The sequence below is a fragment of the Rouxiella silvae genome, from assembly GCF_002093625.1.
Classification (GTDB): domain Bacteria; phylum Pseudomonadota; class Gammaproteobacteria; order Enterobacterales; family Enterobacteriaceae; genus Rouxiella; species Rouxiella silvae.
In genome coordinates, this window is the sequence record NZ_MRWD01000001.1 from 115,344 (window position 1) to 173,014 (window position 57,671).

Genomic DNA, 57,671 nt, shown 5'->3' on the forward strand with positions numbered 1-57,671 from the left:
GTGATTACCGGCCCAGGCAACTTATCGACAACCTCGGCCTTGATGCGATAATCATTCAGTCGCGCTTCGATTAACTGCGCAGTTTGCTCAAGAGCGAACATATCGACAGGTTCTTCCGTAGCCGGAGCCGACGTCAGCAAGTCAAGGCTTGGCAACGGCGTGGTTGGCCTACTGACAGGCTGCTCATTACGCATCAATGCCGGATGGATAAGACTGTCCATCACTGGTTTTACGGGTTCTACAGGCCGCGGTTGCTCTGCGGGTGTTGAAGCCGCGTTTTGACGGTAAGAATCAGGTTGCACTGACTCTTCTGCATGCGGTGGAAGTGTAAACAGCGGTTCCACCGGCGTATCGTCAATCAAGTCTGCCATCGGCGAGAAGTTAAATGCGTCGTGCGTACTGATATTTTGGCTTGAAACAGGACTCACACGAGGCGTTTCCTGATACTGAGGCGTTTGCTGACGTGTTTGCGTCTCCTGATAAGGCTGCGACTCCACCTGCTCGGGTTCAGACTGATAACGCGACTGTTCGCGAGCTGCAAACTGCTGACGCAGTTGAGCCTGTAGCAGTGCATCTTCGTCTTCTTCGCTCGGTTCAGCTTCTTGCCCATAGCGCTGATTCTGCTGATCGACCCACGCCTGCCTCAGCGCCGCTTCCTGCATGGCCTCTTCATCTTCAACAGAAGAAGTCTGCGGCTGCGGAATTTGCGTGGCCTGTGCCTGTTGGCGTGCGGCTTCTTGCTCCTGCTGTTCAGCGATGCGCTGCGACGGCAGTTTAATCCCGTACGAAGCCAGCTCACGGCGAGTCGGCAGTTTTACAGGATTTGGACGCGGTAATTCTGGGCCAAAGCCTTTCTTGATTTGCGGATTATCGTCACTCACTGCGCTAAACGCCGGCATAAACATGTTGCCCGCTTCCGATGCTGCCGATTTTCCTGCCTGTGCTAAGCCGGTCGCCAATGCAGCCGTTGCCGCAATGCTACCTACTTCAGGCGTCGAGCTGAAATCAAACGGTGAACGCTCATTCTGCGGCTCGGAAACCTGATTCCAGTTGCCAAGTTGAGGCTCATCGTATCGGCGAGACTGAGGTGAAGCACTTGGTTGAACGGTTCTTGGCACCGGTGTTTCTTCAGGAATTTCAAAACTGTACAACGGCGGCGTTTCTGGCTGTTGAGCCGATACCGCAGGCTGAACCCGTGGCGCGGACTGCGGCTGAGCAGGCGTTTGCACTGCGGCATTAACCACAGAAGCAGGGCTGGCAGGCGCTGGAGTCTCGCTCACAACGGCCGGAGCAGGACTTAGCGCGGCAGCAGCCTGAGGCAGTGGTGTTGCAGTTTCATTAACAGACGGTGCCGAGAAAAGAACATCGTCGTCGGCCAGTGCCGCAGCAGAAACCGCCACCGTTGCCGCAGTAGCAACTTGCGCGGGAGAAGCCGGTGAGTGGGCTTCCTCTTCTTCGTCGTCGTGATGATTTTTGAGCAAGGTATCATCGTGCTCATCACGACTGTCATACTCATAGTTGTAATCATCGTCGCGACGCGAACGGTTAGTCATAAAGGTGGTAACACCGAGCACCGTGCCGCCTATTTTCTCGGCAATAGTCAGCCAAGACCAACCGGTAAACAGCGTAAGACCAGCGGCCCAAACGCACAGCAATACCAGCGTGGCGCCCACGTTATTAAACCACGGCGTCATAGCCGTACTCAGTAAACTGCCGATCACGCCACCTGAGGCAAAGTAGTAGAGATCGTCAATATTGAGCGCAGCCAGACCACATGAGGTCAGAACCAGTGCAAGGGTGCCTATCAGACGCAGAGAGAGCGTAAAATAGTCTATATAGTCATGATTATCCCGCTGGCGGAAAGAGGCCCAGCACAGGCAAAGCATGATAGGTGGAATGGCATACGCCAACACGCCAAAAATGAAGAATAGCGTGTCGGCCATCCAGGCTCCGACACCGCCCCCCAAATTATGGATAGGACCGTGCCAAGAGGTTTGAGACCAGCTCGGATCGGACGGATTGAAACTTATTAACGCTGCCATGAGATAGATGGCAAACACCGCTACCACAACCAGCACAGCCTCCAGAATTCGGCGGCTACTGCTGAGTTTTTTCAAGGTAACGTCTTTATCTTCTGTATATTCCTGGCTCAAGAAAGGCTCTCCAGGTTCCTGTGAACTGAAATAGCGATAGCGCCGAGAGACCGCCTCGGCGCCAGAGCTGTATGGATACACAGGAGTGTAGCTAAATTAATTAGGTTTTGCACCTGTACCTTTTACTTACCGGGTTTTAATTACCAGGCGGTTAGTCTGTTTCACTTCTTCCATTACCACATAGGTACGGGTGTCGTTAACGCCTGGTAAACGAAGAAGCGTTTCGCCAAGCAGTTTACGGTAAGCAGACATATCCGGTACGCGGGTTTTCAACAAGTAGTCGAAGTCCCCAGAAACCAAGTGACACTCCTGAATATCTTCTAGTTTTTGTACTGCCGCATTGAATTGCTCAAACACATCCGGTGCACCACGGTTGAGGGTAATCTCAACGAAGACCAACAACGAAGCATCCAGATAGTGAGGATTAAGCAACGCAGTGTAGCCATGAATGAAATTCTGACGTTCTAAACGACGAACGCGTTCCAGACATGGCGTAGGTGACAAACCTACGCGTTTGGAAAGCTCGACGTTAGAGATCCGGCCATCCTTTTGCAGCTCATTAAGAATGTTACGGTCAATACGGTCGAGATCTTTTCCCGGACGTTTCTTGTTATCTACCATTATTATTATCTCTCTGATGTCCTTCCCTGCACTTGCCATACCCTAACCAACTTCAATGTTGAGGGTTTATCCTAAGCGAAGACCTGTTTTTATAGGTTATTGCGACTCACCTTAAGACGTCTTGCCCCTGTCAGAAGAAAACGAATTTTTTTCAGTGACGCCGAAAAAGGAATAACGCTAAATGACTCATCAGGATAAATAAATCCTGACTCATGCGCGCTGACTGCCTTAAAAACGAACAATGCAATACCCATTACGGGTGAAGTGGCACCACATTGCATAATTTTGAGACACCAGCTGGCGTTTAATTTCTTCTTCCCTAGATGTTTTCGCAAATGCACAGCGGATTGTCAAAGTAAAAGAAGCAAAATCAGAAGAACATGCCGGATTGAAATCCGTCAACGTCCTTTTTAGCTATCTTTTGCGATTGAACAATAACAAAAGTAAAAACTCAAAAATCATTTTTACCTACGATCGCGAGTAAAAACTATCAGACAAATCGTTAACAACATCTGAGTATGCTTTTTTTACGCCGCAGTTTTCCCTACAATCTCTCCCATCAAGTAGTTCGCCATCACGGAGATGAATTCCATATGGGTACGGTAAAACATAGTAAGTTATTGATTTTAGGCTCTGGCCCTGCGGGTTACACCGCGGCAGTCTATGCTGCACGCGCGAACCTGAATCCGGTTTTAATTACCGGAATCGAAAAAGGCGGTCAATTGACTACCACCACTGAAGTGGAAAACTGGCCGGGAGACCCTGAAGGCTTAACTGGACCGGGCCTGATGGACCGCATGCATGAACACGCGACCAAATTTAATACGGAAATCATTTTTGACCATATTAACCGCGTCGATCTGCAAACTCGCCCCTTCCGGCTGTTTGGTGACAGCGAAGAATATACCTGTGACGCGTTAATTATTGCCACCGGCGCCTCAGCACGCTACCTAGGTTTACCCTCGGAAGAAGCCTTTAAAGGCCGAGGCGTTTCTGCCTGTGCAACCTGCGACGGTTTCTTTTACCGCAACCAGAAAGTCGCGGTAGTTGGCGGTGGTAATACTGCCGTTGAAGAAGCGCTTTACCTGGCCAACATCGCGTCCGAGGTTCATTTGATTCACCGTCGCGAAAACTTCCGCGCCGAAAAAATCCTGATTGATCGTCTGAACGAGAAAGCCACTAACGGCAATATTGTGCTGCACACTAATCAGACGCTGGATGAAGTATTGGGCGACGAAATGGGCGTAACCGGTGCAAACCTGCGTGACGTTCACAACGACGAGCTGAAAAAGCTGGACGTTGCCGGTATGTTTATCGCTATCGGTCACAGTCCTAACACCGGAATTTTCGACGGACAGCTGGAACTCGAGAATGGCTACATCAAAGTTCAGTCAGGGATCCAAGGCAACGCGACGCAAACCAGTATTCCTGGCGTATTCGCAGCCGGCGACGTAATGGACCATATCTATCGTCAAGCCATCACTTCAGCGGGCACCGGCTGTATGGCCGCGCTGGACGCAGAACGTTATCTTGACGGTCTGGCGCAGGCTCATTTTGAATAACGCTGCAAGTTTGGCGTAAAAATGGGATGCGAATTCCCAAGGCGACCTCAGGGTCGCCTTTTTTGTTTGTAAAGCCGGTCGTTTTTTGTAAAAGTCGGGTGTGTTCAGCGCCAGCAAGACCCTATATAATGTGCGGGCTTTCCGGCTGACATGGAAAACAATGGACAATTGCGCCCCCAATGGTGCTTTTTTTGAATCATGCACGCACTGCATTTGGATTCCCCGGGATGAACAAAACACGGCAACAAGAATTACTCCGCTGGCTTAAACAACAAAGTGCCAGAGCCAAGCGGTGGACTCGTCTTTCCATGATTCTGGGCCTGCTATCGGGTCTTCTCATTCTTGCACAAGCCTGGCTGCTCGCCGGGCTGCTACACAGTCTTATCGTCGTTCACACCCCACGCGAGACCCTCTGGCAAAGCTTTCTGTTTTTGGCACTGACGTTTATCCTGCGTGCCGTGGTCACCTGGCTGCGTGAACAAGTAGGTTTTATCTGTGGCCGAATTATTCGCGAAGAAATTCGTCGGCTGGTGCTCGACAGGCTGCAAGTACTGGGGCCGGCGTGGATACAGGGCAAACCCGCGGGCAGTTGGGCGACGCTTATCCTCGAGCAAATTGAAGACATGCAGGATTATTATGCTCGTTATTTGCCACAGATTTCGCTGGCGGGCATTGTACCGCTGTTGATTTTGGTCAGTATTTTTCCCATCAACTGGGCAGCAGGGCTTATTCTGCTCGCCACTGCGCCACTGATCCCGATTTTCATGGCACTGGTTGGCATGGGCGCCGCCGACGCCAACCGTCGCAATTTTCAGGCCTTGGCTCGCCTCAGCGGACAATTCCTCGACAGCCTGCGCGGACTCGACACGCTGCGACTGTTTTGCCGTGCTGAAGCAGAGATAAATCAAATCAAAAGCTCTACAGAAAACTTCCGCGCACGCACCATGGAAGTTCTGCGCCTCGCCTTTCTCTCATCTGCGGTACTGGAGTTTTTTGCCTCTATTTCGATTGCAGTGGTGGCGGTTTACTTCGGTTTCTCCTATCTCGGTGAACTCAATTTCGGCCATTACGGTACGCCGGTGACGCTGTTTGCCGGCTTCCTGGTGCTTATCCTCGCGCCGGAATTTTTCCAGCCGCTGCGTGATTTAGGCGTTTTCTATCACGCCAAGGCGCAGGCTGTAGGCGCTGCTGAAAGCCTGCTGGAATTTCTGACTGCCGAGGCAGCCCCCCCAATGGCAGGAAACGCGCATTGGAACGCCACGGGGCCGGTTTCACTTACGGCAAAAGATGTGCATATTTTATCCCCTCAGGGCGCGCACCTCGCCGGTCCGTTGAATTTTACTGTTCCCGTAGGAGGCAGCGTGGCGATCGTTGGGCTAAGCGGCGCAGGGAAGAGTTCGCTGCTTAACGCGCTGCTCGGATTTATGCCCTATCAGGGCCAGTTAGCCGTTAGTGGTCAAGAACTGCGCGAAATAGTCCCCACTCAATGGCGTCAGCAAATTAGCTGGGTGGGCCAAAATCCGCATTTACCCGAACTCACGCTGCGACAAAATATTCTGCTGGGCCAGCCAGACGCCAACGCTCAATGTCTCAACGAGGTTATCGAGCAGGCCGACGTCAGTGAATTTTTACCCCTATTACCTGAAGGCGTTGATACGTTGATTGGCGAAGACGCCGCGCGACTTTCCGTTGGTCAGGCACAGCGAGTGGCCGTAGCCCGTGCCCTGCTCTCGTCCTGTTCGCTGATGTTGCTTGATGAACCCGTCGCCAGCCTTGACGCTGAAAGCGAGGCGAGTGTCATGCGCGCACTTAATCAGGCGGCAAAAAAACAAACGACCCTGCTGGTCACTCATCGGCTTGAGGACACGGCGCAGTTCGACGAAATCTGGGTGATGGACAAAGGATTGCTGGTTGAAAAAGGCACCTATCAACAGCTGAGCGAACAGGCTGGACACTTTGCCAGACTGCTTGCCCAGCGCACGCGGGAGCTGCCGCTATGAAAACTCTGCTGCCTTATCTGGCACTTTATCGTCGTCACTGGGTGCGCATGGGGCTGGGCATTTTGCTGGCGATTGTCACACTGTTGGCCAGCATTGGCTTGCTGACACTCTCTGGCTGGTTTCTGGCTGCCTCGTCGCTGGCAGGCCTTGCGGGTTTGTATACGTTTAACTACATGCTGCCCGCGGCGGGCGTGCGTGGAGCGGCTATTTTCCGCACCGCTGGCCGCTACGCCGAGCGGGTTGTCAGTCACGATGCCACCTTCAGAGTGCTGGCACACCTGCGCGTATTTACCTTCAGCAAGCTGCTACCGCTTTCTCCTGGCGGCCTTGCACGTTTCCAAAAAGTCGAATTACTCAACCGACTGGTTGCCGATGTTGATACCCTTGACCATCTTTATCTGCGCGTTATTTCTCCATTAATCGCCGCTCTGGCCGTGATAATGGGGGTCACTCTCGGGCTCAGCTTTCTGGACGTAGGGCTTGCCCTAATACTTGGCGGGATCATGTTGGCTTTGCTGCTGCTGCTGCCCGTTATTTTTTACCGCGCTGGGCAGCCGATTGGCCGTGAACTGACACAACTGCGGGGAGAATACCGCACACAGCTCGGGGGATGGTTGCAAGGGCAGTCCGAACTGGTCATTTTTGGGGCTGAACATCAGCGCCGTCAACGGCTTGATGATATCGAAAAACGCTGGCTTGGCCGTCAGCAACAACAGGCAAAGCTCTCAGGGCTTTCGCAGGCGCTGATGATTGCCGCCTCAGGTTTAACGCTCTGCCTGATGCTATGGCTTGCGTCGGGAGGTGTCGGCTCTCTTCCCGCACCGGGCGCACTGCTGGCGCTTTTTGTCTTTACTCCGCTGGCAGCGTTTGAAGCGCTGGGGCCGGTCGCAGGCGCATTTCAGCACTTTGGACAAGTCATGGCCTCTGCAAACCGCGTCACTCAAATTATCAGCCAACGGCCATCCGTCACCTTCCCGGCAAGCGGCGGCGTTAAGCATTCTCTCGCTAACGTTTCTATTCAGGCGATGAGTTTCACCTATCCACAGCAGCCAATTCCGGTGCTGAAAGCCGTCAATCTTGAGATAAACGCCGGTGAACACATTGCGCTATTGGGCAAAACTGGCTGCGGAAAATCGACACTGGCTCAGTTACTGACACGCGCCTGGGACCCTCAGCAGGGCTGTATCCTGCTTAATGGTGTTTCGTTAACAGAATATCAAGAATCAACCCTGCGCAGCATGGTGACCGTTATGAGCCAGCGCGTGCACGTATTCAACAGCACGTTGCGTGATAATCTGCTGCTCGCCGCCCCTGACAGCAGCGATGAGCAGCTTGCGGCAGCGCTGCGCCAGGTTGAGCTCGATAGCCTTCTGGAAAATCAGGGCCTTAATGCTTGGCTGGGGGAAGGTGGACGTCAGCTCTCCGGCGGGGAACAGCGCAGATTAGGCCTGGCGCGCGCCCTGCTCCACGATGCGCCCCTGTGGATCCTTGATGAACCTACGGAAGGCCTCGACGCCGAAACAGAACGCCATATCCTTGCGCTGCTCGATACGCACTGTAAAAATAAAACGCTGCTCATGATTACCCATCGCCTGACCGGTCTGGAAAAGATGGACCGCGTTTGCGTAATGGATGCGGGTCAGATAACGTCATCTACGGCTTTTGTGTAACGAGGATACTATGCGTCTGGTGCAGCTATCAGCTAACTCGGTGAACTTTCCCAGACCGGAAACGGCGTTACTTCAGCCTAACGGTCTGCTGGCGGTAGGGGGCGATTTAAGCCCTCCCCGCCTGCTCTCGGCCTACTTCAACGGTATTTTTCCTTGGTTTGATCCCGGTGAGGCCATCCTATGGTGGTCTCCTGACCCTCGCGCGGTGCTGGTTCCGGCCGAAAAACACCTTAGCCGCAGCCTGCGTCGCTTTATGCGTCAGTCAGACTATCGCTATACGCTCAATCGCGCCTTTGAGCAGGTTATCTCTGCCTGTGCCGACGCGCGCAGTGAAGGTACCTGGATAGGGCCGGAGGTAAAACAGGGATATTTGCAGCTGCATCAGCAGGGTCATGCGCACTCTATCGAAGTGTGGTCGGGTAACCAACTGGTTGGCGGCATGTACGGCGTAGCGGTCGGTGCCCTGTTTTGCGGGGAGTCAATGTTCAGCCGCCGTTTAAATGCTTCTAAATGCGCGATAATGACTTTTTGCCAATATTTTACCGCTAATGGGGGAGAACTGATTGACTGTCAGGTCCTCAACCCTCACACTGCGTCGCTGGGTGCGAAAGAGATCCCCCGACGCCAATTTTTGCAGCAGTTATCCCGGCTTTCGCAACGCACGTTGCCGCCAGAATGCTGGTTGCCACAAGACTTACCCCCACATGACGTTGATTTACCATCCCTCCTGAAGGAATAGGGAATGGGTGCGGTATACGCCAACACTTCTTTACATAATGTGGGTTTTTCGGCATTATCTTGCCGGTTAAAAACTATGGTAGTAACACCTAGAGGACTCGATGGCCAAAGAAGACAACATTGAAATGCAGGGCACCGTATTGGATACGTTGCCAAACACTATGTTCCGCGTTGAATTAGAAAACGGACACGTGGTAACCGCACACATCTCCGGTAAAATGCGTAAGAACTACATCCGCATCCTGACGGGCGACAAAGTCACTGTAGAGCTGACCCCGTACGACCTGAGCAAAGGCCGCATTGTCTTCCGTAGCCGCTGATAGGCTCACTCATCGCTGATTTATCCCGCGATACCTGAGGTTACCCATTTCGCTCTTCCCGCATTTGGCAACAAATGCAGGCTAGGGCGTTTTGTGGTATCCGCCATCCAGTATCTGAACAGCAGGCGTTGTCGATTGTTCAGATAATGGCTGTGAAAAAGGCGATGTTTCCATGTGACTTAGTGCTAAGCGCTGCAAGCAGTGCACCAAAAAACAATAAGTTAGCATGGTTACATCGCTTTTACTGACGCTCAATAGCGCCAGTTCAAGGACACTACAAGGACCTGCCAGCAATCGGATTTAATGTAACTGCATCCTCTAATAAGTCATGAGCGAAGTGAGCATAAGTCATTGTTTGCTGAATATTTGCATGACCAGATATCCGTTGTAGCGTATCCCCCCACCGCCCTCCCGTTGCCAAACAGAGCAAGATTGCCTTGCGATTATCCCCTTTAAGCAAGCTCAAGCGTTTTTGAATTTCCTCTTCGTTAAGAAACCACAACTTAGAATCCGTATCGACCCACATCTCGGCACGCATGCCAAGTAATTAAGATAAGCGCAGCGCCATATCAGCAGTATTTAGGGGAAGTGAATTCAGGATTCGAGACCACTGAGTATGAATAATTTTAGGGCGATCGCTGCATCAATTACGCTAACATCTTGCAGGTAGTCTCGCAGAACCTCGCTTGGGGGTGGCAGATTGGACAAACGTATAAGAGACGTTTAATAAAAATAAACCATTGATTTATATAGCTAATATTTTCATTGGGCCGAGAAGGGTTTTACACTTCGCGCGGGTGCTCAGGATCTTTCTGTTCTGAGCATGCATTAAGATTTATACAAAATTAATGAAATAAATCATTTTATTTCATATTGATACGCAAATAAAAAGGCGATGTTTCCATCGCCTTTTTTATTTTATTTCAGAATGCAGATGCTTAGTGCACTGCGCCCTCTTCTTTCAGTTTCTGTGCACTCATAAAGTGGTAGGTCAGTTTGTCAGCGGCTTTATCAAGCGCGACAGAGACTGAGCCTCCATCAACCAATGAGCCAAACAACAGCTCGTTAGCCAACGGTTTCTTCAGATTTTCCTGAACGGTACGCGTCATTGGGCGAGCCCCCATTGCGCGGTCATAGCCTTTCACCGACAGCCAGTCGCGCGCTTCTTCACTCACTTCAAGCGAAACGCCTTTTGCATCCAGCTGTGCCTGCAGTTCGACGATAAACTTATCGACAACCTGCTGGATCACTTCACGCGACAGGTGATTAAACCAAATCACATTGTCGAGACGGTTACGGAACTCAGGCGTAAACACTTTCTTGATTTCTTCCATGGCGTCAGGGCTGTTGTCCTGATGGATGATACCAATCGATTTACGCTCAGTTTCCCGCACGCCGGCGTTGGTGGTCATCACCAGTATCACGTTACGGAAGTCGGCTTTACGGCCGTTATTATCAGTCAGCGTGCCGTTATCCATCACCTGCAGCAGCAGGTTGAAGACGTCCGGGTGCGCTTTCTCGATTTCATCGAGCAGCACCACGGAGTGAGGATGCTTGATAACGGCATCCGTCAGCAAACCACCCTGATCGAATCCAACATAGCCTGGAGGTGCACCGATCAGACGGCTTACGGTGTGACGCTCCATGTATTCCGACATATCGAAACGCAGCAGTTCGATATCCAGCGCTTTAGCCAACTGAACCGTAACCTCGGTTTTACCCACGCCAGTTGGTCCTGCAAACAAGAACGAACCCACAGGTTTACGATCTTGACTCAGACCGGCGCGGCTCATTTTGATCGCTTCGGTCAATACTTCGACGGCAGGATCTTGTCCGAACACCAGCATTTTCAGGCGATCGCCGAGATTTTTCAGCACATCACGGTCGGTGGCTGACACGGTTTTCTCTGGAATACGGGCAATACGGGCAACCACGCTTTCGATATCGCTAACGTTGACGGTTTTCTTGCGTTTGCTCACCGGCATCAGTCGAGCGCGTGCACCGGCTTCATCGATTACGTCAATCGCCTTGTCAGGCAGGTGACGATCGTTGATGTATTTCACCGACAGTTCAACCGCTGCCCGCACCGCTTTGGCGGTATAGCGTACATCGTGATGCGCTTCGTATTTGGTTTTTAAACCATTAATGATCTGCACCGTCTCTTCAGGCGTTGGCTCGGTAATATCAATTTTCTGGAAGCGACGCGCAAGCGCACGATCCTTTTCAAAGATACTGCTGAACTCCTGATAAGTGGTTGAACCAATCACGCGGATCTTGCCACTGGACAGCAGCGGTTTGATGAGGTTAGCGGCATCAACTTGGCCACCAGACGCGGCACCTGCACCAATGATTGTATGAATCTCATCGATAAACAGAATGCTGTTTTTGTCCTGCTCCAGCTGTTTCAACAACGATTTAAATCGTTTTTCAAAATCGCCACGATATTTGGTACCGGCGAGCAGCGAACCAATGTCTAAGGAATAGAGCGTACAGTCGGCCATTATCTCCGGCACATCGCCCTGTTCAATACGCCAGGCGAGGCCTTCGGCGATAGCCGTTTTACCTACACCGGACTCACCCACTAATAACGGGTTATTTTTACGGCGGCGGCACAGCACTTGAATAGCACGTTCCAACTCTTTATCACGGCCAATCAGCGGGTCAATTCCACCAACACGCGCTAACTGGTTAAGATTTGTGGTGAAGTTCTCCATACGATCTTCCCCTGCCGACTGCTCTTCGTTAACCGGGTTCTCCGCATTATTTGGAGCCTGGCTCGCTTCATCTTTACGCGTACCGTGGGAAATAAAATTCACCACGTCAAGGCGGCTGACATCGTGCTTGCGCAGCAGATAGGCAGCCTGAGATTCCTGTTCACTAAAGATAGCTACCAGCACGTTCGCGCCGGAAACTTCACTTCGGCCTGAAGACTGCACATGGAAAACAGCGCGCTGCAGCACACGTTGGAAACTCAACGTAGGCTGGGTATCACGCTCTTCTTCACTGGCGGGTAAAGTGGGTGTGGTCTGTTCGATGAAGGCTTCCAATTCCTGACGTAAGGCCACCAAATCAACCGTACAGGCTTCAAGCGCTTCACGAGCCGCAGGGTTGCTAAGCAACGCCAGCAGCAGGTGCTCGACGGTCATAAACTCATGCCGGTGCTCGCGGGCTCTTGCGAAAGCCATATTGAGACTGAGTTCAAGTTCTTGATTGAGCATAGGCACCTCCCAAATAGATTGCCTTAATCAGGCTTTTTCCAGCGTACACAGCAACGGATGCTCGTTCTCCTTGGCGTAGGTATTCACATGTGCGACTTTGGTTTCGGCCACTTCTGCGGTGTAAGTACCGCATACGGCTTTGCCTTTGTAGTGCACTGTAAGCATCAGTTGCGTTGCACGTTCAATATCATAAGAAAAGAACTTTTGCAGTACGTCAATCACAAATTCCATTGGAGTGTAATCGTCGTTGTTTAATATAACTTTATACATAGATGGCGGTTTTAGCTCATCCTTTTGTTTATCCGCCGCCAAATGTTCAAAATTTTGCCAACCTTGATTGTCACCCATCGCCTTACCGTTACCTTTTGCATCTTGATGTCTATTGAACACAGCCAGATTCGACACATTACGAAAGATGGCTCTGTTTGCATCTCGTCATGGTCTCTAGATTACTCCAGCTATTTTACCATTTTTTAGACATCCTTGCCGCAGGACATAAAACGTGATCAATTTCTGCCAGATCGAAGCAAAATCTGCCTAAAAAATGTCAATATCGTTACCTGCTTCAAATTTTAGTTATCTGCCTGCTCCAGACAAATACCCATTCCTTGACGTCCAAGACTAATACACTAGAGTGTAAATTTATAAGCCGGATGAGCTATTGCTTATTCCTTTTTTTAGCGTCTTTTTCATCGAAACATACGCTTTAAACAGGCTTTATCTCTTTAACTATACATAGTCATGAGAGGGATTTGAGAGCATGGAGACGGGTACTGTTAAATGGTTCAATAATGCTAAGGGCTTTGGTTTTATCTGTCCTTTGGGCGGCGGCGAAGACATATTCGCCCATTACTCCACCATAAAAATGGAGGGCTACCGAACGCTAAAAGCGGGGCAACAGGTCAGTTTTGACGTTCACGAAGGCCCCAAAGGAAACCATGCCAGCATTATCATACCTGTGGAGTCTGAAGTGGTCGCCTGACGACCCCACTCAACGCCGAGTGATAACAGCAGATAACCCACAATCTTTATAAGATACCAGTCACGCGTTGTCTGGTATTTTATTTATGGGGGAGAACTCCCCTCTCTTCAAGTGCTGATTAAGAAAAATTAAATTTTATTGACTGCATTGTTAAAAATAAACCTCGTCCTCACGAAGATAAACCGTTACTAAACAACCGTAGCGGTCTCCATTTTTCCTCCTCAATTGTTGTAATCTGGTTTATTAATTAGCTGTTCAAATAGCATCAATATCTTTTATTGGTCACTAAGAACATGTCTATCCTCAGCTACCCCGCTCACACGACTGAGCCAATGTCTGGTCTTGCACTGATGTCCTCATTAATTACCGGAAAGCTCATCCCGGGAAAAATGTGGAATAAGCCCGCGTATCGCTTTAAGTTTTTAATGCGAAGCTTGTTATATCCGCTCGCCACGCTGCGAGTCATGAATCAGTTGGCCAATCACCCACTGAGAGAAGAAATACTGCAAGCTCAGCCAACGCTGCCCTGTAAGGTGCATAGACCATACTTGGCAGTAAATATGACCCGAGAGCAGCATGTCAGTGGTCTGTGCGACCACTATCGCTTTGTTCGCGAACGTATGCCGCTTCCAATGCAAATGGCGCACTTGAATAAAGCTCTGCTAAAAATTGCCTCGTTTAACGGAAAAGACGAGTCAACGTATTGTATTAGCATGAATGCTTATCAACGACTCGATAAAGAAGGAGAGATCACGCTTTCATTTGTTAATGATACAGGCACAGCGTTAGCCAACGTGACTTTTTCATTTATAAACTACGACAGTCAGCCCACTTTATTTATTGGGGCAATACAGGGACCGGCTCAGGATGTCGATCACCAGCATATTCAACAGGCGACCAAAGCCTGCCACGGACTTTTTCCAAAAAGAATTTTAATGGAGGCCGTGCTGCTTTTGGCAGAGAAAATGAATATGAAACAGGTTTTTGCCGTCGGTAATAAAACCCACATTTATGAAAGCCCGCGTTATAACAAGCGTAAGCAGTATTTTTATGCCGACTATGACGCATTCTGGGAAACGCTCGGCGCGCACAGGCACGAAAATGGTTATTTTCATTTCCCGACACAGGTGCCCCATAAATCGCTGGCCGATATTGCCAGTAAAAAACGGGCAGAATATCGCCGTCGCTATGAGCTACTCGACGAAATGGAAACGCAAATTCGTCATCATTTTGCTAAAATGCCGTCTAAAACACTGTAATAAAAGCCAAAGTGATAGGATGAGGATTATCAGCACTTTGGCTTATATGTGGCTGTTAATCTGCACGGCCGCGCGCAAGCCAAGCTACGCGTGAAAACATCTGCTTGAGAACAATTGGCACAGCTCCCACGCCTCGCGTCGAAGCCGACATTGCAACTTCAATGGCCAAGTCTGGCTTTGAGCTGCGGTGCACGGCCTTCTCGATGATATGCCTGGCAGATATCGGCGCATGTTCTGGCGTGCCCGCCGCGCGCCGATAGACATCCTCAAAACCGTTGCGATAAAGATAGTTTTCAATGTCCATCGCGGGCAAAGCGGTCAGTCTGTCACGCAGTATATCTTCATGGTTCTCAACGAGACTCGATACAGTAGCGGCATATTTTCTGCCGGCTTCGTCGCCGTCCACCAGCACGTGCCATTCAATACCCATCTGTCTGGCGAAGCGCAGTAGTGGCTTCAGTCCGCTTTGGGCAAATTCGATAACCTTGATCCCTTCCGACTCAAAATTATAGCCACACTGCCGCGCCAACTGATTCAGCAACCACACTTCGGTTTCACCCTCGACCAACAACCAACAGCGGGCAAATAGCGAAGAAGGACGACTGTAGCGAATATGAAATGCAATGCGCCGACTGTCTTCCGAGCTCATCCCCTGAGGCCCGATACTGTAAGCAGCCACTTTTGCAGACTCTCGGACCAGGCGACATATCTGTTCAACCGGAACCAGCGCCAGCAAGTCGCCGGAGTTAGTGGTGGTGATACGCTGCAAAGGCAGCTGCTCAAGCAATCCCCAAGCGACCGATAGCATGATCGGATGCAAACGTGTTTCTGGATCTTCAATCAGTAATAATGGGCGCGCATCGGGATTAAGCGCCACGGCACCCTTAGCTTGCAGCAGGGTTGAGAACATCGCCAGCATCATCACCCGCATACTGCGGCTGTTGGGTTCGGCAATCATTTGATTGATGTTATTGAGCGATCGCCACGCCTGTCGGCTTTCTGCCCTGCCGTGGCGCTTTTGCTGCCAGGATTTTTTGTTTCTTCCAGCACTGTCACTGCTTTCATCGCCCGACGGATTGACGGATGAAGGGGCACTGTTCATACCAAAATAGTGTTCCAACAGTTGCTGCATTGCCGCTAGCCCCTGACGAAGTTCCGCATTGGTTAAGGCTTGGGGGTTATGAATGAGCGCGCGGGTCAGCTCGTCCAACTGTTTCGCCATTGCCCCCTGCTGCAGCTGCGGCGAGAGGTCTTGTTTACGAATGCGACGAACAAAACGCGCGTCTCGAAGGCGCAGCACCGGATGTAGACGAATCAGTGCCTGAGCAAGCGGGTCGATAGTTTTTAGTGCCAGCGGCTCGCCGTTAGCCGCAAGAAAGGTTCGCCAAGTGGCAACGCTGCCGTCATCATCCATTTCCCCCTCAAGGCGGTAATAAATACGATTAAGGCGATCGTCGCAGCGCACCCAAAGAGGTGAAAGCGGATTGAAACGTGGCGACATATGATTGCCGGGCTGATTTTCACAGAAGGTGAATACCACGTGCAGATAGCGCTGTTTGGCCTGCTGCTCACCAGCAGGAAAATGAAAATCTTGCTCCTGAAAACAGTAAAGCTCAGGCTCTGGCGACAGCAGCAGCGTCAGCGCATCGAGCAGACTGGATTTACCCCAGGCATTTTCACCCAGTAATACTGTATTGGTGTTGATGGTTCCCAGATTACTCTGCGTGCGATCGTCATGAAAGTCGTTCAACGATACGCCACGACGGTCTGGTTGAGTCAAGGTCAAGGAGAGGCGGTTGATCCCCCGGAAACCGACAATATCAATATGCTCAAGATACATTGGCACCTCCCGTGCAGCGTTTTCTGGCCTGTTTCCTCTCTTGAGCATGGCTACAAATAGCCATATTGGTCAAGCGATAGAGATAAACGGCGCGGCTCAACGCATGAGAAACTTTACTCTATCTGCGCTTTTGGTTAGCTTGTGCCACGCCCTATACTCTCGTCAATGCTCAAGCCATTCGAAAGGATCCCGTTTTATATGTATTCAGGTTTACTGATTATTCTTCTGCCACTGATCGTGGGCTATTTTATTCCGGTCAAACGCCCCACTTTATTACACTTAGTGAACAATCTGCTGAGCTGGATGGTGTACGTCATTCTGTTCATTATGGGCGTCAGTTTGGCATTTTTGGATAATCTCAGCGCTAATTTATTGATGATTTTCAAATACACTGCGTTTTTTTTCGTCTGCATTTTAGCGGTGAATCTGTTGGCACTCTGGTTGCTGGAACGCCGCAAGCCGTGGAAGACTAAACACCATCAGGAAGTGCTACCCTCAAGACTGCACATGGCGCTCGACTCACTGCGCCTCTGTTTTGTGGTGGTCGCCGGTTTTCTTCTTGGCTTGACCCAGTGGCACTGGCTGACCTATGCCAGTCAGGCCAGTGAGGCGGCGCTGATTTTTCTGCTGCTGCTGGTAGGTGCGCAGTTGGGTAACAGCAGCCTGACACTGCGGCAGATAGTTCTCAACCGACGCGGCATGCTGGTGGCGTCAGTGGGTGCCATAGCCTCACTCGGCGGCGGAATGATGGCTGCCTTATGTTTAGGATTGCCATTGAAAACCGGCCTGGCAATGGCATCAGGTTACGGGTGGTATTCGCTTTCAGGTATCGTGTTGACCGACTCATTTGGTCCGGTTATCGGCAGTGCCGCGTTTTTCAACGACCTCGCGCGCGAACTTTGCGCCATTATGCTTATTCCTACCTTAGTACGCAGCAACCGTTCGTCGGCGCTAGGGCTTTGTGGCGCAACGTCGATGGACTTTACATTACCGGTATTACAACGTAGCGGCGGGCTGGATATGGTGCCCGCGGCGGTGGTTCACGGCTTTTTACTGAGTTTGCTCGCACCGGTACTGATGGCTGTTTTCTCCTCCTGAGCCGCCGAAAAAATCTTATCGTCTATGCTTATCCCCTGAAGTTTTAAATTTCTTTAATTGCAGGAGACTTTCCTGCGAGAGAAAAAAATCAAAAACACCGGAGGGATTCATGAAACAAACCGTCGCGGCATTTATCGCAAAAACATTCGAAGAAGCAGGCATAAAAAGAATTTGGGGTGTAACTGGCGATTCGCTGAACGGCCTCAGTGACAGCCTTAATCGCATGGGCACCATCGAGTGGATCGGCACCCGTCATGAAGAGGTTGCCGCCTTCGCCGCCGGTGCTGAAGCGCAAATCACCGGTAAGTTAGCGGTGTGCGCCGGCTCTTGCGGACCCGGTAACCTGCACCTAATCAACGGCCTGTTTGACTGCCATCGCAACCGCGTGCCGGTCGTCGCCATCGCCGCGCATATCCCTTCCAGCGAAATTGGTAGTGGATATTTTCAGGAAACACACCCCACCGAGTTGTTCCGCGAGTGTAGTCATTACTGCGAGATGATAAGCAATCCTGAACAGCTTCCACAGGTGCTGGCCATTGCGATGCGTAAAGCCATTCTCAACAAGGGCGTGTCAGTTATCGTTCTGCCCGGTGATGTTGCGCTAAAACCGGCACCGGAAAATGCTGTCACAACCTGGTATCAGCCGCTGCTGCCTGTAGTACAACCTGCACTTTCTGAAATTGAAAAACTCGCCAAACTGTTGAACGACTCGTCCAACATTACGCTGATGTGCGGCAGCGGCTGCGCCGGTGCTCATCAGGAAGTGGTAAAACTGGCCGAAACGCTGAAAGCGCCGGTGGTTCATGCGCTGCGTGGAAAAGAACACATTGAGTGGGATAATCCTTACGATGTCGGAATGACCGGCCTGATTGGCTTCTCGTCGGGCTATCACGCCATGATGAATGCCGACACATTGATCCTGCTGGGTACGCAGTTCCCGTATCGCGCGTTTTACCCAACCGATGCAAAAATCATTCAAATTGACATTAATCCAGGCAGCATCGGCTCGCACTGCCACGTAGATATGGCGCTGGTCGGCGATGTCAAAGCGACACTTGGCGCACTGTTGCCAGGCCTGATAGCGAAAACCGACGCCAGCTTCCTTGATAAGGCCCTTAAACACTATCGCGAGGCGCGCAAAGGTCTGGATGATCTGGCAACGTTAAACGACAAACAGGCTATTCATCCGCAGTATCTGGCTAAACAAATCAGTAAATTCGCCGATGAGGATGCTATTTTCACCTGCGACGTCGGTACGCCAACCGTCTGGGCCTGTCGTTACCTGGAAATGAATGGTAAACGTCGACTGCTCGGTTCGTTTAACCACGGATCGATGGCCAACGCCATGCCGCAGGCTATTGGCGCACAGGCTATCGACCGAGGCCGACAGGTTGTGGCAATGTGCGGTGACGGCGGCTTTGCCATGTTAATGGGCGATTTTTTGTCGATTGCGCAACATAAACTGCCCATTAAATTGGTCATCTTCAACAACAGCGTGCTGGGATTTGTCGCGATGGAAATGAAAGCCGGAGGGTATTTAACCGATGGCACCGAGCTGAAAAACCCCGACTTTGCGGCAATTGCCGAAGCCACCGGAATCAAAGGTATTCGGGTGGAGAAAGCCTCCGACGTTGACGCCGCGCTGCAGGAGGCCTTCGCTCACGACGGACCGGTGCTGATAGACGTGATAACCGCCAAGGAAGAGCTTGCCATGCCGCCGCAGATTAAAGCTGAGCAGGCCAAAGGCTTTAGCCTGTACATGCTGCGCGCCATTATCAACGGTCGCGGTGACGAAGTCGTTGAATTAGCTAAAACCAACTGGCTGCGTTAAGGAAAGCGCTCTGCATTTTGCCAGATTATGGGTATATAGTGGTAAACCCTTTCCCGTGGGTGCGAATTTCGCCCTGCGGGAAACGGCAATACATTACGGTAACCTGTTTCAGGCCAATAGTGAGAGGAAGCAACGTTGATCGATTTACGCAGTGACACCGTTACGCGCCCGAGTGAGGCTATGCGTCAAGCCATGTATCAGGCCGAAGTAGGTGATGATGTATACGGCGATGACCCCACAGTTAACGCATTACAGGCAATGGCCTGCGAGCTTACAGGCAAAGAAGCCGCCCTGTTTTTCCCGACCGGTACCCAGGCTAATCTGGTTGCCCTGCTCTCTCACTGCCAGCGCGGTGATGAGTACATCGTCGGCCAAAAAGCCCATAACTATATGTATGAGGCCGGAGGGGCAGCAGTATTAGGCAGCATTCAGCCCCAACCGCTGGACATGGCAGACGACGGCTCTATCCCGCTTGAAAAAGTCGCCGCCGCCATTAAGCCTGATGATATTCACTTTGCCCGCACCCGATTGTTGAGTCTCGAAAACACGCACAGCGGAAAAGTATTGCCCATTGCGTATTTGAAGCAGGCCTTTGAATTTACGCGTGAAAAAAATCTCTCACTGCACATAGACGGGGCCCGCATTCTCAATGCCGCCGTTGCGCTCGAGATTCCTTTAAGCGACATCACCCGCTATTGCGATACCCTGACTATTTGCCTCTCGAAAGGTCTGGGAGCGCCCGTGGGTTCACTGCTGTGTGGTAGCAAAGCGTTTATTCAGCACGCCAACCGCTGGAGAAAAATGACCGGTGGCGGCATGCGCCAGTCAGGTATTCTCGCAGCAGCGGGAATTTATGCGTTAGAAAACAACGTTCAACGCCTCAAAGAAGATCACGACAACGCCGCTTGGCTTGAACAACAGCTGCGGGACATTGGCCTCGATATCGTCGAACCGGGTGCGCAAACCAATATACTGTACGTTCGTCAATCCTCTGAGCTGGCATCAAAACTTGGCCCATGGATGCGCCAACACGGTGTGCTGATAGGCTCAGGCCCGCTGACCCGCCTCATTACGCACATCAATTTAAGCCGTCAGGATTTAGAAAAAGTTGTCAGCCTGTGGCAACAATTTTTGCGTAATCCGGGTTAATTCACTGTCCGCAGTCTTGTAAGAGAGCGCGGACATTGCTCTCCGTCTGCGGGCAAATTCTTGTCACTTTGAACGAGCAAAATGGAAGATGCCTACACTTAACGCAGAGACGCGAGTCGTCGTTCTCGGCGCCAGCGGCTACATTGGTCGACATTTAACGGACTACCTTAACCGGCAGGGCTATCAGGTTACCGCCGCCGCAAGGCGCAGAGACTGGCTGGTTGCACAAAAATGGCCCGGTGTTCGCTGCTGTTTTGCCGATGTCTATCATAACGCCAGTTTGCGCGACGCCTTTGACGGCGCCGAGGTGCTGTTTTATCTGGTCCACGCGGTAAGCGAGGACGATGATCTGTTCGAGAAGGAGCGTCAGGCAGCTCAAAATGTACTGTTGGCCCTAAAAGATTCATCAATAAAGCAGATTATTTATCTGGGGGCGATGCAGCCGGAAAATCCTACCTCCACGCATTTACAGGCGAGAAAGCTTACTGGCGATCTTTTTCGCATGGGAAATATACCGGTCATTGAAGTGCGCGCAGGCATGGTGATTGGCCCTGGTTCTGCGGCCTTCGAGGTAATGCGCGACATGGTATATAATCTCAAGGTGCTCACTCCCCCATCATGGGTGAGAAAACACTCGGCTCCGATCGCGCTGCCGGATCTGTTGCATTATCTCGGCGGATTGATTGGCTGTCCCTCTCCTCGTCATTTGATCTTTGATGCCACTGGCCCGGAATACCTGAGTTACCGTCAGCTGATGGAGCGTTTTATTGCGCTCAGTGGCCGACGTCGTTGGCTGTTTCCGATCCCCTTACCTACACAGCTTATCTCCGTTCTGTTTCTCAGCCTGCTTACGTCTGTTCCTTCCCAGTTAGTCAAAGCGCTGATTCAAGGACTAAAACAGGATTTGCCCGCCAATGGCAAGACGCTTCAGGAACTGCTGCCTCAACGGCTGACGTCGATTGACGACGCCATTAATCAGACGCTGGCGCAGGAAGCGGAGCAGGTACTGAACTCTCCAGAATGGGCCAACGATGCCGATGCTCATCTGCGCTGGCGTGAGGACTATGCCTTTTACCCCAAGCAGGCAGGATTTAGGCTCGAAACCTCGGCCTCCATCAAGGCTTTGTGGCTGGTGATTAATCAACTGGGCGGAGAAGAGGGATTCTTTTATGCTCCCGCGCTTTGGCGTCTTCGAGGCAGAATAGACAGGCTATTGGGTCATAAAACACCCACCGGACGTCCGGCTAAGCCGCTGTTGGCAGTGGGAGATAAAGTCGATAGCTGGAAAGTTATTAATATCGTTCCCGGTAAAACTCTGTCACTCCTGTTTGGCATGAAGGCTCCCGGGTTGGGTCGGCTCACGTTTACACTCAAGGACCACGGCGAAAGGCGCAGTCTGGACATTACTGCATGGTGGCATCCCGCCGGTGCTCGCGGCCTTTTGTACTGGTTCAGTATGATGCCTGCACACCTTTTTGTCTTTCGCGGCATGGCAAAACGGATTGCCAGTTTGGCGCGACAAAAAGATCGGCGGGGTCACTAAAAAAGCAGCCGGTTATTTTGCAGGCAAACGCACTGAGAGTGTCACAAGTTCTCCCGTTTCCCATTGCATAGCATTTAATTTCAAGAAAGAATGGCCGCCTATTTGCCCAAGCTTACGTTAGGGGCTTCGGCAACGACAATTTTTACGGAATTCGGATGCATATGAAGGTATTGGTTACCGGCGCAACCAGTGGTCCAGGCCGCAACGCAGTGGAATATCTGTGTAAAAAAGGCATAAAAGTCAGGGCGACGGGTCGCAATGCGGCAATGGGCCCTCTGCTGGAAAAACTGGGGGCGGAATTTATTCATGCCGATCTGACCAATCTGGTTTCCGCCCAGGCGAAAGTGCTGCTGGCCGACGTTGATACCCTTTGGCACTGCTCTGGGCTAAGTGCACCCTGGGGCAGTGAGCAGGATTTTCAACTCGCCAACGTACGCGCCACGCGTCGCCTCGGCGAATGGGCCGCCGCCTACGGCGTAGAGAACTTTATCCACCTATCTTCTCCGGCGATTTATTTCGACTTCCACCATCATCGTAATATTAAAGAAGAGTTTCGTCCTGCGCGCTTTGCCAACCAGTTTGCCCGCAGCAAAGCCGCCGCCGAGCAGGTCATCACAACTCTTGCCCTCTCTAATCCGCAAACGCATTTTACTATTTTACGCCCGCAGGGGATTTTTGGACCACACGACAACGTGCTGTTGCCAAGACTATTGCAGATGATTAAGTACGGCACGCTAATGCTGCCGCGGGGTGGTGATGCACTGGTTGATATGACCTTCGTTGAAAACGTTGCCCATGCCATGTGGCTGGCAACTGAGAGTCAGAGTCACGAGTCTGGCAGAGCCTATAACATCACGAATATGCAGCCACGCCCGCTGAAATCGCTGATTGCACAGCTGATGGACGGTCTGGACGTTAAGTATCGCATCCGATCCGTGCCTTATCCGCTGCTGGATATGATGGCGCGCGGCATGGAAAAATTGGGCCGCAAGCAGCACCGCGAGCCGATGCTGACTCACTACAGCGTAGCCAAGCTTAATTTTGACGTCACCCTTGATACGCAGCGTGCCGAAACAGAGCTGGGCTACCGTCCCATCGTCTCACTCGACGAAGGCATCCGTCGCACCGCCGTTTGGCTAAAAGACCATGGAAAACTGCAACAGCAGCAAGGCATTGTCGGCCATCCTAACTAATCAGCTGACGACGGATACTGTTGTAATAACGCATCGACGATGGCTTCGCTCTCGGCATCTGCATTTCCCTGATAATCACTCTGCCTGAAGTGCATTTGAAATGCCCTGATCACGCGACGCTGCTGACGTGGCGTCATATCCGCACTCACCGGATATCCGTATCGCGCCAACTTACTGAGCAATAAAGCACTTTCGACCGGCTGATGCGGGTCACGCCCGTGTAAAAAAGCTTTCACTCGCCACGCCTGCGGCCAGGCACCTACGCCGTTCTCTGCCAACGCCTGCCAGGGAAACAGCGGCCCCGGATCTTCCTTGCGCTGAGGGGCAATATCGCTGTGCGCGACAACGTTCTGCGGTGCTAACTGATAGCGTTTTACAATGTCTTTACTGAGCGACGTCAGCAACGCGATTTGCTCGGGCGGAAAAGGATAAAATCGCTGCGCCAACAGCCGTTGTGAATAGCCTTTATTTTCCAGTTCTATCCCGATGGACGTGTCGTTAAGATTGGTTCTGCCCCGCCATCCGCTGGCACCTGCATGCCAGGCCCTCATGGATTCGGGAACCAACTGCCAGGCAACAGGCTGACCGTTAACGTGCGGAGGCCGCGCCGGAATCAGATAATGGGCACTCACGTGCTCATCAGTCAGTGTATTCAGGGCGCTGTGGAAATCTTCGGCGGTATAGTGAATCACCAAAAAACGTATGCGCTGATCGGCCCCCTGCGCCTGCCGAGTCGTTTCAAGCACATAATTATGCTGACCCGCCTTAGGTAGTGATGTTTGGCAACCCACCAGCATCAATAGCCCTGCCAGAATCAACGTAGCCTGACAACGTTGTAGAAAAATCATGTTATTGCCCTTCCCTGAGTGAGCACGTATTTCATCTTTAGAAGTGTAACCGGTCATGCAACATTAGAAATCGGATTTATACTTATGATGACTGTAAATGGAATGTTTGCTGGAAAACCTTTATGCATACGTCAAGGATTACAATGAAAAAGAGACTGATAACCCCCATTTTACCGCTGTTACTGGCTCTCGGCGGCTGTACCCAGGTAACGCCCGCCTATCAGGATATTGGTAGCAGAAACGCCCCCTGCATCGATGGAGGTCCCGATGCCGTTGCGCAGCAGTTCTACGATTACCGCATCAGCAAACACCAGAGCGGATTCCCTACCACCAGCCAGTTGTCGGAATATCGCCCCTATCTGAGCAACGATTTGTATCAGGCGCTGCTTAACGCACAGCATGAACCTAAAATTGACGTGGCTGCCACGCCAAATGAGAAATCGGGTCAAACTACCGGCGACGTTTTCTCAAGCCTGTTCCAAGGCCCCACCTCGGTAAAGGTCGCGAGTGCATCCACTATTCCGAATACCGATGCGCGGAACATTCCGCTGCGGGTGAGCATGGTTAACGACAGCAATAAAGGCCAGCAGGCCACGTGGAAAGATGAAGTATTAATGACGCGACAGGGCCACTGCTGGGCGATAGACGACGTGCGCTACATGGCGAACCTCGACTTTGCCTCCAGCGGCAGTTTGCGTCAGGTGTTAGAAAAAAATCGCGAAAAATGAGCGAAAACGTGTAGACCTGCAACACCTCATTAACGCTATCTTATGCTAAGTTTAGGGATCAGGCCGCACACAAATAAATTTTAACCCGTCATTGTTGCATAACTATGCTACAGGGGTTACCCTCTGCGGCATTAATGGCTATTCAGTATTTGCGCATGAGTATTCAACTAAACAGTATTAACTGCTTCTACGGTGCCCATCAGGCACTCTTTGACATCCAGCTTGACTGTCAGGCGGGTGAAACACTGGTGCTGCTCGGACCGAGCGGTGCAGGTAAAAGTTCGCTTCTGCGGGTGTTGAACCTGTTGGAAATGCCGCGTTCTGGCACTTTGCACATCGCTGGTAATCAATTCGACTTCCAAAAGAAGCCGGATGAAAAGGCTGTCCGCGAGCTGCGTCAAAACGTCGGCATGGTATTCCAACAGTACAACCTTTGGCCGCATCGTACTGTACTCGACAACCTGCTCGAGGCACCCTGCCGCGTGTTGGGTTTAAGCAAAGAGGCCGCCATGGCGCGCGCTGAAAAATTGCTGACCCGCCTGCGTCTGACTGACTTTGCCAAACGTTTTCCGCTGCATCTTTCCGGTGGACAGCAACAGCGCGTGGCCATTGCTCGTGCGCTGATGATGGAGCCTCAGGTTCTGCTGTTTGACGAACCCACTGCGGCGCTTGACCCGGAAATCACCGCTCAAATCGTCAGCATTATTCGTGAGCTTGCCGATACTGGGATTACCCAGGTTATCGTCACCCACGAAGTTGAAGTGGCACGTAAAACGGCGACCCGCGTGGTCTACATGGAAAATGGCCGCATCGTTGAGCAAGGTGATGCCAACTGTTTCGCGCAGCCGCAAACCCGTGAGTTTGCCAGCTATTTATCACATTGATTGGCCTTTAATCTCTATCATGGAGTTTCAAATGAAAAAGTTTTTAGTTGCGGCTATTTTGGCCGGTGTCAGCTTGTCCGCCAGCGCGGCAGAAACCATTCGTTTCGCAACCGAAGCAGGTTATGCACCGTTTGAATTTGTAGGTGCAGACAACAAAATCCAGGGCTTCGATATCGACTTGGCCAACGCAATGTGTAAAGAGATGCAGGCAACCTGTACCTTCACCAACCAGTCTTTCGACAGCCTGATCCCAAGCCTTAAATTCCGTCGCATTGACGCCGTTATCTCAGGCATGGACATTACTGCCGAGCGTTTGAAGCAGGTTTCCTTCACCAATGCTTACTACGATAACTCCGCTATCTTCTTTGCGCAGAAAGGTAAATTCACCGATCTCGCGTCACTCAAAGGTAAGCGCGTCGGCATTCAGAACGGCACCACCCACCAGAAATACCTGATGGACAAGCACGCTGAAATCACTGCTGTTCCTTACGACAGCTATCAAAATGCGGTGTTGGATCTGAAAAACGGCCGCCTTGACGCCGTATTCGGCGATACCGCCGTGGTTCAGGAGTTTCTAAAACAAAATCCAAGCTTGGGCACTGTCGGCGATAAAATTACCGATCAAAGCTACTTCGGCTCCGGTCTGGGCATCGCCGTTCGTCAGAATAATACCGAGCTGTTGGGTAAAATGAACGATGCGCTGGCGAAAGTCAGGCAGGATGGAACTTACAAAACGCTGTATACCAAATGGTTCCAGCAGTAATCTGACTATCGATGATTGAACTTCAACCTCTGCTAAGCGCCGCCGGCATGACCGTCGGCCTTGCCATCTGTGCTCTGATACTCGGCCTGTTTTTGGCGATGCTGTTTGCGGTATGGGAGTCTTCTCCCTGGAAACCGCTCAGCTGGCTGGGAACAGCCTGGGTGACGATTTTGCGCGGACTGCCTGAAATTCTGGTGGTGCTGTTTATCTATTTCGGTTCGTCGCAACTGCTATTAACCCTGTCCGACGGATTTAGTATTAACCTCGGTTTTTTCCAGATCCCGGTTAAGTTGCCGATTGATAATTTCGAAATCAGCCCGTTTGTCTGTGGCGTAATAGCACTGTCACTGCTGTATTCGGCCTACGCCTCGCAGACGCTGCGCGGTGCACTCAAGGCCGTACCCCACGGTCAATGGGAGTCGGGTCAGGCACTGGGCATGCGAAAAGTCGCGATTTTCTTCCGACTGATTATGCCGCAGATGTGGCGTCATGCCCTTCCGGGCTTGGGCAACCAATGGCTGGTATTGTTAAAAGACACCGCGCTGGTGTCACTTATCAGCGTTAACGACCTGATGCTGCAAACCAAGAGCATTGCCACCCGCACTCAGGAGCCATTCACTTGGTATATGACTGCGGCAGGCATTTATCTGGTCGTCACCCTGTTTAGCCAGTTCGTCATAAAACGCATCGAACTCCGCACCACCCGCTTTGAACGGAGCGCTTCCTGATGTGGGAATATTTGCCTGAAGTTTTAAAAGGCCTGCACACCAGTCTGACGCTAACCGTGGGTGCGCTGATTGTTGCACTGCTGCTGTCGGTGTTATTTACCGTGATACTGACGCTGAAAGTACCCGTGCTCAACGCAGTGGTTCGCGGCTACATCACGCTGTTTACCGGTACGCCACTGCTGGTACAAATCTTTCTACTTTACTACGGTCCGGGGCAATTCCCTTCGATTCGCGAGATCCCTTGGCTGTGGGAAATGCTTTCACAGCCGTGGTTGTGTGCAATGTTTGCCCTCGCACTGAACAGTGCCGCGTACACCACCCAACTGTTTACCGGCGCGGTCAGAGCTATTCCTCGGGGCCAGTGGGAATCATGTGAATCACTGGGCATGTCGAAAAAACAATCTCTGCGGATCCTGCTGCCCTTTGCGTTTAAACGTGCGCTGTCGTCTTATTCCAACGAAGTGGTGCTGGTATTTAAAAGCACTTCACTGGCGTACACCATCACCCTGATGGATGTTATGGGACACAGCCAGTTGATGTATGGTCGTACTTACGACGTGATGGTATTTGGCGCTGCTGGGGTGGTTTATCTGTGTGTCAACGGCCTGCTAACACTAATGATGCGCCTGATCGAGCGACGCGCACTGGCGTTTGAACGTCGGAACTAGGCACCCACGGTGATAGAAAACCCTATTAAGTGAGTTATTGATGATAGAAGGCGGCAGAAATGCCGCCTTCTATCATTGATGCACCTAGCTACGCGACCGGTGAGCCGCGAGGTGACTGCTTTGATTTACTGATTGCGTGCAACTATCCCCGCAATTATCGCTTTGAGTTCCAATACCCCCTGCTCACGAGTGATGTCACCTGAAACAACCGCATTTGAAATTGAATCAGCAGCGCCAAGCATCGCCCATAAACTCGGTAAAAATATGCCCTTTTCATTCACAAAAGAGGCAAACCATTTCTGAATTTTTTCAATAAAATCAATTTGATAATTTCTTTTCACTTCAGCCAACTCTGGTGAACCGCCCAGAGCAGACAAAACGTCGGGTATTTCACGCCCCTGTGTCATGACGCAGTCGACATAGCAGGCAGCAATAACCGCGGCTTTGGCATTAACACTGTTTTCAGCTGCATCCATAGCCACAGTAATAATCGCGTTTTGCCGAATATCAAAATCTTCATACAAAGCCGCCAATAATCCGTGACGCGTAGTGAAATGGTCATAAACGACAGGTTTGCTGACACCCGCTTCTTCGCCAACCCGCGCAAGCGTAAGTGCATCACTGCCTTCGAGCCGAACAATCCGCCACGCGGTTTCCAGCAACTGACTGCGCCTCGCCTCACGTGATAAACGACGTTTTGGAGCATCATGGGTGTGAGAGATCATGCCATTGCCTTCTCGGCAAAAAGCTGCTGACCCACTCGGTTTGCCGCGCGGTAATGTGAATAGGGATAATCAGCGTCGGAAGGCAGCAGCAGTTCGCTGGTTATTACCGGCGCGCCGCAATAACCAAAAATACCATGGTCGATCTGCGTCTTCATGCTGCCAAAATAACCGTGACGAACATAGGTACGCTGGTCGGCCCCGCCAAGCGCAATGAGATGGACAGGTAGATTTCCAAGGTGCTTCACCAATTTGCCATCAGCGTCGTCATAGGCCCACCCTTGAGTAAAAACGCGATCTATCCAGCCCTTCAACTGAGCCGGGAAGGACCACCAGTATATTGGATAGACAAGCACAAGGGCATCGGCCCGATCGAGACGAGCCTGTTCGGCCATGACGTCATCGGGCAATGTTGACAGACCTTTAAACTGATTAAAGTCAGTGGCGTTGAAACGTGGATCAAACCCCTCCGCTGCCAGGTCGGCGTATTCGTAGGTATGGGCATGACCGGCTGACTCAATACCTTTTGCTACCTCTGCAGCAACAGCATGAGTGTGAGATTTTGAGTCAGGATGAGTATAAGTGATAAGTGCATGCATAAAAGCGTACCTCATTTATAATTAACTTACTAAAGGTAACTTACTATTAGTAGCTTATCAAGCATACATTTATCGTGCACTCTACTCAGCTAAGTCGAACAACCATCCGGCCTAATCACAGTTCCCCAACGCTTATTGCATTGATTTCATAAATTAAGTGATAAACATCACACTAAATTGCGTAAAACCCCCTTAGAATGGTCTGCCAAAATGTTACCAAGGATGTCTCCATGCATACCCGTTTCATCGACGCTTTCGCCGGCCTGCCCGCTTCACTGCAATCTGCCCTAGAGCCGATACTCAGCCATGATGACTTCCCCGCCATGTTCACGGCAGAACAGGTTGGCCAACTCAAGTCTACAACCCGTCTGGACGATGCCGCACTGGCCTTTGCCCTTCTGCCTTTAGCCGCCGCCTGTTCTTTAACGCCAATTTCACACTTTCACGTTGGCGCCGTTGCGCGCGGCGTCAGTGGTAACCTTTATTTTGGCGCAAACATGGAGTTTAGCGGCGCATCAATGCAGCAAACGGTGCACGCCGAGCAGTCTGCCGTCACGCACGCCTGGATGCGTGGTGAGCCGAGGCTGGCATCGATTACCGTCAATTACACGCCCTGCGGCCACTGCCGACAGTTTATGAACGAGCTCAACAGCGGCACCGAGCTGGCGATCCACCTACCAGAGAGAGCCGTCGCCAGCCTAGGTGACTACCTCCCTTACTCCTTTGGTCCGCGCGACCTCGAAATCGAAACTCTGTTGATGGACAAAGTCGATCACGGCTATCACATTGAGAGTCAAGACGCGTTGGCGCTACAGGCTCTGGATGCCTGCAACCAAAGTCACGCCCCCTACAGCCAGTCTCACAGCGGCATTGCCCTCGAAAGCGCCAGCGGAAAAGTGTTCACCGGTCGCTATGCGGAAAATGCTGCCTTTAACCCGAGTTTGCCTCCGTTGCAGGCTGCTTTAGTGGTGTTAAATCTTGCGGGTGAAGACTGCCTTAAAATCCGCCGTGCCGTGCTGATTGAACGTCCCCATCCACTGGTCAGCCAGTTTGATGCTACTCGCGCCACCCTTGCCGCACTGGATTGCCACTCGTTAGTGCATATCCAGCTCTAAGCCGCACGACACGTCGCATTATAAAAAAGGGCCATCGTCGAATGGCCCTCTCTTTTATTCTCTTCATCAACATTTAATCAACATAGACCCCCATTCATCGTGAAAAAATTGAGTTGCGCCTTTCACCTCTGCTAAAGTCTTTGGGTCACACAAGTCATTAAAAATCGATGTGACAAACGCGCTATATTCATTTGCCTTTCCTGCCTTTTCCGAGACCTAAAGAGTAAATCAATGGAACTTGAATACGAAAGTAAACGTCCGCTTTATATTCCGCACGCAGGCCCGATCCTGCTTGAATTCCCGTTGTTAAACAAAGGCAGCGCCTTTAGCCAGGAAGAACGCGCCAACTTCAACCTGCACGGCCTGTTGCCAGAAACGGTTGAAAGCATTGAAGAACAGGCCGCTCGCGCCTACCGTCAGTTCCAAGACTTCAAAACCGACATCGATAAACATATTTATCTGCGCAATATTCAGGACACCAACGAAACCCTGTTTTATCGTCTTATCGACGAGCATTTGAGTGAAATGATGCCGGTTATCTACACCCCAACCGTGGGTGAAGCCTGCGAGCATTTCTCCGAGATTTACCGTCGCGCTCGCGGCCTGTTCATCTCTTATCCAAATCGTGAACACATTGACGACATGCTGCAGAACGCCACCAAGCAGCATGTTAAAGTGATTGTCGTTACTGACGGCGAACGCATTCTTGGCCTCGGCGACCAAGGCATCGGCGGGATGGGCATTCCTATCGGCAAGCTGTCGCTGTACACCGCCTGTGGTGGAATCAGCCCGGCTTATACCCTTCCCGTGGTGCTGGACGCAGGTACCAACAATCCGCAGTTGCTCAATGACCCGCTGTACATGGGTTGGCGTCATCCGCGTATTACCGGCGATGAGTATTACGCCTTTGTCGACCAGTTTATTGAAGCAGTAAAAGTGCGTTTCCCTAACGTGCTGTTGCAATTTGAAGACTTTGCGCAGAAAAATGCCATGCCGCTGCTCAATCGCTACCGTGAAGAGTTGTGCTGCTTTAATGACGATATTCAGGGTACCGCCTCAGTTACCGTCGGCAGCCTGATTGCCGCTAGCCGCGCTGCGGGCAGCCGCCTGCGTGATCAGACTGTCACCTTCCTCGGTGCAGGTTCTGCGGGCTGCGGCATTGCCGAACAAATTATTGCGCAGATGAAATCTGAAGGCCTGAGTGAAGAAGAAGCGCGCGCGCACATCTTTATGGTTGACCGATTTGGCCTGTTGACCGACAAGCTGACCAATTTGCTCGATTTCCAAAACCAACTGGTGCAAAAAAGCGAGGCCTTGCAGAGTTGGGACGTCGACAGCGATAACATTTCTCTGCTTGAAGTCGTGCGTCACGCTAAACCTACCGTGCTTATCGGCGTATCGGGCCAGCCAGGCCTGTTTACCGAAGAAATCATTCGTGAGATGCACAAGCACTGTGAACGTCCGATCGTTATGCCATTAACTAACCCAACGTCACGCGTTGAGGCCCATCCAGCCGATATTATCAGCTGGACCGACGGTGCTGCGCTGGTGGCAACCGGCAGCCCGTTTGCTCCGGTTAGCTATAAAGATAAGGTGTACCCAATTGCCCAGTGCAACAACTCCTACATCTTCCCGGGAATTGGCTTGGCGGTCATCGCCTCAGGCGCCAAACAGGTGACCGACGGCATGCTGATGGCAGCCAGCCGTGCACTCGCCGACTGCTCTCCGCTGGCAACCGACGGCAATGGCTCACTGCTGCCGGATGTTAACGACATTCAAGGCGTGTCTAAGTGCATCGCGATGGAAGTCGGTAAAGCGGCACAGATTGAAGGCGTTGCGCAGGTCACCACCGAAGATGCCCTGTCGAAGGCGATTGAGCACAACTTCTGGGCACCGCAGTACCGTAGCTATAAGCGCACTTCTTTCTAAGCAGCTCGTTAAGCCCGGAAAATTAAGAAACACATTCTGAGAGTTTGCCGCTGTAGCCCACCGGACTATAGTAACAAACTCTCAGGATCCGCTTAAAAAGAGAGCAAGCGCCGCTGATTAAGCTTGCGCTTATTGCGTCAGTCCGGCAGGTAAAGTAGCCTTGAACCTCCTGCATTTTTATTTCGACTCAAAGGCAATATCATGATTAAGCGGCTAATAGTGAGCTTTATCAGCATTTTTGTATTAATGCTGGGTATCGCTATTGGGCTTGACCGCTGGATTAGCTGGAAAACGCAAGATTACATCTACGATGAGGTGCAGGAGTTGCCGCATCGGCAGGTTGGCGTGGTGCTGGGCACCGCCAAGTATTATCGCACCGGCGTTATCAATCAGTATTATCTCTACCGCATTCAAGGGGCGATAAACGCCTACAACAGCGGTAAGGTGAAGTATCTGCTGCTTAGCGGTGATAACGCGCTGCAAAGCTACAACGAACCGATGACCATGCGCCGCGATCTAATGGCCGCCGGCATCCCCTCTAGCGATATCGTGCTCGACTATGCCGGTTTCCGCACGCTGGACTCGATTGTACGCACGCGAAAAGTTTTCGATACCAACGATTTTCTGATTATCACTCAGCGCTTTCACTGCGAGCGTGCACTGTTTATTGCGCTTCACATGGGCATTCAAGCACAGTGTTTTGCGGTTCCATCGCCAAAAGATATGCTCACCGTACGCGTGCGTGAAATATTTGCTCGCCTCGGCGCACTCAATGACTTATATATTCTCAATCGCCAGCCTCGCTTCCTGGGCCCGCTGATCCCTATTCCTGCGGTACATCGCGTTTCTGACGATGCGCAGAGCTATCCCGCCGTCACGCCAGAACAGGTCGTCGCCCTTCAGCATACGTTAAAAGCTGAAAAGAAAGCCGCTGCCAAAAAAGCACAAACCGCCGAGGCAATACCCAAGCCTGATGTGCTTGAAAAACTTGACGACAGCGCCAAGCCAGACAACCCGATAAAAGACGTGACTCCGCCAAAAATGGTCAAATAGACTGCGAAAAAAAGCAGAGCACAAATCCTGTGCTCTGCTGTTAAAGGCTTCTGTTTTACCTTTCGTTCTAGGGAAAGCTACTGTTACTTTTTCTTGGCGTATTTCAATGAGTCGAGCGCCACGGCGAAGATAATAATCCCGCCCTTGATAATGTACTGCCAGTACGGGTTTACACCAATGTACGTCAGGCCATAGTTGATAACGGTAAAGATGAGTACACCGGTCACAACGCCCGCTACCGAGCCAACGCCGCCGGCAAACGATACGCCGCCGACTACGCAGGCCGCAATCGCGTCAAGCTCATACATAAATCCAAGGTTGTTTGTCGCACTGCCGATACGTCCCGCCTCGAGCATTCCGCCAAAGGCATAGAAAACGCCAGACAGGGCGTAAATCATAATCAGGTTCAACGGTACGTTAACACCTGACACACGTGCTGCTTCAGGATTGCCCCCGATGGCAAAAATGTTTTTACCAAAGCGCGTTTTGTTCCACAGAACCCAAACAAAACCAATGGCGATAATTGCGTAGAAGGTTATATAGGACAGCTTCAGGCCACCGAAGCTAATAAAGCCCTGCGCGAAATGCGAGAAATGAGAGTCAAATCCGGCAATCGGCGACGAGCCCACGTAGTCGTAATACAGTGAGTTAATACCGTAAACAATAATCATGGTGCCCAAGGTGGTAATAAATGGCGTCACATTGAGATAGGCGATAATAATACCGTTCACCAAACCAATGATTGCACCCACCAGACAAACTGCCAAAATAACCAGCGGAATAGGGACTACTTCAAGGTGCGGAAACACCTTATTGACGTTATCCATACCCTGTAGCATCGTTGCTGCGACCACGGCTGCTAAACCAACCTGACGCCCAGCTGACAAATCAGTACCTTGGGTAACAATGAGTCCCGCCACGCCAAGGGCGATAATGACGCGCACAGAAGACTGCGTAAGAATATTGCCCAAGTTAATCAAACTTAGGAACGTAGGATCCTGGAAAATAATAATTGCCAGTAACACAAACAGTACAACATAAATCCCGCCCTCTTTAAGATAAGTGAGCATGCTTTTCTTATTTAATGCATTCATAATAAGAACCCTTAGAAATTAGAGGTGCAAGGATGCAAGGCGTAAAATTTCATTCTGCGAAGTATTTTTTGTTTCAACAATACCCGCAACCTGTCCATTGCTCATAACCAGTATCCTGTCAGTAATACCCAATAACTCTGGCATTTCAGAAGAGATGATAATAATACCTTTCTCTTTCTTCGCCAGTTCGGCCATTAACTGATAGATTTCAAACTTTGCCCCAACGTCAATACCGCGTGTTGGTTCATCCAACATCAATATTTCAGGCTGAGTCAATAACCACCGACCGATAATTACCTTTTGCTGGTTACCGCCGGAAAGCGAACCAATGCTGGTTCTGTGCCCCGGCGTTTTAACACGCATAGAGTCAATTACCCACTGGGTATCGCTCTTCATACGGTTATTATCAAGCAGGCCGATTTTATTTTTATAGCTGCGAATATTTGAGATAAGCGAGTTAAAGCCGATATCTAGATAAGCATAAATACCGGTTGAACGACGCTCTTCTGTCACCAAGGCAAAGCCGTGGTTAATCGCCTCATTCGCGCTATGGTTGTTGATTTTTTTACCGTGCAGCTTGATGGTGCCGGAAAGTTTTTCACGGATACCAAATAGCGTTTCAACGATATCGGTACGCTTGGCGCCCACCAGGCCGGCGATACCGAGAATTTCACCCTTGTGCAAATCAAAAGAGATATCGCGAATAGAAGGCTGACGCAAAGACGTCAGGCCCTGCACCTCAAGAATAACCTCACCCGGTTTGTTCAAGCGGTCAGGGAAACGCTGGCTCAGAGAACGACCAACCATCATGGATATAATTTTATCCATGTCTAGCCCTTCAAGAGACTGGCTAACAATCCACTGACCGTCTCGTAAAATAGTAATCTCGTCACAAAGCTGGAAAATCTCTTCCATCTTGTGGGAAATATAGACAATGCCGCAACCGCGATCTTTCAACTTACGAATAATAGTGAACAGGTGATTAACTTCTTTCTCGGTTAAAGAAGAAGTAGGTTCATCCATAATCACAATTTTAGCGTTATAAGAGAATGCCTTGGCAATTTCAATCATCTGCATTTGAGAAACAGATAATTTACCGACTTTTTCACGCGGATCGATATCGATATCAAGCTCATCAAAAATAGCTTTGGTGTCTTGATACATTTTGTCCTGATCGACAAAAAAACCTTTCGTTGGATAACGTCCCAACCACATGTTATCCATTACAGTACGTTGTAACACCAGGTTTAACTCCTGGTGAACCATCGATACGCCCTGCTCCAATGCCTCTTTCGAACTTTTAAAATTAACTTCCTTGCCCTCAAAAAGAATGGTCCCTGAGTCCTTACTGTAAATACCAAACAGGCATTTTAATAATGTAGATTTACCCGCGCCGTTTTCACCCATCAGTGCATGAATAGAGTGTGGACGAACTTTTAAATTTACATTGTCTAACGCCTTTACGCCCGGAAATGACTTATTAATGCCACTCATTTCCAGCAGCCACTCGCGGGGCTGTTCCGTATTAAGATCGGCCATAGCGCTACCTAATTAAATGAAAATCCGGCTAAAGATTAAAATCGCCGGTCAGAAAACTGACCGGCTGACCTAAGCGACATAACGCAAAGTATTTTGACTAATTTCTTTAGAAACTTGCTTAAAACATGCCACTGCTTTTAGCTTCTTAGCCCATTAACTTATTTTTCTAAACAAACGTCTTATAAAACATCAAGGTCAAAAAAGTGTTGGCTGCAATATTACTGGCTCACTTCAAAATTCACGTTATTGATGCTGTGACAACACGCGCCATTACAGCCTCAAGTACAATGATTTTTTTATTTTACGAACTGAGATAAGTTATCTTTATCAACAGGTTGGTATGGAACACGTACCACTTTGTCGACAAGTTTCCATTTTGTACCGTCGGCAGCAGGTTTGCCTTCTGCCAAGTTTTTGGCCAGGTCGAAGGTGGCTTTTGCCTGGTTTTCAGCATCGTTAAGTACTGTACCGGCCATTGCGCCTGATTTAACCAACGCCAGAGCCTCTGGCAGGGCATCAATACCAAATACTGGGATGCTGGTTTTGCTGTGTGCTTTCAATGCTTCAACCGCGCCCATTGCCATAGCGTCGTTGTTGGCGATCACCACTTCAATTTTATTGGCATTAGGTCCAGAGAACCATGCGTCAGTTTTATCTTTTGCCTGAGCAGTGTCCCACATGGCAGTATCGAGCTGCAGCTGCTGGGTTTTAATGCCTTCTTCATTTAACGTTTTGATAACGTAAGTAGTACGCGCTTCAGCATCTGGATGACCCGGTTCGCCTTTAAGCAGGACGTACTGAATGACACCGTCTTTATTCAGGTCCCAAGATGGGTTGGCTTTCCAGTGTTTAGCGATCAACTGGCCCTGAATAACGCCAGACTCTTTAGAGTCGGTGCCTACGTAATACACTTTATCGTAGCTGTCCAAAGCCTTGCGGGAAGGTTCTTTGTTGAAAAATACCACCGGAATATTAGCACCGCGGGCTTTTTCAATAATCACTGGCGCAGCAGCTGGGTCAACCAGGTTAATAGCCAGCGCTTTCACACCTTTGGCAATCAACACGTCAACCTGGTCATTCTGCTTAGACTGGTCGTTCTGCGAGTCATTCATCAGCAGTTGAATATTGGGTGCAGCTTTAGCATCTTTCTCAAGATCTTTGCGCAGACCAGACATAAAGTTGTCATCGTATTTATAAATCGTGACGCCGATACGGGTATCAGCAGCATGAGCGGCAGCGCCAAACATCATGCAGGCAGCCAGAGTAGCCAGGGTGAAAGCCTTCTTATTCATTTGTATCTCCGGTTTATGTAGGGGGGTACAGAATTTGGCGTCCGCTTTTATCTTATAAATAGATTTGCTGGATACCTGCCATCCTTGACGAAGATCTTCCGGAATTGCTAACCATCACTTCAAATTCGTTTATTTATTGCTGTGATGTATCTTTGAAAATGATACAGACAGAATCATCCTGAAAACGAATGAATCATAATAGGTGCAATGTTAATAATCTGTGAAAGTTCTCACAGATTGGAAACGGTTACATCAGATTAAATTCTCAGGGAGTGACCGGTGCCACACTTTGCCAAGGTGCAACAGAATGACGCCGAACCAGCGTCGGCATAAAGCAGTGCGAAACCCCCGGAGTGAGTTGATTTGCCGCCCCCTGCAAGGCTAATTCCGTCGCCAGCGTGGCCATCGAAATTATCGGATAACGCACGGTGGTTAACTTCGGACTGGTATAGCGAGCAATCGGAATATCGTCAAAACCAATCAGCGAAAAGTCATTTGGAACGCGAATTCCGTTTTCTTTCAACACGGCCAGCGCTCCCGCCGCCATTGAATCGTTATAGGCAAACACCGCGCTGAGATTAAGATTGCGCCCCAGCAGTTCGACCATGGCGGCTTCCCCACCCTGTAAATCCGGTGAACCCGAGGCGTGCCAACTTTCTGGCGGCAGTGTTTCTCCATGACGTGACTGCTGCATGGCGGAAAGATATCCCTGAAAACGCTGCTCTTCATCAGCAATTTTGTGGCTGGAGCCAATATACCCGATACGCTGGTGCCCTTGTGAAATCAACAACTTGGTCGCCACTTCGGCCCCAACGATGTTATTAAGCGAAACGCAGCGATGTTCGTAACCGGTTACGACACGATTGACCAACACCATACCCGGCACCTGGTCCATAAACAGCGCCAGCTCGGCATCGCCCAAAGCTTTTGCATGAACAATCAGGGCGTTACAGCGTTGGCGAATCAACACCTCAATCGCATGACGCTCTTTTTCAGCCTGGTGATAGCTATTGCCAATCAAGACATATTTGTTGTGCTGCTGCGCCACGGTGTCTACGGCTTTAACCAGCGCGCCAAAGAAAGGATCCGAGACGTCCATCACCACCACACCAATGGTGTCACTGCTTTGAGTTGCCAACGCCTGGGCATTGGCATTTGGCCGATACCCTAACGTTTTCACAGCGTTAAGCACGTGTTCACGCGCCTCTTTGCTGGCAATGGTCGGATTATTTAATACTCGAGAAACGGTAGCGACAGACACGCCGGCCAGCTTGGCGACATCACGAATGGTAACCATTGGCCGCCCCGCTGGTCGTTAACAGAGGCCGACGGCAGTAAGAAAGAGATAAACCCCGGGCAGATGAAATAAAGTCTAACGAAAGATGAAGTACAGTGAGCATACGGTTTTCCTGTTTTAGTTTGACGATCGGCTTACTCTGCACGACCGCTATCCTAAACGCTTTGACGAGAAACCAGCGTGAATCTCGTCACAGCTCAGAAAACGTTTACATACAATTTTGCAACTTTTATCGCAGATTTACATAAAGCGTATCAATGGATGAGATTTCAGGCCTCACCGGCAGCTTTGGCGGTCAATTTACGCCACAGCCACTCCATCGGCCCCTGACGGAAATGGCGCAACCATAAAAGCGTGATGGCAAGATTAACAGCCCACACAGCAGGAACCAGAGCTACTAACTGTAACCGACTGAAATGTTGATAAAAACCGAGGGAATTGAAGAAAAAGGTGCAAACTAATGTTTGCAGCAGGTAGTTGGTTAACGCCATGCGGCCAACCTGAGACATCCAGATAACCCAGCGCTGTTTAACTAACTGGGGCCATAATCCGTAGCACAACGCCAGATAGCCCACCGCCTGCATCAGCGCGCCAATTTCCCGCGGTGCCTGTAGATAAAAACCGCTCCATCGATAGTCCCAACCGGTCTGCCAGGCAATAACCACGGCAGGAATTTGTATGATCCATGAAAGCGGTAACATCACTGCGGCCACGCCAAGATAATGGCGTACGTTGAACTGGCCTTTTAACCAGCCGCTGCGCATCAGACTCGCGCCCATCAGCATTGCCCCGCCTAGCTCCCAGCCATACTGCACGGCCACGGAAATCAGGCTCGACGACAGTAAATCCAAGCGATTGTTGATGGCTTCGACGCCACCTTTTAGTCGCCAAAACTGCTCGTACTGCAGTTCCGCAAAGTCAGGTTGCCAGAAGCTGTCAGGTTTAGCGGTTGAAATGAGACCAAGCATCATCAAGATGCCTACGCCAATCAGATACAACACCATGCCGGTGCGGAACAGTGATTGATTACTTTTGGCTTCACGCACCAGCCGCCAAAACACCAAGCCGATGAGTCCGTAGGCCAGCAAGATATCGCCGTCCCAGAAAAATACTGCATGAATAAGGCCGCAGAGCAGCAGCAGAGAGAGTCGTGACTGGATCCAGGCTTTGCCGCGCGGCAAGAGCATTTGCAGGCCAGCACCAAACAACATGGCGAACATCATCAAAAACTTGCCCTGCGCCAGGATGTCCAGCACTGCCCAGGTCCAGGCATCGGTGGCAGAGGGTTGTCCGGCATAGGCGGGATTGAGATAGGCAGCTTTAGGCAAGCCAAAAGCGCTGATATTGAGCAAAAGGATGCCGAAAATGGCAATACCACGGGCGAAGTCCAGCGCGGCAATACGTGGGCGCATTAATGACGTCCTGTTATGGGAAAGATCCATAGACTAACGGCACCCATAGGGTGCCGCAAGTGCTGAACTCAAATACCGATTTATCAACCTGTTACAGAGTAAATCAGTTATGACGAATGGTACGCAAGAATTCCTGGCGGGTATTTTGGCTGGTTTTGAACAGGCCGCCCAGCGAAGTGGTGGTCGTGGCGCTGGTGGCATCGCGAATGCCGCGCGCTTTCACACAGTAATGCACGGCATCAATTGAAACCGCGACATTGTTAGTCCCTAAGAGCGTTTGCAGCGCAATCAATATTTGCTGTGTCAGGCGCTCTTGCACCTGTGGACGCTGCGAGAAGAACTGCACAATGCGGTTGATTTTGGACAGGCCAATGACCGAATCTTTAGGGATGTAGGCCACCGTCGCCTTGCCGTCGATTGTGACAAAGTGGTGCTCACAGGTACTGGTCAGGGTGATATCACGCACCGATATCATCTCGTCTACTTTCATCTTGTTAGTGATGACGGTGATTTTCGGGAAGTTGGCGTAATCGAGACCGGAGAAAATTTCATCAACATACATTTTTGCAATGCGCGTTGGCGTTTCTGCCAGACTGTCATCGTTAAGATCAAGATTGAGCAGCTGCATAATACCGGTCATATGCTCTTTAATCCGCTGTTTACGCGTTGCAGCGTCCAGTGACGGCTCGTCCCGCAGCGGGGTTTCAAGACCACGGGCCAACAATGCCTCATGAACCAGTACAGCTTCTTTACTCAATGTCGCCATTCGCTTCTTCTCCAGCAGTTAATATCACTTTGATTTAGATCACACCAAAATGAGGTGGCTTACTGTAATTTACTCCGCCCGGAGAATCCAGTGATTGTCCTTCATGATGGGTGAAATAGCTGCAAGTTATCAATCACGCTTAATCACTAATGCGCCCGCGATAAAGAATCCGACCATGGCAAGATACAGAGCCGGATCCAGGCGATGCGTTAACGCGGTTGAAATCGAAGAAAGCAGCGGCCCCAGCAGTTGGCCGACTGCGTACCCAGTGGTCAATAATCCTGCCATATAGCGGCTGTGATTGGGTGCCAGTTCACGGCTGTAATGCAGGGTCAGTTGCACGACACACAGAAAACCGCCGCCGGTCAGCACCGCGCCAATAATCAGGCCATTAACACCCGGCACCACTTCAGCACAAAGTACGCCGCATCCCTGAAGGAAAAGAACAATCGCCAGCCGCTGGTGGGTTTTAAGACAGTGGCGCGTCATGATGCCGATGACAATTCCTACCATTGACGCTCCCCCAAAGACCGGCCACACAAACTGCGCAAACAGGCTATCGGGAAAGCGTGCGTTGGCCATCTGCGAGAAAAAAGTGGCAGGAAGAATGTATCCAAATCCCGCTAAACTGTAGCTCAGCACCAATCGCTTAAGCGCGGGCGACATCACCAATCGTTCACTAACAATATTGGCGCGATGCAGCTCCCCTTTGCGCGGAAGATTACGACTGATAAGAGCCACCAGTACCAACGCCAGCCCGCCATACACCAGCCAGGCTTGTGACGCATTTAGCGCAGTGCTGTGGACTCCCACCGCCAGCACCCCACTCAGGAAAATCCCCGCGCCGGGTCCGGCAAATACTGCCGCGCTCATCGCTGGGCGGCCGAGCTGTGCGAGGCGTTCATTACACCAGGCGGAGATGAGCACCATCGCCCAGGCGCTGGTCCAGCCGATAAAAAATCTGATCAGCGAATGCCACACTTCTCCAGTGACCGCGGCCGAAAGCAGGGTCAAAACCACGGCACCCCAGACCCCAAGCCACAGGCGGCGTTCAACGTGACGCGTGGCGCGCATGGCGTCAAAGGCACCAAACAGATAGCCAAGATAGTTGAAGGCGGCTACTACACCCGCCCCGGTCAAGGTGAACTGATGTTCAGCAATCATTAGCGGAAGCTGTGGGGTAAATGCAAATCGCCCAATACCCAGTGCTACCACGAAGGCTAAAAAGCCCGTCAGCGCTACACGAAATGCCATATCGACCCCACGCGATTCTCAATAAAGCAGGATAACCCTGCACCACGGCTTTGAATAAAAGCTTTAAATCATCATGGCGCAAAGATAGAATCACGAATAGTGAATAATACAAACAAACTTCATTACGATAAGAGAACAACCAATGGATCTCACCCAGCTTAAAATGTTTTGCTGCGTGGCCGAAACCGGTTCGGTCGCGCGTGCCGCTCAACAGCTTCACCGCGTTCCCTCTAATCTCACTACCCGCCTGCGTCAGCTTGAAGTCGAGCTGGGCACCGATCTGTTTATCCGAGAAAAGCAGCGTTTACGTTTGTCGGCGCTGGGGCATAATTTTCTTAGCTATGCGCAGCGCATTCTGGCATTGAGCGACGAGGCATTGGCGCTAAGCCACACCGGCGAACCCGCAGGACAATTTTCGCTTGGTGCGATGGAAAGCTCGGCCGCAACCCGCCTTCCCGGCCTGCTCGCCGCTTATCATCAGCGCTATCCGCAGGTTGCCCTATCATTAACTACCGCGACCTCCGGTGAAACTATCGCCAGCGTGCGCGCAGGGAGGCTGGCTGCGGGCATGGCAGACGGTCCGATAGAGTTTGATGACCTGACCGGCTGCGTGGCGTTTCACGAAAGAATGGTGATTATCTCTCCGCTGGGTGAAGCGCCGTTGATTACCCTGCCGGGAAGACCGGGGCACACAGTGTTTGCGTTTCGTCCCAGCTGCTCTTATCGTCAACGTTTAGAAAATTGGATGAAGCATGCGGGTTTGCAGGCCAATAACACCATGGAAATTCAGTCCTACCATTCCATGATGGCCTGCGTAGCCAGCGGAGCGGGTATTGCGATGCTGCCGCGCAGCCTGCTTGCTCAGCTACCCGGCGCAGAACGTATACAGGTTAATGAAATAGAAGACGAATTTGCCGATACGACGACCTGGCTTTTCTGGCGTCGTGATGCCTTTGGACCCAACGTGCGGGCATTAAAAGAGCTTATTTTGGCGCAAAACAGCCCACCGACTTTAATAAATTAAAGGAGCAACAGATGAGCACTTCGATAGAACTTCTGGAAGAACATCGGATGTTCGGCGGCTGGCAACAGCGCTACCGTCACTTCTCCAGCAGTTTGCAAAGTAGCACCACGTTCAGTATTTATTTGCCCCCGCCGCGTGATGATAATCCGCCACCGGTGGTTTATTGGCTGTCGGGACTGACCTGTAACGATGAAAACTTCACTACCAAAGCGGGGGCGCAGCGCATTGCTGCCGAGTTAGGGTTGGTCTTGGTGATACCGGATACCAGCCCTCGCGGTGAAGGCGTTGCCAACGATGAAGGCTATGATTTAGGTCAGGGTGCCAGTTTCTATCTCAATGCTACTCAGGCCCCGTGGGCTTCGCACTATCGCATGTACGATTACATCATCGACGAATTGCCTTTGCTGGTGCAGGAGCATTTCAACATTGGCCCGCGTCAGTCGATTATGGGCCACTCGATGGGCGGCCACGGTGCGCTAATGATGGCGCTGCGCAATCCGCAGCATTTCAGCTCCGCCTCGGCCTTTGCGCCGATCGTCAATCCTTGCCAGGTTCCTTGGGGACGTAAAGCGTTCGCCGCCTATTTGGGTGATGACGAAAGCCAATGGTTGCAATACGACAGCTGCCACCTGCTCAGCGCGTTACCCGCGGATCAGGCGACCTTCCCTATCTTGGTCGATCAGGGCGACAGCGATCAGTTCCTGGCCGATCAGCTTCAACCGGCTAAGCTGGCCGAACTTGCCCGCCAGCGCGGCTGGCCGTTGCAGCTACGCGTTCAACCCGGTTATGACCACAGCTATTTCACCATTGCGAGTTTTATTGAGGATCACTTGAGATTTCATGCGGAGCAACTGCATTTGAATTAACGGTGGGTGATCTTTTGCCGCTTCTCTCGATCTTTATCAGCAGAGAAGCGGCTATGTGAATCAAACAAAACTAACTCTTTAGTTTTGGATCCAGTGCATCCCGCAGACCATCGCCCAAAAGATTAAACGCCAGCACGGTTAAAAATATTGCCAGACTGGGGAAGATGGCCACGTGCGGTGCCATCACCATGTCGGCGCGCGCTTCGTTGAGCATTGCCCCCCACTCCGGCGTCGGCGGCTGAGCGCCCATGCCTAAAAATGACAGGCTCGCGGCGGTAATAATCGACGTGCCAATACGCATGGTGAAATAGACCACCACCGACGACAGCGTGCCGGGCAGAATATGCCGAAAAATAATCGTCCGGTCAGACGCACCAATGCTGCGTGCCGACTCGATATAGGTCAGATGTTTAAGCACCAAGGTGTTGGCACGCACCAGGCGGGCAAAGGCAGGAATACTGAAAATTGCCACTGCGACGATGACGTTAGTCATGCCATTGCCCATCACCGCCACGACGGCAATGGCCAGCAATATTCCCGGAAAAGCAAACAACACATCACATATTCGCATGGTGATTCGGTCCCACCAGCCCTCATAATAACCTGCCATTAGCCCAAGCACCGTCCCCATCGCGGCACCAAGAATGACCGATAACACCCCCGCCGCCAGCGAGATCCTTGCCCCCATTAATATACGGCTAAAAATATCGCGCCCGAGTGAATCAACGCCGAGCCAGTGCACCAGTGAAGGCCCTTCGTTTAAACGGTCATAATCAAAATAGTTCTCAGGATCAAAAGGCACTAACCACGGGGCCAACGCCGCCGCCGCAATCAGCACAATAACAAACGCCCCGGCGGCCAGCGCCACGTGCTGCTTGCGAAAACGTCGCCAAAAGGCGCGCAGGGGTGTGCGAACCGGCGTACGGGTTACGCTTTCCTGAGTTATCAACGGCATGGATGCCAGCGCGGCCTTGCGTCGCCAGTTTTTCATGCGCTTACTCACTTGTATCGAATGGAAGGATTGATGACCGCATAAAGCATGTCCACCAACAGATTAATCAAGATAAACTCCAGCGAAAACAGCAGGACTTCGGCCTGAATCACCGGATAATCGCGCATCTCTACGGAGTCTATTAACAGGCGGCCAAGACCCGGCCAGTTAAAGACTTTTTCGACGACAATTGATCCCCCAAGCAGGAAGCCGAACTGCAGCCCCATCATGGTTACGACCGGGATCATGGCATTGCGCAGGCCATGCTTCACCACCACCACGAACTCAGGAACCCCTTTGGCCCGTGCGGTACGCATGTAGTCTTCCTGCATCACTTCAACAAACGAGGCGCGCGTAAAGCGGGCCATAATAGAGGCCACCGCCGCACCCAGCGTCAATGAAGGCAAAATATAGTTGCGCCAGCCGTCAGCACCAATTGTCGGTAACCAGCCCAGATTAACCGAGAACACCTGCATCAACAGCATGCCCAGCGCAAACGCCGGAAACGAGATCCCCGATACCGCCAACGCCATACCAAGACGGTCCGGCCAGCGATTGCGCCAGACAGCAGAAACCACGCCAATAACCAGACCAAAAATCACCGACCACAGCATACTGGCCAGCGTTAAATACAGTGTGGGCATGAAACGCGCGCTGATTTCGTCAATAACTGGACGCTTTGACACCATAGAATGACCAAAATCACCCTGCAACGCGCGCCCGAAGAAAGTCAAAAACTGCTGCCACAGCGGCTTGTTCAGCCCCAAGTCCTGACGTACAAGTTCCACCACGCTCTGGTCGGCATCCTGTCCGGCCAGCATGCGCGCAGGGTCGCCCGGCAGTAGGTGAACAAACAGAAACACCAGCACCGCAACAATGAGCAACGTCGGGATCAGTCCCAGCAGGCGCTTGAGAAAATAATTCAGCATAATAAATTACGTGTATTCATTGAAACTCTCATCCCTCTCTTGCCCCACGGTAACCCGCGGGGCAACGGCGTTTTACAACGGCTATTTCACGTCAGCGTTATCAAAGTTGAATGAGGTATCCGGCATCACGTAAAAACCGGTCAGACGTTTGTTGTTGGCCGACAGCAGACGCTCGGTCGCCAAAAATGCCCACGGTGCATCGGCCCAGATGTGATCCTGCGCATCTTTGTAGAGCTTGGCCTTGGCCGTTTTATCCGTGGTATTGAGCGCATCGCTCAGGTCCTTATCAACCTGTGGATTGCTGTAAAATGCCGTATTGAACTGCTTCGGCGGTGCAGATTGGGTGGCAAACAGCGGCGTTAATGCCCAGTCAGCTTCGCCAGTAGATGCCGACCAGCCGGTGTAGAACATGCGCAGACCTGACTCTTTTTGGCCAACGTTTTCCACCTGAGCCGCACGCTGCGCCGCATCAAAGGCAGTCACCGTAACTTTAATACCCACCTGCGCAAGCTGCTGTTGAGCAAACTGCAGCACTTTTTGCGCGGTGCTGGAGTTGTGTGAAGACCACAGCGTCGTGGTGAAGCCGTTGGGATACCCCGCCTCTTTCAGCAGTTCACGTGCTTTTGCTGGGTCATAAGGCCAAGGCTTGTACTTCACGGAATACTCAATGCTCGACGGTAAAGGCCCTTCGGCAGGTACAGCATAACCGGCGAAGGCCACTTTAATCAGCGCCTGCTTATTGATGGCGTAGTTGATTGCTTGACGTACCTTGATGTTATCAAACGGCTTTTGTGTGACGTTGAAACTGATGTAACGCTGCAAGATAGAAGGCGATGAAACCAGGCTCAGCTTGCTGTTTTTCTCAAGCAACGATGCCTGTTCATAAGGAACAGGATAGGCTAAATCGGCTTCGCCGGTTTGCAGCATCGCCGCGCGGGTGTTGTTATCCACCACCGGACGCCAGGTGATAGTATCCAGCTTCGGCTCACCCTTTTTCCAGTAACCGTCAAACTTCTTCACTTTCACGAAATCGGTCTGGTTCCATTGGTCCAGCGTATAAGGCCCCGTCCCGACCGGATGGAAGCCGATATCTTTGCCGTATTTCGTCAAGGCGGCAGGAGAAATCATCACCGCAGAAGGATGTGCCAGGTTATTGATAAACGCCGAGAAAGGCGCTTTCAAGGTAATTTTAACTGTATTGGCATCCACTGCCTCGGTTTTGGCAATCATCTTGAACAGGTTGTAGCGCTTGAGATGGCTGTCAGGATTGCTGGCGCGGTCGAGGTTTACCTTCACCGCCGCCGCATTAAAGTCGGTGCCGTCCTGGAATTTGACGCCCGGATGCAGTTTGAGGGTGTAAGTCAGCCCATCCTGGCTCACCGTGTAGCTATCGGCCAAGACGTTAACCAGCTTCATGTCTTTGTCAAAACCGAACAGGCCCTGATAGAAAGACTTAGCCACCGCCTGAGAAAGCGTGTCGTTGGCGTCGTACGGGTCAAGCGAGGTGAAGTTTGAACCCACTGCAATCACCACGTCTTTTGCTGCCCAGGCCGAGCCTGAAGCCATTGCGCTGACCATCAAACTCGCCAACACGGCTTTGCGCATCATTTTCTGCTTCATATTGTTGATTCCTTATCCGTAGACTCTGAAAAAATAGTACCCAGTCAATCTCAAAAAATGCCGGCAATGGTGTGACGGGCAACGTAGTGCCCCTCTGAAACTCTTACCAGCGGTGCAATAACAGGTTCATTTCCGAGGGGCCGAATGGGGCTCGGAATTTCGTCGACCAACAGCGGTTGCTCAACGCGGCGATGCTGCGGATTGGCAACCGGCACGGCGGCCATCAGCTTGCGGGTATAGGCATGCTGCGGATTTTCGAAAATCGCCGCCCGCGGTCCAATCTCGACAATTTGCCCTAGATACATCACCGCCACGCGATGACTAATGCGCTCCACTACCGCCATGTCGTGAGAAATAAACAGGAAGGCAATGCCGAACTCTTTTTGTAAATCCATCAGTAAATTGACGATTTGCGCCTGAATAGACACATCCAACGCCGAAACAGATTCGTCGGCGATCACCACTTTAGGGTTCAGCGCCAGCGCGCGGGCAATGCAAATGCGCTGCCGCTGCCCGCCGGAAAACTCGTGGGGGTAGCGTTCTGCGTGCTCGGGCAACAGGCCCACTTTTTCGAGCAGCCATGAAACTCGGGCCTTGGCCTGCTGGCGGGTGCCTATTTTGTGCACCAGCAGCGGCTCCATAATCGAATATCCCACCGTCAGGCGCGGATCGAGTGAGGCGTAAGGGTCCTGAAAAATAAACTGAATATCACGGCGAAGATGCTGCAATGAGGCGTCTGAAAGCTGGCCTGCATGTTGGCCATCAAACACCGTTTTCCCGTTAAATATCACTGACCCACTTTGGCTCTCGACCAAGCGCAGCAAAGAGCGCCCGGTGGTGGATTTACCACAGCCCGACTCCCCCACCAACGCCAGTGTTTCTCCGGGATAGAGATCAAAGCTGACCTTTTCAACCGCATGTACGTTGCGCGTAATTCGATTGAACAATCCGCTGCGCAGTGGAAAACGGGTGACTAAATCACGCACCTGGAGAATAGGCGCGGCATCGGGAATTAAGGTGGTTTGAATCAGTGAGTCGGCCGAATCAGGCAAAGTGCCGTCTGCGGGGTGTAACAAGGGGAAACGCGCCGGCAGTTCAGTGCCTTTCATCGCCCCCAGTTTGGGTACGGCGGCTAGCAGTGCGCGGGTATACGCGTGCTGCGGACAAGTAAACACCGTGCTCACGTCACCCATTTCAACGCTTTCACCGCGATACATCACCAGAACTTTGTCAGCAATTTCGGCTACAACGCCCATATCATGGGTGATAAAAATTACCGCCATCTGCATCTCTTTTTGCAGCACACGGATCAGTTGCAGAATTTGTGCCTGAATGGTCACATCCAGCGCGGTAGTCGGCTCATCGGCAATCAGCAGCGCGGGTTTGCAGGAGAGCGCCATCGCAATCATCACCCGCTGGCGCATGCCGCCCGAGAGCTGATGAGGATAACTGTCGAGAATATTTTTTGCTTCAGGAATGCGCACCAGCTCAAGCATGCGCAGCGCTTCGGCGCGGGCAGAGGCCCTGTCTTTACCCTGATGCAGCCGAATTGACTCGGCAATTTGCTCACCGACCGGAAACACCGGATTAAGCGAGGTCATCGGCTCCTGAAAAATCATCGCCATATCCGCTCCGCGAAGCTTGCGCATCTCGGACTGCCCGGCAGCGGTTAAGTCAACCACCTGATTATTACGCCGACGGAAACTGATTTTTCCCTGATGCAGCAGGCCACCGCCCTGCTCGACCAAACGCATCAGCGCAAGTGAAGTCACCGATTTACCCGAGCCAGACTCTCCGACGATAGCCAGCGTCTCACCGCGATTCACCTCGAAGCTGAGGTCACGAACGGCATCAATTGCCTGCCCTTCATGGTCAAAACGCACGCTGAGTCCGCGCACTGAAAGCACCTGTTCCTCCGATAAAGAGAGCACAGACGTTGGCGGTGGAGAAATTTTCTGACTCACCCAAACTCCTTGAAAGTTAACGGCTCCCTGACCACAAACAAGCCTTTACGGGATTGACGGTCGATGACTTACTTATAAATAGCTACCGTTGGCGACTGACCCACACGGCCAAATCCGCGATACATACCTTCGCTGTTGAACGGCAGGCAAACGTTGCCTAAGCGGTCAATGGCGATCATTCCGCCTGAGCCTGCAAGCGCGACCAGTTTTTCCATCACCACTTTATCTGTGGCCTGCTGGAGCGTCATTCCGGCGTACTCGATTAAGGCAGCCACGTCATACGCCGCGACGGTGCGCATAAACACTTCTCCCGTACCAGTGCTTGAAACCGCGACAGTCTGGTTACTGGCATAGCACCCAGCACCAATAATCGGCGTGTCACCGACGCGTCCGACCTGTTTGTTGGTCATGCCCCCAGTAGACGTTGCCGCCGCCAGATTACCCATAGAATCCAAGGCAACCGCACCTACTGTGCCAAATTTGCGATCGGCGTCTAAAGGATCGTCCGAAACGCTGGCCTGAAGCGATGCCCCATCATGGTCGAGCATTACGCCCTGACTGGCTTTGGCGCGCGCAAGTTGGTCATAGCGTTCCTGGGTGAAAAAGTAGTCGGCCGCCACCATCTCCTGTCCGTGCTCACGAGCAAACGATTCCGCACCTGCGCCGGTAAACATGACGTGCGGGCTCTCTTCCATCACCTTTCTGGCGGTAAGAATAGGATTACGAATGTGGCTTACACAGCTAACCGCGCCGGCGTTCAGGGTACGGCCGTCCATAATGCAAGCGTCCAACTCATGCGTACCCTGATGGGTCATCACGGCACCAGTGCCCGCGTTAAACAATGGGCACTCCTCCAGCAGCCGCACGGCTTCGGTAACCGCATCTAGCGCAGTGCCGCCCGCCGCTAAAATAACCTGACCGCTGCTCACAATCTGTTCCAACGCCTGGAGATAAAGGCGTTCTTTTTCCGCGCTCATCGCCGCACGGGTAATCGCCCCAGCGCCGCCGTGAATGGCAATGACAGCGGCAGGTACAGTTGAAACGGGTTTTTCGTCAGAGGCAGCACTGAGGGTTGAACTCATTTTTTCACTCTTAATGCCTTAAAGGCAGTCTAAATAATAGTCGGGGAATTTGACTATATTTAGCAGGTCAGCGTATGTAAAGCTGAAATTTAAATCCAACCAAATGACGCTAATTGCTTAGAATATTTATAGAAAATAATGAGAAGAATCGAATAAGGCGGGGGGAATATAAAAAAGGAAAACCAGTTCACCCTGATTTTCCTTCTCGATATTAGGGGGTTCAGCTATGAGAGACGCGCTGCAAGCTGTTAATCCAACCGTATGATGGCGGTGAATCTACGCGACGAGCCCTACCATGGCGGCGCTGAATCAGTCCTTTGTCTTGCATTTCGTTGAGGTCTCGGCGAATTGTTTCCAAACTCACGTCTAACCAAAGCGCTAACTCATTAACCTGAACTACCTCATGCTGATCCACCAATTTCAGTATTGCCTGATGGCGGTTTTTTTTCATCACGATGCAACTCCAGACGCAGAAGACAATTTAATGTGACTTAAATCACATAAACGGAGGTAATAATACGCGCATACGACAAACATTTATGCGATCAATCTCATTATTTTGAAAAAAATTTGGACGTTGTTAACCCAATAATGATTGTTTTTCTCATTCTCCTGCTTTTTTCTTAAAATTTAATACTGTGCGTAAATGCGCTTTCGACAGGGGTAGCTTGGGCGCAAGCGGCTTTATCTGGCATAATGAGCAGAATTTTTCGACACAGTGATTCGCTGACTTTGCGGGCAGTCCTGCTCTTCGTCAGCGGGTTTTAAAAGGGTTTTATGATGGAAAATACGTTCACCTCGGGCCTTATTTCGCTGCAGGAAGCGCGGGATAAAATGCTTTCACAGACTGCGCCGCTCACTCAGGACGAAACTGAATGGCTGCCTTTAACGGAGTCTGCAGGCCGCATCACCGCCAGCCCAGTACGTTCACCCGTTTTTGTGCCCCCTTTCGATAACTCTGCGATGGACGGATACGCCATTCGCAGCACAGACTTCAGCAGCGATACCGTTTTCTCCGTTGCCGGTAAGGCCTTTGCAGGCGCACCTTTTAGCGGCGAATGGCCCGCTGGGAGCTGTATTCGCATCATGACCGGTGCACCGGTTCCGACGGGTGCTGATGCGGTTGTCATGCAGGAAGAGGCTGAAAAAATAGGAGACGGCGTTCGATTTACGGCTCATGTCGAAGCAGGACAAAACATTCGTTTAATCGGCGATGATATTCGTCAGGGGCAAAACGTTCTGGCGGCAGGCATTCGCCTCGGCGTGGCGCATTTACCGCTGCTAGCTTCGCTGGGTGTAGAGAAAGTCGAAGTCAACCGCCGCCTGAAGGTGGCCGTTTTCTCAACCGGTGACGAGCTGCAACCGGTCGGCATTCCTCTACAGGACGGCCAAATCTATGATACTAATCGGTTTGCGGTGCATCTGATGCTTCATCAAATGGGCTGTGAAGTATTGGATTTAGGGATTATCCGGGATGACCCCGCGGCACTTCGTCGGGCATTTCAACAGGCCGATGATTTTGCCGATTTAGTTATTAGCAGCGGTGGCGTGTCGGTTGGAGAAGCGGATTACACCAAAACGATGCTCGACGAACTGGGCAAGATTGGTTTTTGGAAACTGGCTATTAAGCCGGGTAAACCCTTTGCCTTTGGTAAGCTGAAAAATGCTTGGTTCTGCGGACTGCCCGGCAATCCGGTATCGGCAGTGTTGACTTTTTATCAGCTGGTTCAGCCGCTTATCGCCGCACTTTCGGCGCAAACTGATTGGAACCTGCCGCCGCGTTTGCGCGCCAAAGCGGCTACTTCCTTTAAAAAGACTCCTGGCCGACTCGATTTTCAGCGCGCGGTGTTTACCCACAATGCGCAGGGCGAACTCGAAGCCCGCACCACGGGTCCGCAGGGTTCTCACGTTTTCAGCTCTTACAGTCTGGCAAACTGCTTTGTGGTGCTGGAGCGCGACCGCGATGATGTCGCAGTGGGTGAATGGGTTGACGTTGAACCTTTTAATGCGCTGCTAAAAGGATAAGTCGATGACGTTGCCAGAGCTAAGCGATGCCGAGACCCTGCGCTACAATCGCCAGATAGTATTGCGCGGCTTCGACTTCGACGGACAAGAAAAGCTGAAAGCCAGCCACGCGCTAATTGTTGGCCTCGGCGGGCTGGGCTGTGCTGCGGCGCAATATCTTGCCGCCGCCGGAGTGGGGTCGCTGACGCTGCTCGATTTTGACACCGTGTCGCTCTCTAATCTGCAACGTCAAACTCTGCACACCGATGCCCGCATCGGCATGAAAAAAGTCGCCTCGGCGGCCATTGCGCTCGCGGGAGTCAATCCTCATCTCAGGCTACAACAAATAGACCATCAGCTTGAAGACGACGCCCTGCTTGCGCTCATTGCTCAGTGTGATGTGGTGATCGACTGTACGGACAATGTTGGCACTCGCAATCAGCTCAATAAACACTGTTTTCAGCTTAAGAAAGCGCTGGTTTCAGGCGCGGCAATTCGCATGGAGGGACAAGTCAGCGTATTTACTTATAAGCATGATGAGCCGTGCTATCGCTGTCTGAGTCGTTTATTTGGTGAAGATGTGCTGACCTGCGTTGAAGCTGGTGTCATGGCACCGCTGGTGGGCACCGTGGGGAGTTTGCAGGCGATGGAAGCCATCAAGTTGCTCACCGGCTACGGTGAAGTCAAAACCGGTCGGCTATTAATGTTTGATGCTATGTCGCTACAGTTTAGAGAAATGAAGTTGTTAAAAAATCCACACTGTGACGTTTGTGGGCGACCCGCTGAATAGGCTGCCGCGGCGCGCGTATAAAAGCAAAAAGGCCCGTCAAAGACAGGCCTTTTTTATTACCACAAACTTATGTAACAGCCATCGCGTAGATTAGCTATTGATGCCTTGGCTGCGCAGATAATCTTCGTAGTTGCCGGTGAAGTCAGTGATTTTATTTGGCGTAATTTCAATAATACGGCTCGCTAATGAACTCACGAATTCACGGTCGTGGGAAACGAAAATCAGGGTGCCTTCGAACATTTCCAGCGCCATGTTCAGCGATTCAATAGATTCCATATCCAGGTGGTTGGTAGGTTCATCCATCACCAGAATATTCGGTTTCTGCATCATCAGCTTACCGAACAGCATGCGGCCTTTTTCACCACCGGAAAGCACTTTCACTTTCTTGTTGATGTCGTCTTGGCCAAACAGTAAACGGCCCAGAATGCCGCGCACGGCCTGCTCGTCGTCTGATTCAGCTTTCCACTGACTCATCCAGTCGAACACGTTCAGGGAGTCATCGAATTCGTATTCGTGATCCTGTGCGTAGTAACCAATCTTGCAGTTTTCAGACCACTTAACGGTACCGGCATCTGGCAAGGTATCGCCGACCAGCGTTTTCAGCATCGTGGTTTTACCCACGCCGTTGGCACCGAGAATGGCAACTTTCTCACCGACTTCCAGCATCAGGCTGAAGCCCTTGAACAGGGGGCCGTTGTCGTAACCTTTGGTGATTTTTTCAACTTCCAAGGCGTTACGGAACAGTTTCTTGTCCTGCTCAAAGCGCATGTACGGGTTCTGGCGGCTTGATGCTTTGACTTCATCCAGCTGGATTTTGTCAATTTTCTTGGCACGCGAGGTCGCCTGCTTGGATTTGGAGGCGTTTGCGCTGAAGCGACTCACGAAAGATTGCAGCTCGGCAATCTGCGCCTTTTTCTTGGCGTTGTTAGCATTGAGAAGGTCACGAGCCTGCGTCGCCGCCGTCATGTATTCGTCGTAGTTGCCCGGGTAAACGCGCAGTTCGCCGTAGTCCAGGTCGGCCATGTGCGTACAGACCATGTTCAGGAAGTGACGGTCATGCGAGATAATAATCATGGTGCTGTTACGTTCGTTCAACACCTGCTCGAGCCAGCGAATGGTATCGATGTCGAGGTTGTTGGTTGGTTCGTCGAGCAGCAGAATTTCTGGATCCGAGAACAGTGCCTGTGCCAACAGAACGCGCAGTTTAAAGCCCGGCGCGATTTCGCTCATCGGGCCATAGTGCTGTTCAACCGGAATGCCTACGCCCAAGAGAAGTTCTCCGGCGCGAGACTCGGCGCTGTAGCCGTCCATCTCACCGTAGGCGACTTCGAGGTCAGCCACTTTATAGCCGTCTTCTTCGCTCATGTCTGGCATCGCGTAGATGCTGTCGCGCTCTTCTTTTACTGCCCACAGTTCGGCGTGGCCCATGATTACGGTATCAAGGACGCTGTATTTCTCGAAGGCGAACTGATCCTGGCGCAGCTTACCCAAACGTTCGTTAGGGTCGAGCACAACGTTACCGCCCGATGGCACCAAATCGCCACCGAGGATTTTCATAAAGGTAGATTTTCCGCAGCCGTTTGCGCCGATCAAACCATAACGGTTACCGCCGCCAAACTTAACGTTAATATTTTCAAATAGCGGCTTGCTGCCGAATTGCATGGTGATGTTATAAGTACTTAGCACAGCGCTCGCTCTTAGGTTAAATAGTGTAGAGTGTGATTTGGCGCGCATTATGCCATAAACCGGAAAAGAGATCGTGCGAAGTTTTGGTGAATTATTGCGCTACCCCGCGAGATAGCGCAGAAGAACCGGTCTTTTTTAGTTCACTAGGCTGCCCAACAGGCGCTTGAGAAGGGATTTTTTCTTTTTTCCACGACTGACGTCCTGCGACTGTTTGTTAAATTCTCCAAAGGCCGCTGGATTACGATAACTCTCTAATGAATAGCCCGCGGCGATCGCCTCATGGTAATACTGCTCAAAAAGCACGCGCAGCTCGTCACGCGGATGGGCCTCAATTTTGCCGTCAAACCAGTGGCACTTTTGCTCGGCCTCAAGGCGTGGCAGTGAAAACTGGTGCGAAAATTGGGTGCCCATCTTGGAATAATGCAGTGCCTTAAGCTGCTCAAGCGGAATATCATCGCCGTCGATATTGCTGTATTCCGCGCCTAATGGCTGAACTTTTTGCGGATTCTCTTCAAAGAAATTCTGCAATTTTTTATGCCCCAACGGGTCACGTCGCAGTTGCTGGATGTCGGGCAACACCTCTTTGGCAGCGGCACAGTCCCATACCAGCTCACCAAGGCGCAGTTCGCGTCCTGAACCCGACGCCAGCATCAGCCGACCCGGTGCAATTTCGTGGTCCCACATTTCGGCAACGTCGCTCATAAACATGATGTCGGCGTCCACATACAGCGCGCGGCCACTGAAGTGACAAAAGGCCGGGATCCCCCAACGGAAGGCTGAAAATGGCGTCGCCCAGCGATCGGTAGTCCATCCGGCACCTTTGCCGTCTGAATACCAGAAACTGTCTGGATCGCGAGAAAGCCTCATCCACTCTATCTGAATCGGTATAGAGGTGTGTTTACGCAGGCTGTATTCGAGCACCATCATCTGTTCAAGGTCGCAGTCGTTGGGATCGCATCCAACGAAAATGCGCGCAGGGGTTAAAGAAGCCGGCATATAAATAATCCTTTTTACAATTGACCAAGCGTCACTTACAGAACATTAACTAAAACTTCAAATTGTGCCAGTGCGTGGCGGCTTTTTTCAAATTTGCCCCAAACTAATCCAAAACAATTAAACGAAATCTAAACAAATAAAAAACCGCCGCATAAAATGAATTAGGCGGCGGTTTACTCTGCTTTAGCAGAACGCGTTCTTAGAAACTGTAACCAATCACGGCGTAATAACCCCAACCGGTTGATTTAACATTAAAGTTGCCTTTGCCGAAGTTCAACTCAGTACCATCTTCCCACTGTCCGCCGTTGTGGAAGTAACGGGCAACCAGCGAGTAGTGCCAGTGTGAGTAGTTCAAGGCCAGAATATGGCTGGACGCAATGGAGTGATTGCTGCGCGCCGTGTTGCCGTTGTCGGCCAAGTCAGAACCCCAGTCAAAGTTGGTAAAGCCGATGTAGCTGACTTTTCCGCCCCAAACGTCGCCCAGTGGCAAGAAATACTTCACTTTGAAACGGTAGCCGTCCCACTGGTTTTCGTTCGCCGCGCCGTAGTTCTGCCACTGATATTTCGCATAAACGTTCAGCGACAGGTTAAGCGGGGTGTAAGTGTTGACGTCGGTACCCAGACCCATGTACCAGGTATTCTGGCGGTTGGCGTTATTTGGGCCCATATCGTAGATGTAGTTGTTAGCGAAGTACCACTCTTTGAAGGGGCCAAAGCTCAAGTCGGTGCCGGTCAGTTTATCAATCGAGAAGCGCGGTTCGATCTCCATAAATAGAGGTGAACCTACTTTCTTATCCCAGATACCGTTGTCGTTCCCATTGCCCACGCCAAAGAATTTTGGCACGTCAACGTAACCATAGAAGTCGAACCAGTCTTTGTGCGCGAAGGCTTCGTATTCAAGATACAGATCGTTGTTCAGCTGAGGTCCGAAACGCGTGTGATAACTGCCTACCACGTTTACGCTCTGGTGCCACCAGTCGGAGACGTATTGGTCCTTGGTGTCGTCCGCAAGCGTTTGCGCACTGTAGGAAGAAACGAGAAGTGCACCTGCCAGTAAAATTTTAGTTTTCATGAGTTACCAGAAGCAAAAAGGAAAGCAACTCCCTGCTATTAAGGAGACGATTGGGTGTATCAAAACGACAATGAACCACTGTTGCAAATGCTGCTGCATTCCGAAAAAGGTTTGCGTCCAACGAGACGTCGCATCGGAAAATTCTGCAACCAAACAATTTGTGCTACTTAATTATCGATTTGGTCAACATTTGTCAATTTCAGTTTCATTCTGATACACGTTTTATGTGATCACAATCACATAAGGTTCATCTTCCTGTGCTTCTGCTTTCCCAATACTCCCGATCACGCCTTGGCGGGCTGGTTACTGCGGTAAATCAATATCAGGGCGATAATCAGGCAAACGATCGCCGCAACGCGATGCCAGGAAAACGCGATCGCCGGATTGTCGAGCCAGCCAAAATTGTCAATCAGCATACCCATTGCCAACTGCCCGAGGATCACTGCCACTGTGGCAACGGCCGTACCAATTCTCGGCACCGCCGTGACCATGATAATGATGTAAGGCACGCCAAACAGTGCGCCCATTAGTTGCCATTTCGGCACGGTCAACAGAGTTGCAGTATGCGGAGTTTGTATAAACAGAATCAGTAAGCCAGTAATGAGCGCGCCCAGGCTAAAGGTCAGAAATGCGCTTTTCATCACGCCAACTTGAGCACCCAGCTTGCCATTGATGGCTGCCTGAATGCTTAATGCGGCACCAGCGACAATCGCCAATATAATCATGATTAGTTCAGTCATCGTATTTCTCTTGATGGTATTAGGGAGTGAAGATAAAGC

At 51.3% G+C, this 57,671-nt stretch carries 48 protein-coding genes and 2 pseudogenes (1 of these 50 only partly in view); 24 read left to right on the forward strand and 26 right to left on the reverse strand.

Features of this window, described 5'->3' with window-relative positions; translation table 11 throughout:
* Nucleotides 1–2,153, reverse strand: the 5' portion of a protein-coding gene (locus BS639_RS00510) for a DNA translocase FtsK 4TM domain-containing protein (protein ID WP_084981958.1). The gene continues 1,318 nt to the left of window position 1, outside the view; 2,153 of the gene's 3,471 nt are visible here — the first part of the coding sequence; the start codon lies at nucleotides 2,151–2,153; its stop codon lies off the left edge, out of view.
* A gap of 126 nt (nucleotides 2,154–2,279) precedes the next feature.
* On the reverse strand, nucleotides 2,280–2,774 hold the full coding sequence (gene lrp, locus BS639_RS00515) for a leucine-responsive transcriptional regulator Lrp (RefSeq protein ID WP_009636652.1): 495 nt from the start codon (nucleotides 2,772–2,774) through the stop codon (nucleotides 2,280–2,282).
* 593 nt (nucleotides 2,775–3,367) lie between these two features.
* Between lrp and trxB the strand changes: the two genes are divergently transcribed.
* From trxB to infA, 5 genes and pseudogenes are all read left to right on the forward strand, one after another.
* Entirely contained in the window at nucleotides 3,368–4,336 is a 969-nt protein-coding gene (trxB, locus tag BS639_RS00525) for a thioredoxin-disulfide reductase (RefSeq protein ID WP_055777895.1), read from the forward strand.
* 227 nt (nucleotides 4,337–4,563) lie between these two features.
* Complete coding sequence (gene cydD / locus BS639_RS00530; RefSeq protein ID WP_084982001.1) at nucleotides 4,564–6,336, forward strand: heme ABC transporter permease/ATP-binding protein CydD; 1,773 nt, start codon at nucleotides 4,564–4,566, stop codon at nucleotides 6,334–6,336.
* Nucleotides 6,333–7,982, forward strand: a pseudogene (cydC, locus tag BS639_RS00535) (heme ABC transporter ATP-binding protein/permease CydC); the annotation flags it as partial. The gene cydD and the pseudogene cydC, both read left to right, overlap by 4 nt.
* Nucleotides 7,983–8,016: 34 nt before the next feature.
* Nucleotides 8,017–8,745, forward strand: coding sequence for a leucyl/phenylalanyl-tRNA--protein transferase (gene aat / locus BS639_RS00540; RefSeq protein ID WP_055777890.1), 729 nt, complete (start codon nucleotides 8,017–8,019; stop codon nucleotides 8,743–8,745).
* Between the two features lie 100 nt (nucleotides 8,746–8,845).
* Complete coding sequence (gene infA / locus BS639_RS00545) at nucleotides 8,846–9,064, forward strand: translation initiation factor IF-1 (protein ID WP_002211347.1); 219 nt, start codon at nucleotides 8,846–8,848, stop codon at nucleotides 9,062–9,064.
* 274 nt (nucleotides 9,065–9,338) lie between these two features.
* Here the strand turns inward: infA and BS639_RS25210 are convergent.
* The 3 genes and pseudogenes from BS639_RS25210 to clpS all read right to left on the reverse strand — a co-directional run.
* Nucleotides 9,339–9,458 (reverse strand): annotated as a pseudogene (locus tag BS639_RS25210) (site-specific integrase); the annotation flags it as partial.
* Nucleotides 9,459–10,002: 544 nt separating this feature from the next.
* Nucleotides 10,003–12,282, reverse strand: a complete 2,280-nt coding sequence (gene clpA, locus BS639_RS00555; protein WP_084981960.1) for an ATP-dependent Clp protease ATP-binding subunit ClpA — start codon at nucleotides 12,280–12,282, stop codon at nucleotides 10,003–10,005.
* Nucleotides 12,283–12,309: 27 nt separating this feature from the next.
* Complete coding sequence (clpS, locus tag BS639_RS00560) at nucleotides 12,310–12,630, reverse strand: ATP-dependent Clp protease adapter ClpS (RefSeq protein WP_055777881.1); 321 nt, start codon at nucleotides 12,628–12,630, stop codon at nucleotides 12,310–12,312.
* Nucleotides 12,631–13,042: 412 nt separating this feature from the next.
* On the opposite strand from clpS, the gene cspD reads away from it, so the two are divergent.
* Together cspD and BS639_RS00570 are read left to right on the forward strand one after the other, a co-directional pair.
* Nucleotides 13,043–13,264, forward strand: coding sequence for a cold shock-like protein CspD (cspD, locus tag BS639_RS00565; protein ID WP_055777877.1), 222 nt, complete (start codon nucleotides 13,043–13,045; stop codon nucleotides 13,262–13,264).
* Nucleotides 13,265–13,653: 389 nt separating this feature from the next.
* Complete coding sequence (locus tag BS639_RS00570; RefSeq protein WP_267893478.1) at nucleotides 13,654–14,523, forward strand: VirK/YbjX family protein; 870 nt, start codon at nucleotides 13,654–13,656, stop codon at nucleotides 14,521–14,523.
* Nucleotides 14,524–14,578: 55 nt separating this feature from the next.
* Here BS639_RS00570 and BS639_RS00575 read toward each other — a convergent pair whose 3' ends face one another.
* A complete protein-coding gene (locus BS639_RS00575; RefSeq protein ID WP_055777871.1) occupies nucleotides 14,579–16,363 on the reverse strand; it encodes an ATP-dependent nuclease in 1,785 nt (594 codons plus the stop codon).
* A 198-nt stretch (nucleotides 16,364–16,561) separates the two neighbouring features.
* Here BS639_RS00575 and BS639_RS00580 point away from each other — a divergent pair, with 198 nt between their 5' ends.
* The 5 genes from BS639_RS00580 to BS639_RS00600 all read left to right on the forward strand — a co-directional run bounded on the left by BS639_RS00580 (nucleotide 16,562) and on the right by BS639_RS00600 (nucleotide 23,177).
* Nucleotides 16,562–17,461: a lysine exporter LysO family protein gene (locus BS639_RS00580; protein ID WP_084981962.1), complete on the forward strand. Its 900-nt coding sequence runs from the start codon at nucleotides 16,562–16,564 to the stop codon at nucleotides 17,459–17,461.
* A gap of 109 nt (nucleotides 17,462–17,570) precedes the next feature.
* Complete coding sequence (gene poxB, locus BS639_RS00585; RefSeq protein ID WP_084981963.1) at nucleotides 17,571–19,292, forward strand: ubiquinone-dependent pyruvate dehydrogenase; 1,722 nt, start codon at nucleotides 17,571–17,573, stop codon at nucleotides 19,290–19,292.
* Between the two features lie 135 nt (nucleotides 19,293–19,427).
* Nucleotides 19,428–20,441, forward strand: coding sequence for a low-specificity L-threonine aldolase (ltaE, locus tag BS639_RS00590; RefSeq protein WP_084981964.1), 1,014 nt, complete (start codon nucleotides 19,428–19,430; stop codon nucleotides 20,439–20,441).
* A gap of 88 nt (nucleotides 20,442–20,529) precedes the next feature.
* Nucleotides 20,530–21,984, forward strand: a complete 1,455-nt coding sequence (locus BS639_RS00595) for a DUF2867 domain-containing protein (protein ID WP_084981965.1) — start codon at nucleotides 20,530–20,532, stop codon at nucleotides 21,982–21,984.
* 161 nt (nucleotides 21,985–22,145) lie between these two features.
* Nucleotides 22,146–23,177: an NAD-dependent epimerase/dehydratase family protein gene (locus BS639_RS00600; RefSeq protein ID WP_055778259.1), complete on the forward strand. Its 1,032-nt coding sequence runs from the start codon at nucleotides 22,146–22,148 to the stop codon at nucleotides 23,175–23,177.
* Here BS639_RS00600 and BS639_RS00605 read toward each other — a convergent pair.
* Nucleotides 23,174–24,025 (reverse strand): N-acetylmuramoyl-L-alanine amidase, encoded by an 852-nt coding sequence (locus BS639_RS00605; RefSeq protein WP_084981966.1) that lies wholly within the window; start codon nucleotides 24,023–24,025, stop codon nucleotides 23,174–23,176. The two genes, BS639_RS00600 and BS639_RS00605, sit on opposite strands and share 4 nt — an antisense overlap.
* 143 nt (nucleotides 24,026–24,168) lie before the next feature.
* Between BS639_RS00605 and BS639_RS00610 the strand changes: the two genes are divergently transcribed.
* The 5 genes from BS639_RS00610 (at nucleotide 24,169) to artM (ending at nucleotide 27,796) form a co-directional block, all read left to right on the forward strand.
* Nucleotides 24,169–24,753 (forward strand): lipoprotein, encoded by a 585-nt coding sequence (locus BS639_RS00610; protein WP_055777853.1) that lies wholly within the window; start codon nucleotides 24,169–24,171, stop codon nucleotides 24,751–24,753.
* 155 nt (nucleotides 24,754–24,908) lie between these two features.
* Nucleotides 24,909–25,637 carry an arginine ABC transporter ATP-binding protein ArtP gene (gene artP / locus BS639_RS00615; RefSeq protein WP_139804019.1) on the forward strand — a complete coding sequence of 243 codons (729 nt, stop codon included), beginning with the start codon at nucleotides 24,909–24,911 and terminating at the stop codon, nucleotides 25,635–25,637.
* A gap of 31 nt (nucleotides 25,638–25,668) precedes the next feature.
* Nucleotides 25,669–26,400: an arginine ABC transporter substrate-binding protein gene (artJ, locus tag BS639_RS00620; RefSeq protein ID WP_055777847.1), complete on the forward strand. Its 732-nt coding sequence runs from the start codon at nucleotides 25,669–25,671 to the stop codon at nucleotides 26,398–26,400.
* 11 nt (nucleotides 26,401–26,411) lie between these two features.
* On the forward strand, nucleotides 26,412–27,128 hold the full coding sequence (gene artQ / locus BS639_RS00625; RefSeq protein ID WP_055777843.1) for an arginine ABC transporter permease ArtQ: 717 nt from the start codon (nucleotides 26,412–26,414) through the stop codon (nucleotides 27,126–27,128).
* Entirely contained in the window at nucleotides 27,128–27,796 is a 669-nt protein-coding gene (gene artM, locus BS639_RS00630; protein WP_084981967.1) for an arginine ABC transporter permease ArtM, read from the forward strand. The genes artQ and artM overlap by 1 nt, the downstream gene beginning before the upstream one ends.
* A gap of 125 nt (nucleotides 27,797–27,921) precedes the next feature.
* Here the strand turns inward: artM and BS639_RS00635 are convergent, their stop codons facing one another.
* Nucleotides 27,922–28,521: a TetR/AcrR family transcriptional regulator gene (locus BS639_RS00635; protein WP_084981968.1), complete on the reverse strand. Its 600-nt coding sequence runs from the start codon at nucleotides 28,519–28,521 to the stop codon at nucleotides 27,922–27,924.
* Nucleotides 28,518–29,117 carry an NAD(P)H-dependent oxidoreductase gene (locus BS639_RS00640; protein WP_084981969.1) on the reverse strand — a complete coding sequence of 200 codons (600 nt, stop codon included), beginning with the start codon at nucleotides 29,115–29,117 and terminating at the stop codon, nucleotides 28,518–28,520. The genes BS639_RS00635 and BS639_RS00640 overlap by 4 nt, the downstream gene beginning before the upstream one ends.
* Before the next feature lie 230 nt (nucleotides 29,118–29,347).
* Between BS639_RS00640 and cdd the strand changes: the two genes are divergently transcribed.
* The 3 genes from cdd (at nucleotide 29,348) to sanA (ending at nucleotide 33,214) form a co-directional block, all read left to right on the forward strand.
* The gene (gene cdd / locus BS639_RS00645) at nucleotides 29,348–30,232 is read left to right on the forward strand and encodes a cytidine deaminase (protein ID WP_055777824.1); all 885 of its coding nucleotides are present in this window, start codon (nucleotides 29,348–29,350) and stop codon (nucleotides 30,230–30,232) included.
* 231 nt (nucleotides 30,233–30,463) lie between these two features.
* A complete protein-coding gene (locus BS639_RS00650) occupies nucleotides 30,464–32,161 on the forward strand; it encodes an NAD-dependent malic enzyme (RefSeq protein WP_084981970.1) in 1,698 nt (565 codons plus the stop codon).
* Between the two features lie 201 nt (nucleotides 32,162–32,362).
* Nucleotides 32,363–33,214 (forward strand): outer membrane permeability protein SanA, encoded by an 852-nt coding sequence (gene sanA / locus BS639_RS00655; protein ID WP_055777817.1) that lies wholly within the window; start codon nucleotides 32,363–32,365, stop codon nucleotides 33,212–33,214.
* Between the two features lie 83 nt (nucleotides 33,215–33,297).
* On the opposite strand, the gene mglC is transcribed toward sanA, so the two are convergent.
* The 7 genes from mglC to BS639_RS00690 all read right to left on the reverse strand — a co-directional run bounded on the left by mglC (nucleotide 33,298) and on the right by BS639_RS00690 (nucleotide 41,868).
* Nucleotides 33,298–34,308, reverse strand: coding sequence for a galactose/methyl galactoside ABC transporter permease MglC (gene mglC / locus BS639_RS00660; protein ID WP_055777815.1), 1,011 nt, complete (start codon nucleotides 34,306–34,308; stop codon nucleotides 33,298–33,300).
* Between the two features lie 18 nt (nucleotides 34,309–34,326).
* On the reverse strand, nucleotides 34,327–35,847 hold the full coding sequence (gene mglA, locus BS639_RS00665) for a galactose/methyl galactoside ABC transporter ATP-binding protein MglA (RefSeq protein ID WP_084981971.1): 1,521 nt from the start codon (nucleotides 35,845–35,847) through the stop codon (nucleotides 34,327–34,329).
* Nucleotides 35,848–36,143: 296 nt separating this feature from the next.
* Nucleotides 36,144–37,139: a galactose/glucose ABC transporter substrate-binding protein MglB gene (gene mglB, locus BS639_RS00670; protein WP_055777808.1), complete on the reverse strand. Its 996-nt coding sequence runs from the start codon at nucleotides 37,137–37,139 to the stop codon at nucleotides 36,144–36,146.
* 265 nt (nucleotides 37,140–37,404) lie between these two features.
* Nucleotides 37,405–38,436, reverse strand: coding sequence for an HTH-type transcriptional regulator GalS (gene galS, locus BS639_RS00675; RefSeq protein ID WP_055777805.1), 1,032 nt, complete (start codon nucleotides 38,434–38,436; stop codon nucleotides 37,405–37,407).
* Between the two features lie 269 nt (nucleotides 38,437–38,705).
* The gene (gene yeiB / locus BS639_RS00680; RefSeq protein ID WP_084981972.1) at nucleotides 38,706–39,848 is read right to left on the reverse strand and encodes a DUF418 domain-containing protein YeiB; all 1,143 of its coding nucleotides are present in this window, start codon (nucleotides 39,846–39,848) and stop codon (nucleotides 38,706–38,708) included.
* A 103-nt stretch (nucleotides 39,849–39,951) separates the two neighbouring features.
* Nucleotides 39,952–40,614: a GTP cyclohydrolase I FolE gene (gene folE, locus BS639_RS00685; protein WP_055777800.1), complete on the reverse strand. Its 663-nt coding sequence runs from the start codon at nucleotides 40,612–40,614 to the stop codon at nucleotides 39,952–39,954.
* A gap of 129 nt (nucleotides 40,615–40,743) precedes the next feature.
* Complete coding sequence (locus tag BS639_RS00690) at nucleotides 40,744–41,868, reverse strand: YbfB/YjiJ family MFS transporter (protein ID WP_055777797.1); 1,125 nt, start codon at nucleotides 41,866–41,868, stop codon at nucleotides 40,744–40,746.
* A 142-nt stretch (nucleotides 41,869–42,010) separates the two neighbouring features.
* Here BS639_RS00690 and ptrR point away from each other — a divergent pair, with 142 nt between their 5' ends.
* Nucleotides 42,011–42,892, forward strand: a complete 882-nt coding sequence (ptrR, locus tag BS639_RS00695) for a putrescine utilization regulator PtrR (RefSeq protein WP_055777795.1) — start codon at nucleotides 42,011–42,013, stop codon at nucleotides 42,890–42,892.
* A gap of 11 nt (nucleotides 42,893–42,903) precedes the next feature.
* Nucleotides 42,904–43,758, forward strand: coding sequence for an S-formylglutathione hydrolase (gene fghA / locus BS639_RS00700; protein ID WP_055777792.1), 855 nt, complete (start codon nucleotides 42,904–42,906; stop codon nucleotides 43,756–43,758).
* Between the two features lie 70 nt (nucleotides 43,759–43,828).
* Here the strand turns inward: fghA and gsiD are convergent, their stop codons facing one another.
* From gsiD to BS639_RS00730, 6 genes are all read right to left on the reverse strand, one after another.
* Nucleotides 43,829–44,749, reverse strand: a complete 921-nt coding sequence (gene gsiD, locus BS639_RS00705; protein ID WP_084981973.1) for a glutathione ABC transporter permease GsiD — start codon at nucleotides 44,747–44,749, stop codon at nucleotides 43,829–43,831.
* A gap of 8 nt (nucleotides 44,750–44,757) precedes the next feature.
* Nucleotides 44,758–45,678, reverse strand: coding sequence for a glutathione ABC transporter permease GsiC (gene gsiC, locus BS639_RS00710; RefSeq protein WP_055777787.1), 921 nt, complete (start codon nucleotides 45,676–45,678; stop codon nucleotides 44,758–44,760).
* Nucleotides 45,679–45,759: 81 nt separating this feature from the next.
* Nucleotides 45,760–47,286: a glutathione ABC transporter substrate-binding protein GsiB gene (gene gsiB / locus BS639_RS00715; RefSeq protein WP_407690293.1), complete on the reverse strand. Its 1,527-nt coding sequence runs from the start codon at nucleotides 47,284–47,286 to the stop codon at nucleotides 45,760–45,762.
* A 62-nt stretch (nucleotides 47,287–47,348) separates the two neighbouring features.
* Nucleotides 47,349–49,262 (reverse strand): dipeptide ABC transporter ATP-binding protein, encoded by a 1,914-nt coding sequence (locus tag BS639_RS00720; RefSeq protein ID WP_055777780.1) that lies wholly within the window; start codon nucleotides 49,260–49,262, stop codon nucleotides 47,349–47,351.
* Between the two features lie 68 nt (nucleotides 49,263–49,330).
* Nucleotides 49,331–50,344 (reverse strand): isoaspartyl peptidase/L-asparaginase family protein, encoded by a 1,014-nt coding sequence (locus BS639_RS00725; protein WP_055777777.1) that lies wholly within the window; start codon nucleotides 50,342–50,344, stop codon nucleotides 49,331–49,333.
* Between the two features lie 220 nt (nucleotides 50,345–50,564).
* Nucleotides 50,565–50,795, reverse strand: a complete 231-nt coding sequence (locus BS639_RS00730) for a DeoR family transcriptional regulator (protein ID WP_055777774.1) — start codon at nucleotides 50,793–50,795, stop codon at nucleotides 50,565–50,567.
* 329 nt (nucleotides 50,796–51,124) lie between these two features.
* On the opposite strand from BS639_RS00730, the gene moeA reads away from it, so the two are divergent.
* Both moeA and moeB read left to right on the forward strand, forming a co-directional pair.
* On the forward strand, nucleotides 51,125–52,369 hold the full coding sequence (gene moeA, locus BS639_RS00735; RefSeq protein WP_055777771.1) for a molybdopterin molybdotransferase MoeA: 1,245 nt from the start codon (nucleotides 51,125–51,127) through the stop codon (nucleotides 52,367–52,369).
* Nucleotides 52,370–52,373: 4 nt separating this feature from the next.
* Entirely contained in the window at nucleotides 52,374–53,138 is a 765-nt protein-coding gene (moeB, locus tag BS639_RS00740; protein WP_084981974.1) for a molybdopterin-synthase adenylyltransferase MoeB, read from the forward strand.
* A gap of 90 nt (nucleotides 53,139–53,228) precedes the next feature.
* On the opposite strand, the gene BS639_RS00745 is transcribed toward moeB, so the two are convergent.
* From BS639_RS00745 to BS639_RS00760, 4 genes are all read right to left on the reverse strand, one after another.
* Nucleotides 53,229–54,824 (reverse strand): ABC-F family ATPase, encoded by a 1,596-nt coding sequence (locus tag BS639_RS00745; RefSeq protein ID WP_072156455.1) that lies wholly within the window; start codon nucleotides 54,822–54,824, stop codon nucleotides 53,229–53,231.
* A gap of 135 nt (nucleotides 54,825–54,959) precedes the next feature.
* A complete protein-coding gene (locus BS639_RS00750) occupies nucleotides 54,960–55,820 on the reverse strand; it encodes a glycosyl transferase (RefSeq protein WP_084981975.1) in 861 nt (286 codons plus the stop codon).
* A gap of 199 nt (nucleotides 55,821–56,019) precedes the next feature.
* Complete coding sequence (locus tag BS639_RS00755; protein ID WP_055777758.1) at nucleotides 56,020–56,892, reverse strand: nucleoside-specific channel-forming protein Tsx; 873 nt, start codon at nucleotides 56,890–56,892, stop codon at nucleotides 56,020–56,022.
* Nucleotides 56,893–57,176: 284 nt separating this feature from the next.
* Entirely contained in the window at nucleotides 57,177–57,632 is a 456-nt protein-coding gene (locus BS639_RS00760) for a DMT family transporter (protein ID WP_055777755.1), read from the reverse strand.
* Nucleotides 57,633–57,671 lie beyond the last annotated feature (39 nt).

What these genes read in the sequence shown, in the direction of transcription:
- lrp (WP_009636652.1), bottom strand. Translation starts at nt 2,774, where the DNA reads ATGGTAGATAACAAGAAACGTCCGGGAAAAGATCTCGACCGTATTGAC.
- trxB (WP_055777895.1), top strand. Translation starts at nt 3,368, where the DNA reads ATGGGTACGGTAAAACATAGTAAGTTATTGATTTTAGGCTCTGGCCCT.
- cydD (WP_084982001.1), top strand. Translation starts at nt 4,564, where the DNA reads ATGAACAAAACACGGCAACAAGAATTACTCCGCTGGCTTAAACAACAA.
- aat (WP_055777890.1), top strand. Translation starts at nt 8,017, where the DNA reads ATGCGTCTGGTGCAGCTATCAGCTAACTCGGTGAACTTTCCCAGACCG.
- infA (WP_002211347.1), top strand. Translation starts at nt 8,846, where the DNA reads ATGGCCAAAGAAGACAACATTGAAATGCAGGGCACCGTATTGGATACG.
- clpA (WP_084981960.1), bottom strand. Translation starts at nt 12,282, where the DNA reads ATGCTCAATCAAGAACTTGAACTCAGTCTCAATATGGCTTTCGCAAGA.
- clpS (WP_055777881.1), bottom strand. Translation starts at nt 12,630, where the DNA reads ATGGGTGACAATCAAGGTTGGCAAAATTTTGAACATTTGGCGGCGGAT.
- cspD (WP_055777877.1), top strand. Translation starts at nt 13,043, where the DNA reads ATGGAGACGGGTACTGTTAAATGGTTCAATAATGCTAAGGGCTTTGGT.
- BS639_RS00570 (WP_267893478.1), top strand. Translation starts at nt 13,654, where the DNA reads ATGTGGAATAAGCCCGCGTATCGCTTTAAGTTTTTAATGCGAAGCTTG.
- BS639_RS00575 (WP_055777871.1), bottom strand. Translation starts at nt 16,363, where the DNA reads ATGTATCTTGAGCATATTGATATTGTCGGTTTCCGGGGGATCAACCGC.
- BS639_RS00580 (WP_084981962.1), top strand. Translation starts at nt 16,562, where the DNA reads ATGTATTCAGGTTTACTGATTATTCTTCTGCCACTGATCGTGGGCTAT.
- poxB (WP_084981963.1), top strand. Translation starts at nt 17,571, where the DNA reads ATGAAACAAACCGTCGCGGCATTTATCGCAAAAACATTCGAAGAAGCA.
- BS639_RS00595 (WP_084981965.1), top strand. Translation starts at nt 20,530, where the DNA reads ATGCCTACACTTAACGCAGAGACGCGAGTCGTCGTTCTCGGCGCCAGC.
- BS639_RS00600 (WP_055778259.1), top strand. Translation starts at nt 22,146, where the DNA reads ATGAAGGTATTGGTTACCGGCGCAACCAGTGGTCCAGGCCGCAACGCA.
- BS639_RS00605 (WP_084981966.1), bottom strand. Translation starts at nt 24,025, where the DNA reads ATGATTTTTCTACAACGTTGTCAGGCTACGTTGATTCTGGCAGGGCTA.
- BS639_RS00610 (WP_055777853.1), top strand. Translation starts at nt 24,169, where the DNA reads ATGAAAAAGAGACTGATAACCCCCATTTTACCGCTGTTACTGGCTCTC.
- artP (WP_139804019.1), top strand. Translation starts at nt 24,909, where the DNA reads ATGAGTATTCAACTAAACAGTATTAACTGCTTCTACGGTGCCCATCAG.
- artJ (WP_055777847.1), top strand. Translation starts at nt 25,669, where the DNA reads ATGAAAAAGTTTTTAGTTGCGGCTATTTTGGCCGGTGTCAGCTTGTCC.
- artQ (WP_055777843.1), top strand. Translation starts at nt 26,412, where the DNA reads ATGATTGAACTTCAACCTCTGCTAAGCGCCGCCGGCATGACCGTCGGC.
- artM (WP_084981967.1), top strand. Translation starts at nt 27,128, where the DNA reads ATGTGGGAATATTTGCCTGAAGTTTTAAAAGGCCTGCACACCAGTCTG.
- BS639_RS00635 (WP_084981968.1), bottom strand. Translation starts at nt 28,521, where the DNA reads ATGATCTCTCACACCCATGATGCTCCAAAACGTCGTTTATCACGTGAG.
- BS639_RS00640 (WP_084981969.1), bottom strand. Translation starts at nt 29,117, where the DNA reads ATGCATGCACTTATCACTTATACTCATCCTGACTCAAAATCTCACACT.
- cdd (WP_055777824.1), top strand. Translation starts at nt 29,348, where the DNA reads ATGCATACCCGTTTCATCGACGCTTTCGCCGGCCTGCCCGCTTCACTG.
- BS639_RS00650 (WP_084981970.1), top strand. Translation starts at nt 30,464, where the DNA reads ATGGAACTTGAATACGAAAGTAAACGTCCGCTTTATATTCCGCACGCA.
- sanA (WP_055777817.1), top strand. Translation starts at nt 32,363, where the DNA reads ATGATTAAGCGGCTAATAGTGAGCTTTATCAGCATTTTTGTATTAATG.
- mglC (WP_055777815.1), bottom strand. Translation starts at nt 34,308, where the DNA reads ATGAATGCATTAAATAAGAAAAGCATGCTCACTTATCTTAAAGAGGGC.
- mglA (WP_084981971.1), bottom strand. Translation starts at nt 35,847, where the DNA reads ATGGCCGATCTTAATACGGAACAGCCCCGCGAGTGGCTGCTGGAAATG.
- mglB (WP_055777808.1), bottom strand. Translation starts at nt 37,139, where the DNA reads ATGAATAAGAAGGCTTTCACCCTGGCTACTCTGGCTGCCTGCATGATG.
- galS (WP_055777805.1), bottom strand. Translation starts at nt 38,436, where the DNA reads ATGGTTACCATTCGTGATGTCGCCAAGCTGGCCGGCGTGTCTGTCGCT.
- yeiB (WP_084981972.1), bottom strand. Translation starts at nt 39,848, where the DNA reads ATGCGCCCACGTATTGCCGCGCTGGACTTCGCCCGTGGTATTGCCATT.
- folE (WP_055777800.1), bottom strand. Translation starts at nt 40,614, where the DNA reads ATGGCGACATTGAGTAAAGAAGCTGTACTGGTTCATGAGGCATTGTTG.
- BS639_RS00690 (WP_055777797.1), bottom strand. Translation starts at nt 41,868, where the DNA reads ATGGCATTTCGTGTAGCGCTGACGGGCTTTTTAGCCTTCGTGGTAGCA.
- ptrR (WP_055777795.1), top strand. Translation starts at nt 42,011, where the DNA reads ATGGATCTCACCCAGCTTAAAATGTTTTGCTGCGTGGCCGAAACCGGT.
- fghA (WP_055777792.1), top strand. Translation starts at nt 42,904, where the DNA reads ATGAGCACTTCGATAGAACTTCTGGAAGAACATCGGATGTTCGGCGGC.
- gsiD (WP_084981973.1), bottom strand. Translation starts at nt 44,749, where the DNA reads ATGAAAAACTGGCGACGCAAGGCCGCGCTGGCATCCATGCCGTTGATA.
- gsiC (WP_055777787.1), bottom strand. Translation starts at nt 45,678, where the DNA reads ATGCTGAATTATTTTCTCAAGCGCCTGCTGGGACTGATCCCGACGTTG.
- gsiB (WP_407690293.1), bottom strand. Translation starts at nt 47,286, where the DNA reads ATGATGCGCAAAGCCGTGTTGGCGAGTTTGATGGTCAGCGCAATGGCT.
- BS639_RS00725 (WP_055777777.1), bottom strand. Translation starts at nt 50,344, where the DNA reads ATGAGTTCAACCCTCAGTGCTGCCTCTGACGAAAAACCCGTTTCAACT.
- BS639_RS00730 (WP_055777774.1), bottom strand. Translation starts at nt 50,795, where the DNA reads ATGAAAAAAAACCGCCATCAGGCAATACTGAAATTGGTGGATCAGCAT.
- moeA (WP_055777771.1), top strand. Translation starts at nt 51,125, where the DNA reads ATGGAAAATACGTTCACCTCGGGCCTTATTTCGCTGCAGGAAGCGCGG.
- moeB (WP_084981974.1), top strand. Translation starts at nt 52,374, where the DNA reads ATGACGTTGCCAGAGCTAAGCGATGCCGAGACCCTGCGCTACAATCGC.
- BS639_RS00750 (WP_084981975.1), bottom strand. Translation starts at nt 55,820, where the DNA reads ATGCCGGCTTCTTTAACCCCTGCGCGCATTTTCGTTGGATGCGATCCC.
- BS639_RS00755 (WP_055777758.1), bottom strand. Translation starts at nt 56,892, where the DNA reads ATGAAAACTAAAATTTTACTGGCAGGTGCACTTCTCGTTTCTTCCTAC.
- BS639_RS00760 (WP_055777755.1), bottom strand. Translation starts at nt 57,632, where the DNA reads ATGACTGAACTAATCATGATTATATTGGCGATTGTCGCTGGTGCCGCA.